General features: G+C 65.0%; 25 protein-coding genes. 18 read left to right on the top strand and 7 right to left on the bottom strand.

From position 1 onward, the window contains the following. Positions 1-543 precede the first annotated feature (543 nt). The 4 genes from map to glnE all read right to left on the bottom strand — a co-directional run bounded on the left by map (position 544) and on the right by glnE (position 10,655). Positions 544-1,308, bottom strand: coding sequence for a type I methionyl aminopeptidase (map, locus tag AC56K1_RS22050; protein ID WP_497159922.1), 765 nt, complete (start codon positions 1,306-1,308; stop codon positions 544-546). A 166-nt stretch (positions 1,309-1,474) separates the two neighbouring features. Further along, the gene (locus AC56K1_RS22045; RefSeq protein WP_497159921.1) at positions 1,475-4,387 is read right to left on the bottom strand and encodes a TonB-dependent receptor plug domain-containing protein; all 2,913 of its coding nucleotides are present in this window, start codon (positions 4,385-4,387) and stop codon (positions 1,475-1,477) included. Positions 4,388-4,689: 302 nt separating this feature from the next. Next, positions 4,690-7,593, bottom strand: coding sequence for a TonB-dependent receptor domain-containing protein (locus tag AC56K1_RS22040; protein WP_497159920.1), 2,904 nt, complete (start codon positions 7,591-7,593; stop codon positions 4,690-4,692). A gap of 308 nt (positions 7,594-7,901) precedes the next feature. Continuing rightward, a complete protein-coding gene (glnE, locus tag AC56K1_RS22035; RefSeq protein WP_497159919.1) occupies positions 7,902-10,655 on the bottom strand; it encodes a bifunctional [glutamate--ammonia ligase]-adenylyl-L-tyrosine phosphorylase/[glutamate--ammonia-ligase] adenylyltransferase in 2,754 nt (917 codons plus the stop codon). Positions 10,656-10,831: 176 nt separating this feature from the next. Between glnE and AC56K1_RS22030 the strand changes: the two genes are divergently transcribed. Both AC56K1_RS22030 and AC56K1_RS22025 read left to right on the top strand, forming a co-directional pair. Further along, complete coding sequence (locus AC56K1_RS22030) at positions 10,832-15,010, top strand: YhdP family protein (protein WP_497159918.1); 4,179 nt, start codon at positions 10,832-10,834, stop codon at positions 15,008-15,010. A gap of 1 nt (position 15,011) precedes the next feature. Beyond that, positions 15,012-15,824: a carbon-nitrogen hydrolase family protein gene (locus AC56K1_RS22025; protein WP_497159917.1), complete on the top strand. Its 813-nt coding sequence runs from the start codon at positions 15,012-15,014 to the stop codon at positions 15,822-15,824. A 477-nt stretch (positions 15,825-16,301) separates the two neighbouring features. Here the strand turns inward: AC56K1_RS22025 and AC56K1_RS22020 are convergent, their stop codons facing one another. Beyond that, complete coding sequence (locus tag AC56K1_RS22020; RefSeq protein ID WP_497159916.1) at positions 16,302-16,709, bottom strand: hypothetical protein; 408 nt, start codon at positions 16,707-16,709, stop codon at positions 16,302-16,304. Positions 16,710-16,921: 212 nt separating this feature from the next. Here AC56K1_RS22020 and tldD point away from each other — a divergent pair, with 212 nt between their 5' ends. Next, entirely contained in the window at positions 16,922-18,382 is a 1,461-nt protein-coding gene (gene tldD / locus AC56K1_RS22015; RefSeq protein ID WP_497159915.1) for a metalloprotease TldD, read from the top strand. A gap of 178 nt (positions 18,383-18,560) precedes the next feature. Here the strand turns inward: tldD and AC56K1_RS22010 are convergent, their stop codons facing one another. Further along, positions 18,561-21,236, bottom strand: coding sequence for a TonB-dependent receptor (locus AC56K1_RS22010; protein WP_497159914.1), 2,676 nt, complete (start codon positions 21,234-21,236; stop codon positions 18,561-18,563). A gap of 520 nt (positions 21,237-21,756) precedes the next feature. Here AC56K1_RS22010 and aroG point away from each other — a divergent pair. Beyond that, positions 21,757-22,815: a 3-deoxy-7-phosphoheptulonate synthase AroG gene (aroG, locus tag AC56K1_RS22005; protein ID WP_497159913.1), complete on the top strand. Its 1,059-nt coding sequence runs from the start codon at positions 21,757-21,759 to the stop codon at positions 22,813-22,815. Positions 22,816-23,073: 258 nt separating this feature from the next. Here the strand turns inward: aroG and AC56K1_RS22000 are convergent, their stop codons facing one another. Further along, positions 23,074-25,995 carry a TonB-dependent receptor domain-containing protein gene (locus tag AC56K1_RS22000; protein ID WP_497159912.1) on the bottom strand — a complete coding sequence of 974 codons (2,922 nt, stop codon included), beginning with the start codon at positions 25,993-25,995 and terminating at the stop codon, positions 23,074-23,076. 381 nt (positions 25,996-26,376) lie between these two features. On the opposite strand from AC56K1_RS22000, the gene AC56K1_RS21995 reads away from it, so the two are divergent. From AC56K1_RS21995 to AC56K1_RS21930, 14 genes are all read left to right on the top strand, one after another. Further along, positions 26,377-27,315 carry an ABC transporter permease gene (locus tag AC56K1_RS21995; RefSeq protein WP_497159911.1) on the top strand — a complete coding sequence of 313 codons (939 nt, stop codon included), beginning with the start codon at positions 26,377-26,379 and terminating at the stop codon, positions 27,313-27,315. A gap of 14 nt (positions 27,316-27,329) precedes the next feature. After that, positions 27,330-28,355: an ABC transporter permease gene (locus tag AC56K1_RS21990; RefSeq protein ID WP_497159910.1), complete on the top strand. Its 1,026-nt coding sequence runs from the start codon at positions 27,330-27,332 to the stop codon at positions 28,353-28,355. Next, positions 28,352-30,043 (top strand): ABC transporter ATP-binding protein, encoded by a 1,692-nt coding sequence (locus AC56K1_RS21985; RefSeq protein ID WP_497159909.1) that lies wholly within the window; start codon positions 28,352-28,354, stop codon positions 30,041-30,043. The genes AC56K1_RS21990 and AC56K1_RS21985 overlap by 4 nt, the downstream gene beginning before the upstream one ends. A 133-nt stretch (positions 30,044-30,176) precedes the next feature. Next, on the top strand, positions 30,177-31,130 hold the full coding sequence (locus tag AC56K1_RS21980) for a VTT domain-containing protein (protein WP_497159908.1): 954 nt from the start codon (positions 30,177-30,179) through the stop codon (positions 31,128-31,130). 147 nt (positions 31,131-31,277) lie between these two features. Continuing rightward, positions 31,278-32,306, top strand: a complete 1,029-nt coding sequence (locus AC56K1_RS21975; RefSeq protein ID WP_497159907.1) for a glucokinase — start codon at positions 31,278-31,280, stop codon at positions 32,304-32,306. Positions 32,307-32,726: 420 nt separating this feature from the next. Then, a complete protein-coding gene (gene scpB / locus AC56K1_RS21970) occupies positions 32,727-33,494 on the top strand; it encodes an SMC-Scp complex subunit ScpB (protein ID WP_497159906.1) in 768 nt (255 codons plus the stop codon). Then, positions 33,481-35,403: a 23S rRNA pseudouridine(2605) synthase RluB gene (rluB, locus tag AC56K1_RS21965; RefSeq protein WP_497159923.1), complete on the top strand. Its 1,923-nt coding sequence runs from the start codon at positions 33,481-33,483 to the stop codon at positions 35,401-35,403. The genes scpB and rluB overlap by 14 nt, the downstream gene beginning before the upstream one ends. A 304-nt stretch (positions 35,404-35,707) precedes the next feature. Next, positions 35,708-36,196, top strand: a complete 489-nt coding sequence (rimP, locus tag AC56K1_RS21960) for a ribosome maturation factor RimP (RefSeq protein WP_497128168.1) — start codon at positions 35,708-35,710, stop codon at positions 36,194-36,196. Continuing rightward, a complete protein-coding gene (gene nusA / locus AC56K1_RS21955) occupies positions 36,193-37,758 on the top strand; it encodes a transcription termination factor NusA (RefSeq protein WP_497159905.1) in 1,566 nt (521 codons plus the stop codon). Before rimP ends, nusA begins: the two co-directional genes overlap by 4 nt. A 46-nt stretch (positions 37,759-37,804) precedes the next feature. Further along, complete coding sequence (gene infB / locus AC56K1_RS21950) at positions 37,805-40,636, top strand: translation initiation factor IF-2 (protein ID WP_497159904.1); 2,832 nt, start codon at positions 37,805-37,807, stop codon at positions 40,634-40,636. Between the two features lie 309 nt (positions 40,637-40,945). Continuing rightward, positions 40,946-41,377, top strand: coding sequence for a 30S ribosome-binding factor RbfA (gene rbfA, locus AC56K1_RS21945; RefSeq protein WP_497159903.1), 432 nt, complete (start codon positions 40,946-40,948; stop codon positions 41,375-41,377). Beyond that, positions 41,374-42,294 carry a tRNA pseudouridine(55) synthase TruB gene (gene truB, locus AC56K1_RS21940; RefSeq protein WP_497159902.1) on the top strand — a complete coding sequence of 307 codons (921 nt, stop codon included), beginning with the start codon at positions 41,374-41,376 and terminating at the stop codon, positions 42,292-42,294. Before rbfA ends, truB begins: the two co-directional genes overlap by 4 nt. Before the next feature lie 362 nt (positions 42,295-42,656). Continuing rightward, complete coding sequence (gene typA / locus AC56K1_RS21935) at positions 42,657-44,489, top strand: translational GTPase TypA (RefSeq protein WP_497159901.1); 1,833 nt, start codon at positions 42,657-42,659, stop codon at positions 44,487-44,489. A 17-nt stretch (positions 44,490-44,506) separates the two neighbouring features. Then, positions 44,507-44,716 (top strand): hypothetical protein, encoded by a 210-nt coding sequence (locus tag AC56K1_RS21930; protein WP_497159900.1) that lies wholly within the window; start codon positions 44,507-44,509, stop codon positions 44,714-44,716. Positions 44,717-44,830 lie beyond the last annotated feature (114 nt).

Below are 44,830 nucleotides of genomic sequence, written 5' to 3'. Positions count from 1 at the left end.
CACGCACGCGCCTACCTCTTGCCGGAACGGCGAACGCGTTCCTATCCAAGAGTCGTCAAACAGCCCAGATCCAAGTTTCCAATGAAAAATGCCAGTCAGCTTAACTGACTGGCATTAGGCTTCGGCCGGTTTTTTTTATGCCGCTTTCATTGTCTGTATAGGCAAATGACGTGCATACGCCTGGCCGGCCGGTCCGGTCACCGCGCTGTTCCGCCGTTACGAGAACCTGCACAAAACCCGCGTGTCGGGCATCGACATGGAAGTCAACCACCGCCTGAACCTCGGTTCGGCCGGTCGCATGGTCACCAACGTTCGGAGGTGCGGGCGCGCCCGGTTCCATCTTTCCGGGAGAGAACGATTCTCGACGCCGCGACATCGCGCAGGTTCTTGCCAACCCGCCCCTCTGGTCGGCACACGGTGGGCGGCGGCGGACACACCGACGGCCTGGCTGCGCCGGAATGCCATCCACCCGAGGACAGGGGCGGCCTGCTGCGAGCCTGGCGCTGTCAGCTCAGGGCGGTCGGTGACGCGGGCCAAGGCGCCTCAGCCCTTCGGCCAGGGTGTCAGGATCTCGGCGCCATTCCTGGTCACTGCGATCATGTGCTCCCATTGGGCCGACAGCGAACCGTCGACCGTCACGACGGTCCAGCCGTCGTCCAGCTGGTCGACGTCGGCGCCGCCCAGGTTGATCATCGGCTCGACGGTGAAGGTCATGCCTTCCTTGAGCAGCAGGCCGGTGTTCGGGCGGCCGTAGTGCAGCACCTGCGGTTCCTCGTGGTAGACGCGGCCGATGCCGTGGCCGCAGTATTCGCGCACCACCGAATAGCCGGCCGCTTCGGCCAGCTTCTGGATTGCGTGGCCGACGTCGCCCAGGCGGGCGCCCGGGCGTACCGCGCGGATGCCCGCCATCATGGCTTCGTAGGTGGTGTCGACCAGTTTCCGCGCCTCGGGGCGCGGGGTGCCGGCGAAATACATGCGGCTGGTGTCGCCGTGCCAGCCGTCCTTGATCACGGTGACATCGATGTTGACGATGTCGCCATCCTTGAGGATCTCTTTTTCGCTGGGGATGCCATGGCAGACCACCCCATTGACCGAGGTGCACAGGGTCTTGGGAAAGCCGTGGTAGCCGACATTGGCCGGCGTGGCCTTCTGCACCTTGCGGATGTATTCGTGGCAGCGGCGGTCGAGCTCTTCGGTCGACACGCCCGGCACCACGTGTTCCTTGATCATTTCCAGCACTTCGGCGGCGAGGCGGCCGGCAACGCGCATCTTGGCGATGTCTTTATCGTTCTTGAGTTTGATGGTCATAAGGCGTGCAAAAGGCGGCAGGCGGGCAGTGGATGCCGCCAGCAAAACCGCCATCATACCGCGCCGGCCGCGGCCGGGCAGGGCCCGGACGTAAAAATGCCCGCCAGGCAAAGCCGGGCGGGCACTCAAGCAGCTCTTCAGGACAGGGCCGCGAGGCCCCGAACCATTAGAACGACTGGTTGTAACGCACGTAGAAGAAGCGGTCCAGCAGCATGTCCGCGTCAACAGCCGAAGCCGAAGCCTGGGTGCTGTAGGCGATACGTGGCTTCTTGTCGAAGGCGTTGTTGATGCCGAACAGGATGCGGCCGTTCCACGAGGTCTTGTAGCCGACGCTCAGGTCATGGATGGTGACCGAACCGAGCTTGTTGGCGCCGGTACCGAAGCTGGCTTCGTAGTCAGGCATGTTGCACTCGACGTCCACGTCCCAGCACTGGTCCTTGACCGGGCTGAAGTAGCGGAAGCCCCAGCTTGCCGACCAGTTGCCTTGCGACCAGTCGATGGTGTTGTTCGACTTGACGCGGTGGTAGAAGTATTCGCCTGCATACTCTTGCCAATCCGCATCCGCACCGGCGCGGGTCTTGAACGAGTCGGTGTACGAGGTTTCGCTGCGGATGCCGAACTGGCCGAACGAGGTGCGTGGCAGGCGGTAGTTGATCGCCAGGTCCAGGCCTTCGGTTTCCATCTGGCCCAGATTGGCGTTGCCGCGCGCCAGCTGGTTGATCTGGCCGGTGATCGGGTCACGCTTGATCACGGAACAGAAGTTCGCGTTGCCTTCCTGGAAGCACTGATTGGCCACATAGGTCGCGCTGATCGCGGTGATGCGGTTGGCGATCGCGATGTTGTACCAGTCCAGGCCGATGCTCAGGCCCGAGACGAACGACGGGCTGTACACGAAGCCGGCGGTCTTGGTCACAGCGGTTTCCGGGGTCAGGAATGCATTGCCGGCGCCCGAGTTGAAGGCGACCAGCGACTGCGTGCCGGTGGTGCTGGTGATCGGGGCGCCTGCCTGGCCCAGCTGGCGGTAGGTGGCGGTGGTGGCGCCGGTGCCGGCGAAACCGCTGGTGCAACGTGCCAGCACGGCTGCGTTGCGCGATGCTTCGCCGAAGCGGGTGTCGCATGGGTCCAGGAAGGTGTCGAACGACTGCGAGCCGCCGCCGGAGACGTCGTCCACGGTCGGTGCACGGAAGCCTTCAGCCCAGGTACCGCGGAACAGCACGTCCTTGACCGGCTTGTACATGAAGCTGGCCTTGCTGTTGTTGGTCACGCCGAAGTTGCTGTAGTCGGAGTGGCGGGTTGCCAGGTTGAAGCTCAGCAGTTCTGCGAAAGGCATGGCCTTCAGCACAGGGATGTTCAGCTCGGCGTAGGCTTCGCGCACGCTGTACTTGCCGACGGTCGGCTGGCCCGACAGGTTGGTCGAATAGCCCGACTGCGAGAACTGGTCAGGAATGTCGTAGCCCTTGACTTCGCGGTGCTCGATACCCACAGCCAGGCCCAGCGCGCCGGCTGGCAGCTGGAACAGTTCGCCGGCGATGTCGGCGTTGGCGCTGTTGATGGTCGAACCGTAGGTCTTGGTGCCCATGGTGTTGACGTAGGCCAGCGCTTCCGGGGTCGAGGCCGATGGGCCGCCCAGGATGTTGAACGGCACGCAGTCTGCGAAGCCGATCGGTGCGCCTGGCGTACCGCACTGTACGCGGCCGGCGGCGTTCAGGAAGGATGGGCCCAGGGCCTTCTTCAGGTTCAGCAGGTTGATGTTGCCGGTGTCGGCCTGGGTACCGGAAACCTTGTTGTGGTTGTAGCTCGCGCTCCAGTTCCACGCCAGGTCACGGAAGGTGAAGTCGCCTTCCAGTGCTGCATCGACGTGCAGGGTGCGGTTCTCGTTGTCGGTAACGCGCGGCATTTCGATGGTGCGGCGGAAGAAGTACAGGTCCTGGCCACGTCCGGCGCCGGCAACCTGGTTGCCGTACGGGTTGAAGTAGTTGTCCTTGTCGACGTAGACCTTGTAGTTGGCCTGCGAAGCCGATTGCAGCGGGTAGCCGGCGATGGTGCGGGTCGACTTGCGCTGCGAGTACATCGCGGTGGTCTTCAGGCGCATGTCCATCGGCAGCGCGATTTCGCCCTTGGTGAACAGGGTGTCCAGGCGGCTCGGCGACAGCAGGTCCATGTCTTGCGACGAGTTGTAGCGGTCTTCCGGCGCGTTGGTGTACGGATGGTAGCTGTTCGGGTCGCGCGAGTTGGCGCCGGTGCCCTTGCCGTCAAACGAGCCGGTGTGGTTCAGGATGCGGTTGAAGCCTCCGTTTGCCACGCTGGTGTTCGCATTGCCCGCAGCGTTGACCGGGGTAATGCGGCCCCAAGGCGAGGTGCCCAGGCCATCGAACGGGTGGTCCGGACCGTAGCTGGTCTTGGTGATGTCACGCGCTTGCGTGCCAACCTTGCCTTGCGTGGTGTGCGACAGGCCGAACATCAGCGAGGCCTTGTCGTTGCCGGCGCCGTAGCTCAGCGAGAAGTCGGTGTTGCGACCGTCTTTCTCGTCGTACTGACCCTTGTACAGGGACAGCTGGCCGCCTTCCATGTTCTTTTTCAGGATGATGTTGATCACGCCTGCGATTGCGTCCGAACCGTAGATCGACGAGGCGCCATCCTTCAGGATTTCCATGCGCTCGATCATCGACGACGGGATGGTCGACAAGTCGGTATAGCCGGCCGCGGTCTGGGTCCAGCGCTTGCCGTCCACCAGCACCAGCAGGCGGTTCGAACCGAGGTTGCGCAGGCTGACGTACTGGCCGCCGGCTTCTGCGTTCGAGGTCAGCGAGCCGCTGCGGCTGAAGTCAGGCGCACCGGCCGACGACAGGTTGTTCAGGATGTCGCCGACGGTCACGAGACCGGTCCGCTGGATCTGTTCCTGGCTCATGACCTGAACCGGCTGGGCGGTTTCCAGGTCAACCTGGCGAATACGCGAACCGGTCACTTCAACGCGCTGCAGCGGAGCCGAGGCTTCCTGTGCGATAGCGGCGGTCATGCCGAGGGTCATGCCGCCCAGGCAGATCGCGCGGATCGAACGGGACAAGAGTGTTTCCATCATGTTGCAAAACTCCTTGGGGTGAAAAAGCGGCTGCAATTGGATGCAGTCCACAGGGAAGGTCGCTGAGCGACTACGCAAAAACAGTCTGATGTTTCCGTCAAACTTATTTTCAAGTGGGCAATAGAATCATCTGGGAGGTTTCCCTGTCAATCGAACCGGCCCAGAAACTATGTATGTGTTGCTAATTTGTGTGTTTACGCTCGCCTTTGTATTTAACCATTGACGAATGCATATCCTTCGGTTCAAACGTAAAAAACCCGCTCGGCTTGCGCCGAACGGGTTTTTGCCGCAATTAAATTGCGTTAGAACGACTGGTTGTAGCGAACGTAGAAGAAGCGATCGATCGGCAGGTCGGCATCGACGAAGGTCGCCGATGCGGCGCCCAGCACGGTGAAGCGCGGTGCCTTGTTGAACACGTTGTTCGCGCCGACACGGATGTTGCCGTTCCATGGGAACTTGTAACCGACGCTCAGGTCGTGGTAGGTCAGCGACGGCAGGCGGTTTGCACCAGCCGAAGTCGCGCCTGCACGGAAGGTGGTAGGTGCATTGCATTCCCAGCCGCGCGGGATGTTCAGGCACTGGTCCAGCACCGGCGACAGGTAACGCATACCCCAGTTCGCGCTCCAGTTACCCAGCGACCAGTCGACCGTGAAGTTCGACTTCCAGCGATGGAAGTCGTATTCGCCCGAGAAATCGATCCACTGCGAAGTGGCCGAGCTCTTGGTCGAGTACTCGTCCAGGTAGGTGGTTTCGCTCTTGAAACCGAACTGGCCGAACGAGTAGCGCGGCAGGCGGTAGCGCATCTCGAGGTCGACGCCTTCGGTCTTGATCTGGCCCAGGTTGGCGTTGCCGCGCGCCAGGTCGATGATCGTGCCCGTGGCTGCGTCACGGCGGATGCCCTGGCAGAAGTTCGGCAGGCCCTGGGTGTAGCACTCGCCCAGGATGTAGTTCGCCGACACGCCGACGATGCGGTTGTCGATCTGGATGCTGTACCAGTCCAGGGCTGCCGAGAAGCCCGGCACGAACGATGGGCTGAACACCAGGCCCAGGGTACGCGTCGTTGCGGTTTCCGGCTGCAGGTTGCTGTTGCCGGCGCCCGCATTGAACGGGACCGCGGTCTGGGTGCCGCCGCTCGAGGTGATGGCTGCGCCGGTCTGGCCGCGCTGGCGGAAGCCCGCCGCGGTGCCGCCGATGCCGCCGAAACCGCTGTTGCAGCGTGCCAGCACGGCCGGGGTACGGGCTGCTTCGCCGTACACGGTGTCGCACGGGTCGAGGTAGGTGTCGAAGGCTTGCTGGCCGCCGCCGAAGGTATCGCCCACGGTCGGTGCACGGAAGCCTTCAGCCCAGGTGCCGCGGGCCAGCAGGTCCTTGATCGGACGGTAGACGAAGCTGAACTTGCTGTTGTTGGTCGAACCGAAGTTGCTGTAGTCCGAGTAGCGGGTCGCCACGTTGAAGCTCAGCGATTCGACGAACGGCAGGCCTTTCAGGACCGGGATGTTCAGCTCGGCGTAAGCCTCGCGCACGGTGTAGCGGCCGGTGGTCGGGTTGCCGGCCAGGTCGGTCGAGAAGCCCGAACGTTCGAACTGGCCCGGCAGGTCTTCACCGGTGACGGTACGGTGTTCGATACCGGCTGCAACGCCGACCGCGCCGGCTGGCAGGGTGAACAGTTCGCCGCCGATGTCGGCGGTGGCGCTGTCGACCTTGCTGCCGAAGGTGTAGCCGCTGACCGACATGACGTAGTTCAGGGCTTGCGGGGTCGAGGCCGATGGGCCGCCCAGGATGTCGAACGGTACGCAATCGGCCATGGCGATCGGGGCTGCGGCGGTGCCGCACTGGACGATACCGGAAGCATTGCGGAACGATGGGCCCAGGGCCTTCTTCAGGTTCAGCAGGTTCAGGTTACCGGTACCCATGGTGCCGCCCGAGATCTTGCTGTGGTTGTAGCCTGCGCTCCAGTTCCACGGCAGGCCGCGCAGCTCGAAGTCGCCTTCCAGGGTCGCGTCGATGTGCAGGGTGCGGTTCTCGTTCTCGGTCACGCGCGGCACTTCGACGGTGCGGCGGAAGAAGAACAGGTCGCGGCCCAGGCCGGCGCCGGCGACTTGATTGCCGTACGGATTGAAATAGTTGTCCTTGTCGATATAGACCGGGAACTTCGACTGCGAGGTGGACGACAGCGGGTAGCCGGCGGTGGTCGAGACGCTCTTGCGCTGCGAGTACATGGCGGTGGTGACGAAGCGCATGTCGTACGGCAGCTCGATTTCGCCCTTGGTGAACAGGGTGTCGAGCTTGGACGGCATGGCGAACACCATGTCCCGGGTGGTGTTCCAGTTGTCGGCCGGGATCGGGGTCAGGGCAGCGACGTCGTGGTAGTTGGCCGGATTGCGCGAATCCTGGCCGACGCCGGCTGCGTTCTGGTCGCCGGTGTGGTTCAGGATCTTGTCGAAGCCGGTGGCGCCGCCAGTGGCGCTGACCTGGCGGATACGGCCCCATGGACCGCCGCCGAGGTTTTCCAGTGGGAAGTTCGGGCCGCGTGCGAAGCGGGTGCTCTCGCGGTCGCGTGCGAACACTGCGCCCGATTCGGTGTGCGACAGGCCGAACATCAGGTTGGCCTTCTCGTTACCCGCGCCGTAGCTCAGCGAGAAGTCCTTGTTCTTGCCGTCGGCAACTTTCTCGTTACGGCCGGCGTAGATGCTCAGCTGGCCGCCTTCCATCGACTTCTTCAGGATGATGTTGACCACGCCTGCGATCGCGTCGGAACCGTAGATCGACGACGCGCCGTCTTTCAGGATGTCGATACGCTCGATCATCGACGACGGGATGGTCGACATGTCGGTGAAGCCGGCGGTGGACTGGGTCCAGCGCTTGCCGTTGACCAGCACCAGCAGGCGCTGGCTGCCCAGGTTGCGCAGGTTGACGTACTGGCCGCCGTTTTCACGGTTCGAGGTCAGGGCGCCACCCTTGCTGAACGACGGCGAGCCGGCCGACGACAGGTTGTTGATGATGTCGCCGACGGTGACCAGGCCGGTTTTCTGGATCTGTTCCTGGGTCATCACCTGGACCGGCTGGGCCGTTTCCAGGTCGACCTGGCGGATACGCGAACCGGTGACTTCCACGCGCTGCAGCGGCGCTGCTGCATCCTGCGCGACGGCGGCCATCGAGTGAACGGCAAAGGCGACCGCCAAGGCGATCTTGGTACGTTGTTGCATGAATTCTCCATCTCGCGCCACCCGGGGTGGGGTAGCGGGCTTGTTTTAAAAAGTGGCAACCTGTGCGACCGGCACATCGCGGGTAGCGATATTGCTTGAGTACATACACATCCATATCAGATCATTCGGGGTTGATATGTGTCAATATGCTCAAGAGTAATATCTGTCCAAAAAACAACAGTTAATGCAAGGAAATCTCTGACCGAAAGGTCAGCAGGCAAAGGGTGCACGTCAACAGTGCTTTTCAGAGGGGAATGGGCGGTGGCGGTGCCCCCGCACCAGGGCGGTGCGGGCTGGATCGGTGGCACTCAGTCGCCGAAACAGGCCTGCCACAGGCGCAGCACGCTGTCCGGGTGGCTGCCGAGCAGTGCGGGCTCGACCCGGGCTTTTTCCTGGCCCTGCAGGCGCACCTGGTGCTGCAGCTTGCGCATGGCGCGGTAGGCGTCGGCCACGGCGGCGCCAAGGGGCGGATCGATCAGGCCGAGCTCGCCGCACAGGCGCAACAGGGCGATGTTGCCGACGTTGGCCGTCAGCTGCGGGTAGGTGGCCGCATGGCGCAGCACCAGGTACTGGACGATGAACTCGATATCGATCATGCCGCCGGGGTCGCCCTTCAGGTCGAACAGGTCGCCCCGGCTGGCGCCTGCCTCGCGCATGCGCTTGCGCATGGCGCGCACCTCGTCCTTGAGCCTGGCTTCGTCGGCGCTCCTGTCCTTGCGCAGCACTTCCTCGCGGATCGCTTCGAAACGCGCCCCGATGGCGGCGTCGCCGGCGCAGAAACGCGCGCGCGTCAGGGCCTGGTGCTCCCAGATCCAGGCGCTGCCGGCCTGGTAGCGCTCGAAGGCGGCGCTGGACGACACCAGCATGCCGCTGGCGCCGTCCGGGCGCAGGGCGGTGTCGATGTCGAACAGGATGCCGGCCGCGGTGTGCGCGGTGTTCCAGGTGATGAAGCGCTGCGCCAGCTTGGCGTAGTTGGACGGCGCCATCTCGTCGTCGTCGTCGAACAGGAAGATGACGTCGAGGTCGGACACGTAGCCGAGCTCCTTGCCGCCCAGCTTGCCGTAGGCGATGACGGCGAAGCGGGGCTCCTGGCGGTGGCGGCTGGCAATGGCGCGCCAGGCGTGCTTGATGGTCGCGCCGACCATGGTGTCGGCCAGGGCCGAGAGGTGGTCGGCCAGGCGCTCGACCGACAGTTCGCCGGCCAGGTCCAGGGCCAGCAGGCGGAACAGCTGGGCGTGGTGGGTCTCGCGCAGGATGTCGAGCTGGCGCTCGGTGTCGCCGGCGGCCGCCAGCAGCTGGGCGTCGAGGTCGATGGCCAGCCGGGCCAGCTGACCCGGGTCGCCGGCGCCCTCGTTGCGGTCGTCGAGCAGTTCGTCGAGCAGGATCGGGTGGCCGGTGAGGAAGGTCGCGGCCCAGCCGCTGGCATTGATCATCCGGATCACGCGCTCGAGCGTATGCGGGTATTCGGTCAGCAGCGACAGATAGGCCGAGCGGCGCGCGATGGCTTCGAAGAAGTCGAGCAGGCGCCCCAAAGTGGCGGCATGGCTGCCGATGCCGGCTTCACCCACCACGGTGGCGATCTGGCCAAGGGCCGCGTCGCTCAGGGCCAGCAAGCGGGCGCGGCTGGCGTCGGGCAGGGCGGCCAGGCGCGGGCCCTGCAAGGTGGCGACCAGGCGGGTGGCGGCGCCGACCGGGTCGTCGTAGCCGAGCTCCAGCAGGCGGGCGGCGATGGCGTCGCGGTTCTCGGGGTCGTCGGCCAGCGAGGGCAGGTCCGGATCGGCGGTTTCCAGCTTGTCGGCAAAGATCGCGTCGAACTGGGCGGCCACATAGCTGCGCTGCTCGTCCAGGCGCGCCAGCAGGGTTGCGACGTCCGGCAGCCCCATCATGCGGGCCACGATGGCGCGGTCATCCTCGCTGGCGGGCAGGGTGTGGGTCTGGGCGTCTTCCAGGTATTGCAGGCGGTGCTCCAGGTTGCGCAGGAAGGTATAGGCCTCGAGCAGGCGCTCGACGGCCTCCATCGGCAGCAGCTCGCGCTCGGCCAGCAGGTGCAGGGTCTTGCGGGTCGAGCGCTCGCGCAGCGCCGGGTCGCGCCCGCCGCGGATCAGCTGGAAGACCTGGGCCAGGAATTCGATCTCGCGGATCCCGCCACGCCCGAGCTTGACGTTGTGGCTGCGCTCGGGGTGCAGGCGCTCCTGGCGCTTGACCTCGGCGCGGATCTGGGCGTGCATGTTGCGGATCGCATCGATCACGCCGAAATCGAGGTAGCGGCGGAACACGAAAGGGCGCACCACTGCGTCCAGCGCGGCAATGTCTTCAAGCGCGCCCGTGACCGCGCGCGCCTTGACCCAAGCGTAGCGCTCCCATTCGCGGCCCTGCACAATGAGGTATTCCTCGACCATGTTGAGGCTGGCGGCGAGCGGGCCCGAATTCCCATTGGGACGCAGCGCCATATCTACGCGGAAGGTAAAGCCGTCTTCGATGACTTCCGACAGGGCGGCGATCAACTTGCGGCCCAGGCGCACGAAGAATTCGTGGTTGGACAGCTGGCGCTGCCCCGGGCCGGCGGCGGTGTCGCCATCCTCCGGATAGACGAAGATCAGGTCGATGTCCGACGAAACGTTCAGTTCGCCGCCCCCGCCCTTGCCCATGGACAGCACGATCAGGTGCTGGGGCCGTCCGGATTCTTCACCTAGCGGCATGCCGTGGATGGCCACCAGCTCATCCGTCAGGGCGCGGACATGGGTGCGGATGGCGAAGTCGGCAAACGCCGTCATGGCGCTGACCACCTCGTCCAGGCTGGCCCGGCCGTCGAGGTCGCGCTGGATGATGGCGCACACTAACAGGTTGCGCAGGCGGCGCATGGCCCGCGGCAGCGGAAGGCCGGCGGCCTGTTCGCGCGCCAGTACCGCGCCAAGGTCGGCGTCGGCCAGCGATAATCGGGCAAAGTCCTCGAGCAGGGCAGGGCGGGCCGGGTCGGCGTCGAGCCAGCGTTGCAGGAAGCGCGAGCCGTCTGGCGCTCCGTGGGCGGCCGGCTTGCCGGTGGCTGGTGCAGCAGGGGTCATGGTGTGCGATCCATTGGGCGTGTTGGCGTCCGGTTTTGCCGTCCGGCAGGCGTTCGTGCGGTAGAATTGCCCGCCGTGCTGCCCCGGTTAGCATGATGGTAAGGTAGACGCCGCAACCCTTGCAAGCGATCTGTTATCAAAGTTTTAATTTACGGCGGCCTTTGTTGAGTACCTTGATGGACAATCCGGAACCGCAGGCGGCGCACGCACAGGGCGGGCACCTGCCGCTGGCCGTGCGCTGGCGGCGCCTTCGCACGGCCTATCGCTATGCGAACCTGGCCTCGCACCACGTCCTCGGTTTCACCATCAAGCTGGTGCTGTTCATCTATTTCGCGCTCGCCGTGCTGTTCCTGGTGCTGCGCTACGCCATCCTCCCCAATATCGGCCTATACAAAGGCGACATCGAAGCGGCCGCCGGGCGTGCGCTCGGCAACCGGGTCACGATCTCGCAGCTGTCGGCCTCGTGGCAGGGCATCCATCCGGCCCTGCGCCTGGGCGACGTGCGCCTGATCGATGCGCGCGGGCGCCAGGCGCTGGCGCTGCCCGAGGTCTCAGCTACGCTCTCGTGGTGGAGCCTGGTCGCCTTCGAGCCGCGCCTGCATGCGCTCGAGGTGCACCGCCCGCAGCTGGACGTACGGCGCGGCCTGGACGGCGTGCTGACGGTGGCGGGCGTGCGGCTCGACCCCAACAAGAAAGACGATGGCCGCGGCGCCGACTGGCTGCTGCGCCAGCGCGAGATCGTGATCCGCGACGGCCGGGTCGACTGGACCGACGAGCTGCGCGGCCGCCCGACCCTGGCCCTGACCGAGGTCACCATGGCCCTGCTCAACCGCTTCGGCGGCGGCCACCGGTTCGCCCTGCGCGCCACGCCGCCGCGCGCGCTCGGCCGCCCGCTCGACCTGCGGGCGCGCTTCCGCCACCGCTTCGGCGCGCGTCCCTCGGACGTCAAGCGCTGGAAGGGCGAGCTGTACGCCGACCTGCGCGACGCCGACCTGGCGGCCTGGAAGCGTCACGTGGACCTGCCTTTCCAGCTGGCCAGCGGGCGCGGCTCGGTGCGCGCCTGGCTCAATGTCGACCAGGCCCGGATGGCCGGTTTCACCGCCGACCTGGCGCTGGCCGAGGTCAATGCCCGCCTGGGGACAAGCCTGGCGCCGCTGGAACTGGCGCGGGTGCGCGGCCGCCTCGCCGCGCGCGAAGAAATGCTGCCGGGTAAAGAGGACGGCAAGCCGACCTTCGGCGCCCACGGCCACACGGTCAGCCTGACTGGTTTCTCGGTGACCACCCGCAATGGCCACACGCTGCCGCCGGCCACGCTCGAGCAGAGCTGGCGCCCGGCCCGTCCCGGCCGCCCCGAGCAGGGTGAGCTGAAAGCGCGCCAGCTCGACATCGGCGCCCTGTCGGCCCTGGCCGGCTATTTGCCGCTGCCGCCGCAGCAGCGCCAGATGCTGGCCGATTATGCGCCGCGCGGGCGCCTGCTCGACCTGTCGGCCCAGTGGGAAGGGGGTTATCCGGCGCTGCGCTCGTTCCGGGTGCGCGGCGACGTGGCCGGCCTGGCAGTCAATGCGCGCCCGGCGCGGCCGGCCCAGCCGGCGCGCGCCGGCCAGCCTGCGTTGCCGGCGCGCCCGGCCACGCCCGGCTTCCAGAACCTGAGCGGCCGCATCGATGCCAGCGAGCGCAGCGGCAGCGTGACGGTCGATTCGCAGGCCGCGGTCCTGCTGCTGCCGGCCTGGTTCGCTGAACCGATGATGCCGCTCGACCGGCTGGCGCTGAAGGCGCGCTGGACCTATGACCCGGGACAGCAGCTGCTGGTCGAAGTGGAGAACCTGCAGTTCGCGCAGGGCGCCTTCAATGGCCAGCTGTCCGGGCGCCACGCGCTGCCGCTGCAGGCCGGCCGTGGTCCCGGCGTCGCCGATTTCACTGGCAAGTTCGACGGTTTCGCGATCGGCCAGGTCGGGCGCTTCCTGCCACTGGCCACGCCCGAAGGCCTGCGCGGCTGGCTGACCGGCGCGCTGCAGGGCGGCAGCTTGCGCGACGCGACGCTGCGCCTGCGCGGCGACCTGGCCGGGTTCCCCTTCCGCGCCAACAACGCATTGGAACGCGCGCGCGGCGAATTCCGCGCCGCCGGCCGCCTCGAGGATGCGCGCCTCGAATATGCGCCGGGCCACCGCCACCCGGACGGCACGCCGCTATGGCCGCTGGCCGAACACATCAACGGCCGCATCGAGTTCGACCGCGCCCGCATGGAAATCCGCGGCGACAGCCTGCGCACGATGGGCGTGGCGATGTCGAACGTGAAGGCGGTCATCCCCGACCTCGGTGCGCACGACCTCATGGTGCTGGAGATCGACGGCAGTGCCAGCGGCCCGCTGCAGGAATTCCTGAATTATGTGGCGGCCAGCCCGGTGCCAGGCTGGATCGGCCACTTCACCGACGACACCCATGCCGGCGGCAATGCGCGCCTGGGACTGTCGCTGCGCATGCCGCTGGCCCACCTGCCGGAGACCAAGGCCGTGGGCAGCCTGCAACTGCTGGGCAACGACATCAGCCTGTTCCCGGAACTGCCGCCCCTGCAGGCGGCGCTGGGCCGGATCGACTTCTGGGAGCGCGGCGTCAACCTCAATGGCGTGGGCACGAGCTTCCTGGGCGGGCCGCTGGCGTTGTCCGGCGGCACCCAGAAGGATGGCAGCATCGCGATCCGCCTGGGCGGCACCTTGTCGGCCGACGGCATGCGCCGCACCGCGCCCGCCCCGGCCCTGCAGCGCCTGGGGGCGCGCCTGTCGGGCAGCACGCCCTACACCGGCGCGGTGGTGGTGCGCGAAGGCCGCCGCACCGTGACGCTCGAATCGAACCTGGCGGGCCTGGGCATGGAACTGCCGGCGCCCTTGAACAAGCCGCAGGCCAACGCCCTGCCGCTGCGCTTTACCCTGGCCGGCGAGCCGACCGTCAACGGCGTCGCGCGCGACGAGATCCGGGTAGCGCTGGGCGACGACCTGGCGGCGCGCTACCTGCGCGAAAAGCAGGGGCGCGGCCCGTGGGTGGTGCAGCGCGGCGGAATCGGCGTGAACGTGCCGGCGCCGGAGCCGGACAGCGGCACCATGATCCATGTGAACATGCGCGCCCTGAATGTGGACGGCTGGATCGCCGCCGGCAAGGCGATTGCCGGCACCGGGAACGAGGCGGCCGGCGCGGCGGCGTCAAGCGGCGGCGAGTTCGCGCAATACGTTGTGCCGGACGTGATCGCGGGCCGCGTGTCCGAGCTGACGGTGGGCGAGCGCCGCCTGGCCGACGTGGTGCTGGGCGCGACCCACCTGAAGGACACCTGGCAGGCCAACCTGAATTCGCGCCAGGTCAGCGGCTACGTGACCTGGGCCGAGTCCGGCAGCGGGCAGGGCCTGGGAAAGGTGACGGCGCGCCTGGCCTCGCTCGTGATCCCGGAGTCCGACGAAGCGGAGGTGAAGAACCTGCTCGAATCGCACCACGGCGCGAGCGCGACCATCCCTTCGCTCGACATCGTGGCCGAGAACTTCCAGCTGTTCGACAAGCGGCTCGGCCGCCTCGAACTGCAAGCCAGCAACGTGCAAGCGCTGGCCGGGCGTGAATGGCGCATAGACAGGCTCACCCTCCAGAGCCCGGACGGCCAGCTCAAGGCCAACGGACGCTGGCTGACCAAGGACGGCAAGAGCAATACCGGCCTGAATTTCATGCTCGACATCCTCGATGCCGGCAAGCTGCTCGACCGGCTGGGCTTCCCTGAAACCCTGCGCCGCGGCAAGGGCACGCTGTCCGGCGATATCTCGTGGAGCGGGCTGCCGTATGCGATGGACATCCCGAGCCTGTCGGGCCAGGTCGAGCTGAACGTCGAATCCGGCCAGTTCCTGAAGCAGGACCCGGGCGCGGCCAAGCTGCTGGGCGTGCTGAGCCTGCAAGCGCTGCCGCGCCTGCTCAAGCTCGACTTCCACGACGTGTTCTCGCAAGGCCTGGCCTTCGATGGCATCAGCGCCAATGCCATGATCCAGCGCGGCGTGCTGCGCACCGACAACCTCAAGATGCACGGGGTGGCGGCGACCATCCTGATGGACGGCACGGCCGACATCGCCAACGAAACCACCAATTTGCGCGTGGTCGTGATCCCGGAATTCAACCTCGGCACCGGGCCGCTGGTCTATGGCCTGGCGGTGAACCCGGTGATCGGCCTGGGCGGTTTCCTGGCCCAGCTCTTCCTGCGCGCGCCGATGATGAAGGCGCTGACCTACCAGATGCAGATTTCGGGACCGTGGAAATCCCCGGTCATCACCAAGCTCGACAACCCGCCGCCGGTGCCTGCCGCCGCGCGCGCCAACGCCAGGAAGGAGTGACATGACAGGTATGAATGTGACCAAGGTTGCCGCAGTCCAGATGGTGTCCACCCCGGAGGTGGGCGAGAACCTGGCCACCGCGCGCCGCCTGGTGGCGCAGGCGGCCGGCGAGGGCGCAAGCTTTGTCGTGCTGCCGGAATACTGGCCGATCATGGGCATGAGCGACCGCGACAAGGTGGCGCACGCCGAACAGCAGGGCGCCGGCCCGATCCAGGACTGCATGGCGGCCCTGGCGCGCGAGCACGGCATCTGGCTGGTGGGCGGCACGCTGCCGCTGGTGTCGATGGATGCCGGCAAGGTGCTCAACACCACGCTGGTCTACGACCCGCAGGGGCAGGCGGTTAGCCGCTACGACAAGATCCACCTGTTCGGCTTCAACAAGGGCAGCGAATCCTATGACGAGGCGCGCACCATCGTGCCGGGGGAAAGCATCGGGGCCTTCGATGCGCCGTTCGGCCGGGTCGGCCTGTCGGTCTGCTACGACCTGCGCTTCCCCGAGCTCTACCGCGCGATGGGCGAATGCGCCCTGATCGTGGTTCCCGCCGCCTTCACCCACACCACCGGCCTGGCGCACTGGGAAGTGCTGCTGCGCGCCCGCGCGATCGAGAACCAGTGCTACGTGCTGGCCTCGGCCCAGGGCGGCCTGCATGCCAACGGCCGCCGCACCTTCGGCCACAGCATGCTGGTCGATCCCTGGGGCGAAGTGAAGGCCGTGCTGCGCGAAGGCGAGGGCGTGGTCAGCGGCGAGCTCGACGCCGCCTTCCTGGCCGGCGTGCGCGAGAGCTTGCCGGCGCTGAAGCATCGCAAGCTGTAGCTGAGTTGCTGTATCCAGCCCGATCTGGCGCGGTTCCTTCTTGCCTTCCTCCAGGGAGAAAATAATTGGGGTCAGAGTCGAATTATTTGCCATGAGCTTTGTATCAACTGAGCTGGCGCCAGCTTTCGTAAGCAGCGCCAAATGATCCTGGGCCCTTGGTCAATAATTCGACTCTGACCCTAATTAATTGGCGCCCTCGCTGCGCTCCAGTGGCGGCTCCACGCCAGTGCGGTCGTCTTTCGTCGCATCTCCCTGGAAACGAATCTCGGCACTCTGCTGTCCTGGACGGTGCTAAACGCCGTCGTGCTGCTCTCAAAGGCCAAAATAATTAGGGTCAGAGTTGAATTATTTGCCAAGAGCTTGGCATCAACTGACCTTGAGCCATCTTTCGTAGTCAGCAGCAATTGATTCGAGGATCTTGGTCAATAATTCGACTCTGACCCTAATTAGCGCTGCCGCGAACCGGCAGCCGCGCGCTCAGCGGTTCTTCCTCAAACAGCTCAGGCTGCCAACGAAGAGCAACTCGTCCGGGCGCGGGCTATCGAGCCGGGCTGAGCGGGACAGGACCTGGCTTGCACGGTGGGCGTCGCTGCGTTCGACCTCCTGTACCACGCTGGCAAGGTCGTCCTCGGTCGCGCCGCCCTTGAAGTGGATTTCGAACTGAGCAGCGCCGTGGCCCGTCACTGTCTTGAAGCTGGCCACGCCGGGGAGTTTCCTCACCAGTTTCTCCAGCGGCGAGGTCAGTGCCGCTTTGATCTGCTCCGGCTCCTGCTCGGCAACACACATGTCGAGGATGACGACGCGCGGGGGCGGTGCAGCCGCCTGCGCCGTCATCGCGGTCAGCAGCAGGGCCGAGGCTGCGAAGAATCTGGAAAGCAGGGACATGGCGGGAGCTCCGTTGGGATGGCCTGGCCATGTTGCCACTACTACAAGCGACGTGCAATGTGTCCTGGATGAATCGCGCGTCCAGCCGGCTGGCAGGCTGTTTTCAGCGGTTCCGGGGTGCGCGCAAGCTGCGCTTGCCCCATGCTGCGTGTCCGGGTACGCCGCGTCCGGATATGGCACAATGGCCTCTCCATACGAACACCGAACGCAAAATGAAACCATTCGAACCGAACCTTACCTCCCTGGCGGTCGCGCGCGACGTGCTGCTGACGCCATTCGGCCTCGACGAGGGCAAGCTGCTGAGCGCGCTGGGGTCGATGTTCACGCACAAGGTCGATTACGCCGACCTGTATTTCCAGTTCACCAAGAGCGAGGGCTGGAGCCTGGAAGAGGGCATCGTCAAGACCGGCAGCTTCTCGATCGACCAGGGTGTCGGCGTGCGCGCCATTTCCGGCGATCGCACGGCCTTCTCGTATTCGGACGACATTTCCGAAGCGGCGCTGCTCGATGCGGCGGCGGCGACCCGCACGATCGCCCGCGCCGGTTCCGGCAAGATCAAGATCGCCACCGCGGCGCGCCCGACCGGCGGCCGCTCGCTCTACCTGCCGCATGATCCGCTGGCGTCGCTCGATGCGACCGCCAAAGTGAAGCTGCTCGAGCGTGTCGAAAAGATGGCGCGCGCCAAGGATCCGCGCGTGGTGCAGGTGATGGCGGGCCTGGCCGGCGAGTACGACGTGGTACTGGTGGTGCGTAGCGATGGCGTGCTGGCGGCGGATATCCGCCCGCTGGTGCGCGTGTCGGTGACCGTCATCGCCGAGCAGAACGGCCGGCGCGAAGTCGGTTCGTCCGGCGGCGGCGGGCGCTACGACTACGGTTATTTCAGCGACGAATTGCTCGACCAGTATGCGACCGAAGCGGTGAAGTCGGCCTGCGTCAACCTGGAAGCGCGCCCGGCGCCGGCCGGTCCGATGACGATCGTGCTCGGCCCGGGCTGGCCTGGCGTGCTGCTGCACGAGGCGGTGGGCCACGGCCTGGAGGGCGACTTCAACCGCAAGGGCTCGTCGGCCTACGCCGGCCGCATCGGCGAGCGCGTCGCGGCCAAGGGCGTGACCGTGGTCGATGACGGCACCCTGCAGGACCGCCGCGGTTCGCTGAACATGGACGACGAAGGCAATCCCACCCAGTGCACCACGCTGATCGAGGACGGCATCCTGAAGGGCTATATCCAGGACACGATGAATGCGCGCCTGATGAAGATGCCGGTGACCGGCAATGCGCGCCGCGAGTCCTTTGCCCACCTGCCGATGCCGCGCATGACCAATACCTACATGCTGGCCGGCGACAAGGATCCGGAAGAAATCCTGGCTTCGGTGAAGAACGGCCTGTATGCGGTCAATTTCGGCGGCGGCCAGGTCGACATCACCAACGGCAAGTTCGTGTTCTCGGCCAGCGAGGCCTACATGATCGAGAACGGCAAGATCAGCTATCCGGTCAAGGGCGCGACCCTGATCGGCAATGGCCCGGAAGTGATGAACAACATCTCGATGATCGGCAACGACATGCGCCTGGATTCGGGCGTGGGCGTATGCGGCAAGGAAGGCCAGAGCGTGCCGGTGGGCGTCGGGCAGCCGACGCTGCGGATCGATGGCGTGACCGTGGGTGGGACAGGCTGAGGCGAGGCCCCATCAAAGCAAAAGCTGGCCTGAGGTCGGCTTTTTTTTGTTCATCGTCCTGGGCTAACGGAATGCTGCGAAATTTGGCCCCCGGCCTTCGCCGGGGCGACGGTCTTTAGCACAACAATGCCAGTTTCTACCTACGGCTTTTCTACCCTGGCCCGTCCTCGCTCCGTGGCTAATTGAACTTGTACGTCACCCGCGCGTACACCGTCAGGCCCAGCGGGTCGGTATAGCGCGGGTCGTAGCCCAGCTGGAAGTTGGTGAGCTGGTTCGTAAACGGGGGCTCCTTGTCGAACAGGTTCTTGATGCCGGCGGTAAATTCGGCGCGCTTGTTGCCGGTGTAGGTAGTCGACAGCGACCAGGTCGAGTAGTGGCCCACCGTGTTGAAGAATTCGGGCTCGACGGCCGAATTCTGGTCGGCGTAATGCGACATGTAGCGGTTGGCCAGGTTGACCGTCCAGTCCCCGCGGCTCAGCGAGAACAGCAGGTTGTGGCGCCAGCGGAAGACCGGGGCTTCGTCGGCGTAGCGGCCGGCGTTCTCCGTGAACGGCCCGCCGGGCTCGTTCTGGTAATCGTATTTGTTGACATATGTGCCGTCCAGGTTGATCGTGAAATTGCCGAAGCGCGTGCGCGGCATGCGGTACGCGATCGACAGGTCCAGGCCCCGGGTTTTCACTTCGCCGAGGTTGTCGGTAATGGCCAGCACATAGAGCAGGTTGGTACCGCTGGCGTCGTAGACGAACAGGTCGCGGTATTTCGTGAAATTACCGAACAGGGTCTGCTCGGCCAGCGAGTTGAGCTGGTCTTTCAGGCGGATGTTCCAGTAATCGAGCGATAGGGTGAGGCTGGAGACCGGCTCGAGCACCACGCCGGCGCTATAGGTGCGCGAGCGTTCCGGCGACAGGTCCGGATTGCCGCCCAGGCGTACGTATTGCTGTTGGCCGCAGGACACGTTCGGGTTGGCGCCGGGTGCCGGCGTGCCGCCCGGGCAGAGCAGCGGGTCGTCGTAGGTATCCGAGCTGAAGGTAGTGGATTGCGGCCCATACAGGTCGAACAGCGTAGGGGCGCGGAAGCCCTTGTTGAATGAGCCGCGCACCAGCACCTGTTTGGTCGGTTGCCAGCGCAAGGCCACCTTGGGGTTGAAGCTGCCGCCGACGTCGCTGTAGTGGTCGTAGCGCGCCGCGAAATTGAGTTCGAGATCCTTGATGACGGGGACGTTGACTTCGCTGAACAGGGCCCAGATGCTGCGCGCCCCGGCCTGGTCGCGGGCGTCGGCATAGCCCGAACTGGAGGCCTGCGAGGCCAGGTCGCGGTTGACGAAATACTTGGCGCGGTCGCGCCGGAATTCGGCGCCGACGGCAAAGCCGAGCGGCCCGCCTGGCAGGGTCATGAGGTCGCGGCTGGCGCGTGCGTCGACCGCGGCGCTGTGGATGCGCGCGTGCAGGTATTCGCCAGACAGGATCGAGTTGTTCAGGTAGGCGGCTCCGGCCGGGTCCTGCACGCCGAACGGGTTCAGGATGCCGGCGCCGACGCCGTCGATGATGCGTTGGTCGATGACATAGCCGCCGTTGAAGATGCTCTTGGCCCGGCCCAGCGAATACGAGATCCCGGTGTTGTAGTCCCAGCCGGCGAAGCTGCCCTCGAGGCTGGCCAGCAGGCGGTCGGTGATGCTGGCGTCGAAGTTGTTGCGGCGCCCGGTTTCCAACGGCCGCCAGGAGATGTCGAGCGGCTCGCCGGTGAGGCCAGGGAAGGCCGGCACCCGGCCGTTGCCCGGATAGAAGGGGCTGTCGCTGCTCATGATCACCCCGATGTTCGACAGCGGCGGCGGCGCCACCTGCGCCTCGTTGGTGCTGCGGCCGTGCACGAATTCGAGGCTGGCGACTTGCGCGCCGAATTTCTTGTTGAGTTTGGCCATCGCACTGAACTGGCGCGTCTGGGGAATATTGTCGACGAAGCGCGTGTAGTCGAAGGCGCACAGCGGTTCGTCCGGCAGCGGCACCGAGGCCGGCGGCTGGCAGGCCGGGTGGAGCGGGTTGCCGGTAACCCCGAGGTCGGAGAAGAAGTTGGCCGGAAAGGTGGTGCCGCTGACTTCGAACATGCCGCGGTCCGGACGGATGCCGGTGGCCGAGAAACTGCGCTCGTCGGCGCGCAGCGCGGATTGCTGGTGCCAGTCGATCACGCCCCAGGCGCTGAAGCCATCACGATCGAGCTCGCCCCAGCCGCCGGACAGGTTCAGGCGCTGCTCGCTGCCGCCGCCGTTGGCCCAGGGCTCGTAGCCTTCGAAGGTGAGCGCGGCGCCCTGGACCGAGCGCTTGGTGATGAAGTTGATCACGCCGCCGATGGCATCGGTGCCGTAGATGGCAGAAGCGCCGTCGCGCAGCACCTCGACGCGCTCGAGCGCCGCCACCGGGATGATGTTGAGGTCGACCGAATCGGCGAAATAAGGGTGGTTCGCCAGCCTGCGCCCGTTGAGCAGCACCAGCGTCTTGTCGCCGCCCAGGCCGCGCAGGTCGGCGGTGGAGCGCCCGCCGGTGCCGGCGCCGACCGCCGACGAGCCTACCTCGGAAGACTGGTTCATCGGGATCGAATTGAGCACCTCCTGTGCGGTGGACAGGCCCTGCTTGGCGAAGTCGGCGGCGCGCACCGTGGTGATCGGCAGCGAGGATTCCGCTGCCAGGCGCCGGATCGAGGAGCCGGTGATCTCGACGCGCGCGATGGGGGCAGCCTGCGCGGGCGGAGGCGGCGCCTCCTGCGCCAGCAGGCTGGACGGCACGGCCAGCAGCGCCAGGCCGACGGCGCCGCCGCCGGCGAAGATGCGCCGCACGGCGCGCGAGAGCAGGGTTTCGATCATGTCCGGACTCCAGAGATTGGGGGATTACCGCAGCGCCTGTCCAGGCTCCTTGAGTGCGCTCAAATGACTCAAAGACTTTTCTTGTGAGAATACAAGTCGTGTGCAGGACGAGCAGACGTGGAGCGACTTTTGCACCGTCCGCTGGAGCGCGTTTGATTTCAATCAAGGAGTGAAGAAAGCGGGCAAAAAGCTGTGGGATTGGCGCAACCACTTGCCAAACCAGGTGTGCCGAGGCGGCGGAACAGCGGCGAAAAGGCAGGCGAAGTTGCTTGCCAATCTTCATGCTATATTGTTATAGTCAAACCAGACCTAGCCAACCGGGCCAGCCGGATCCTCATGCGCCAGCACGTTTTCTTTACCTGCTATTTTTACTTTAGCCATTCCAGCCCCTTGGCGGTGGAGTAGCGGCAGGTTCACGCGACATCAGAACAGTCCGACACAATCCAGACAAACCGCCAGCGATGGCGGTTTTTTGTTTTCAGCCCAGCTTTTAGCCCAGACACACAACACGGAGTACAGCATGCCTCGCACCGACGATCTACGCATCCGCGAAATGAAGGAACTGACGCCGCCCTCGCACTTGATCCGCGAATTCCCGGTGACCCCGGCCGCCGAGCAGACCGCGGCCGGCGCGCGCGTGGCGCTGCACCGCATCCTGCACGGCCAGGACGACCGGGTGATGGTGGTGGTCGGGCCCTGCTCGATCCACGACCCGCAGGCCGCACTTGAATACGCGCGCCGGCTGGCGCCGCTGCGCCAGCGCCTGGCCGGCGAGCTCGAGATCGTGATGCGCGTCTATTTCGAAAAGCCGCGCACCACGGTCGGCTGGAAGGGCATGATCAACGACCCCTACATGGACAACAGCTTCCGCATCAACGACGGCCTGCGCATGGCGCGCGAGCTGCTGCGCAGCATCAACGAGCTGGGCCTGCCGGCCGGCACCGAATTCCTCGACGTGATCAGTCCGCAGTACATCGCCGATTTGATCAGCTGGGGCGCCATCGGGGCGCGGACCACCGAGTCGCAGGTACACCGCGAGCTGGCTTCCGGCCTGTCCTGTCCGGTCGGCTTCAAAAACGGTACCGACGGCAACATCAAGATCGCGGCCGATGCAATGAAGGCGGCCTCGCAGCCGCACCATTTCCTGTCGGTGACCAAGGGCGGGCATTCGGCCATCGTCTCGACCGCCGGCAACGAGGACTGCCACATCATCCTGCGCGGCGGCAAGGCGCCGAACTATGACGCGGCCAGTGTCGAGGATGCCTGCAAGCAGCTGGCGGCCAACGGCCTGGCCAGTCGCCTGATGATCGACGCTTCGCACGCCAACAGCAGCAAGAACCCGCAGAACCAGGTGCCGGTATGCGCCGACATCGCGGCCCAGATCGCGGCCGGCGACGACCGCATCGTGGGCGTGATGATCGAGTCGCACCTGGTTGGTGGACGGCAGGACCTGGTGCCGGGCCAGGAGCTGGTGTATGGGCAATCGGTGACCGATGGCTGCATCGACTGGGAGACCAGTATCGGCGTGCTGGAGGGGCTGGCGGCGGCGGTGAAGGCGCGCCGGCTGCGGACGGAGTAGGAGGGGGAGAAAGGCCCGAAGTACGCAGTACTTTATCCGTCGAATCTCCACCAACGTCATTTCCGCGAAAGCGGGAATCCAAGTTCAGCGAGTTGCGCCTGCGTTCGACATAATCGGCGTGCGCAGGAACTGGGCTCCCGCCTGCGCGGGAACGACGTATCGACAATAGTGGTGAATGCGCTCTGCCTTGCTGATCGAGCAAGACCCCCAAAAAAAAACGGCGCACCGAAGTGCGCCGTTTTCATGTGACTCGCCGGATCAGAACTTGGCGGTCAGGTTCAGGAACACGTGACGGCCCATGGCGTCATAGACCTGTGGGTAGGTATTGCCGTTGCCAAACACAGCCGCGGTAACGCCACTCAGAGGCGGATCCTTGTCCAGCGAGTTGTTCACGCCAACACGCAGGGTCAGGTTCTTGTTGATTGTCCATGATCCCACCAGGTCCAGGTAGTCGCGCGAAGCCAGGCGTGCGTCGACCCGTTCGAAGCTGGTGCTCAGCAGCGGATTGTCGCTGGTGGCGTCGAGCTTGACCGCGTTGATGTGGCGCCAGGTCACGCCAACTTCCAGGCCCTGCCATGGAGTACCCCACACGGCGCGGATCTTGTGGCGGTACTTCGGCAGCGGGGTGCCGCAGGTGGTGCCGTGCAGACCGGCGCAGTCGTACTCGCCCGAACCTGGGAAGTCTTCCGCCTTGAACTCATCCAGGAAGGTGCCGATGTAGGACAGGTCCAGGCTGCCGTAGCCACCCATCTTGTAGCCGTAGTTCGCGCCCAGGTCGATACCACGGGTCGAGCTCATGCCCAGGTTCTGGTTGGTGGCGACGATGCGGCCGGCATTCAGGGCCCACAGGGTGCCGAGGCGGTCACGCTGGATCAGGCCGCAGAACTTCGGATCGCCGGTCTGGAGACACTGGGTCAGGGTGGTCGATGCCGGCAATCCTCCGATGGTGCCTTTGACCTTCATGTCGAACGCGTCGATGGTCAGGCTCAGGTTGCGCATCGGGGTCAGCACCAGGCCGAGCGTGTACGAATCCGATTCCTCGGGCGCCAGGCCGGTGTTGCCGCCGGTGATCTGGTTGTACTGCTGCGCCGGGCTGTCTTCGATGCGGCCGTACTGGGCAGCGGTCACGCCGGTCAGCGCGCACTGGGCCAGAGTGGCCGACGGGGTAGCGCCGGCGCACGGGTCGGACGCCATGCCAAACAGGCTCAGGCCTTGCGGGGTGAACAGTTCGACGACGTTGGCGGCGCGAGCGGCGCGCTGGTAGCTGAAGCGCAGTTTAGCGGCCTGTATCGGCGACCATTCGGCGCCGACACCATACGAGCTGGTCTTCTGGCCGGTCGAGTAGTCCGACTTGCGGTAGGACGCGTTCAGGGTCAGCGATTCTGCGAATGGCATCTTTTCGAGCACCGGAATACGGGCTTCGGCATAGTAGTCGCGCACGCTGAACTGGCCGGCCACGCCCAGGGTCGGTCCGCCCTGGCCGGCGAGGTCGCCGGTTTCGAAGGCGGTGTCGGTTGCCAGGTCGAGCTTTTCGGTACGGTGTTCCCAACCAAATGCAATGCCGATACCGTTCTTGCTGGTCGGCAGCCTGAGGCCATATTCGCCCAAGTCGCTCGACAGGTTGACGCCTTGCACGGTCTGCGAAGTGCTACCCTTCTGGAAGCCCGGGGTCTGCAGATATTTCAGTGCTTCCGGCGTCACGCCGCCCAGCCTCCAGATGTTGTAAGGCACGCAGTTCGGGTCGGTGCCGTCGATCACGCTCTGGCAGGTCGGTACACCGCCGGGGCCAGGCACGACGTTCAGTGCGCGGCCGATGCGCTGGTTCGAGAAGTCGTTGAAATAGGTCTCCGAGTACAGCACCTTGCCAGCCTGCAGGAAGGCGTCATAAGTCCAGTTGCCGACGTCGCCCTTCAGGCCGATCACGCCGCGGTAGGAGGTATGGCGCTGGTCATCCTGGCGGCCGCCGCCTTCGACGTTGCGGCGGAAAATCAGTGCGTCGGCGGTGGTGCCTGGACCGGTCAGGCCGAGGTCGCGGCGCCAGGCCGGCGACAGGAACGGGTTCTCGAAACGGATGGCATTCGAACCCGAGGCATCGAAGCCGAACAGGCCGGACGGGGCGATTTGCGCGACGGTGCTGTCGTCGTGGAAGCTCGCCTCGGTGTACAGGCGCATCTGGTCGTTGATGTCGTAGCGGGCAAAGCTGCTGAAGGTGTAGCGCTCCGATGGGCGGCGGAAGTAGTTCAGCGGACCGAAGTTGTACTGGTCGGTGGCGGCCACGTACGGGCGTGTATTGCCGGCCGCATCGGCGACGGTGCGCTGGCCGGCATCGGTAAAGAAGCGGCCAGGGAAGCTGGTGCCCGAACCGCCGCAATTGAAGGTGTCTCCACGGCTGAAGCCGCCCAGCGAGCAGGCGGTGAAATCGCGCTCCGATTGCAGCAGGGCATCTTCTTTCTTGTAGCCGAAGAATGCCACAGCATTGCCGCGGTCACCCGCAAAGTTGCCGCCCAGCAGCAGGTTGGCATCCTTGATCTTGCCGTCCGCGCCCTTGTCGTCAGGCAGCGGGAAGTTGCGGCGGCGCGAAGCATCGGCAGCCATGCCGCCGTTTTGCTGGTGGTTGTAGAACGCGTAGTTGGTTTCCAGTTGCACGCCCTGGAAGCTGTCGTTCATGATGAAGTTGACGACACCTGCGACCGCGTCCGAGCCGTAGATGGCCGAGGCGCCGCCGGTCAGCACTTCGACACGCTTGATCAGCGCTGCCGGAATCTGGTTCAGGTCGGCTGCGGTATTGCGTGGCGAGCCAGCCGGCAGGCGGCGGCCGTTGACCAGCACCAGGGTGCGGTCGGCGCCGAAGTTGCGCAGGTTGACCGTTGCGGTGCCGGACGAGCCGTTCGAGATCGAGCCACCCTGGTCAGCGAACACCTGGGGCAGGTTGTTCAGCAGGTTTTCGACCGAACGCGTGCCTTCCAACTTGATGTCCTTGGCGCCGATCACGGTCACCGGGCTGACGCTTTCCAGGTTGGCGGTCGCGATGCGCGAACCGGTCACTTCCACGCGTTGCAGCTGCTGGCCTTCAGTAGCCGGAGCCTGTTGCGCTTCCTGCGCATAGGCGGTCGCGGCAAACGCCATGCCGCCGGCGAACATCAATCGAACCGAACGAGATATTACTGTTTCCACCATCATGTCGAAAATTCCCAGGTAAGCTCCGCGGCTCTTTTTTTGACGACGACCGCAGAGATGCTTCGATCACGTTGCCGCCCAAAATACAAAAACGGCATCTTTTACTGCATGGCAATAAAAACATTGAGGTACATACATTGTCAATTGGAATGTCGGTACAAGCTATAAATACAACTATTGTCGAAATATATTTACAAAAAATCGATTTGGCGTTATGGGTGGGAAACAAAACGGAATGGTCATGTAGCATGGTCGCCACCTGTCAACCCGGCGAAATATGCGCTATCGTTACGCCTCTCTGGCCGCGGCAAGCGGCCCGCCTTGCTTCGGCGGCCACGGCGGCGCGTACACGCGCCGATCTTCACGACCTATTTCAGAATTCCTATGCTGAGTTTTATCCTGCGGCGGCTGTGGCAGATGCTGCCCACCATGCTTGGGGTGGTGCTGCTGGTGTTCGTGCTGTTCAACTGGGTCGGCGGCGATCCGGCTTACCTGCTGGCCGGGAAGATGGCCGACACCGGCGCCATCGAAAACATCCGGCGCCAGCTCGGCACCGACCAGCCGTATCCCGTCCAACTGTGGATCTTCATCCAGCAGATCGTGAGCTTCGACTTCGGTAATGCCTGGAGCACGGGCGAGCCGGTGGCCCAAATCATTTCCAGCCGCCTGGGACCTTCGCTCACGGTGCTGGTGCCGCTGACCATCCTGGAAACCCTGTTCGGCATTGCGCTGGCCCTCGCCATCGCGTTCGTGCGCGGCTCGCTGACCGACCGCGCCGTGATGGTCGCGTGCACGGTCGGCATGTCGGTCTCGATCCTGGTCTACATCATCGTGTTCCAGTATGTATTCGCCTACAAACTGGGACTGTTCCCGGTGCAGGGCTGGGGAAACAGCCTTGGCGAGAACCTGCTGCGCTATGCGCTGCTGCCGATCATCATCGGCCTGGCGGTGTCGATCGCGCCGACCCTGCGCCTGTACCGCAGCTTCGTGCTGGACGAAGCGGGGCAGGATTACGTGCGCACCGCGCGCGCCAAGGGCTTGAGCGAGCGGCGTATCGTCTGGGTGCATGTGCTGCGCAATGCGGCGATCCCGATCATCACCCACGTCATGGCCAACCTGCCGGCGCTGCTGATCGGCGCCTTCCTGCTCGAGCGCTTCTTCGGCATTCCCGGCATCGGGCGCGAAGTCATCCTGGCCGTCGAGCGCAGCGACTTCCCGGTGATCAAGGCGATCACGGTGTACGTGGCCGCGGCGACCATGGTGTTCAACCTGCTGGCCGACTTGCTCTACCAGGCCGTCGATCCACGGGTGCGCCTGACATGACGCGCAGCGAAGCGATGACGACCCACCCCCTTGCTCCAGCGCGAACTTCGCCCGGACTGTGGGCGCTGGCCTGGCGCCGCCTGCGCGCCGATCGCATCGCGATGGCCGCGCTGGCGGTCGTGGCAGGCTTCCTGCTGATGCTGGCGCTCTCGAGCGCGGGGCTGGTCGCGGGCGACTGGGAAGACGAGGTGGCCGTGAACTACGCGCCGCCATCCTTCATCGGTGCCGACGCCGGCACCCGCGCGCTCGCTGCGGCCCAGCTGCCGCGGGCGACGCCGCCGAATGCCTTCGACCCGCTGGCGGGCGAGCTGGCCGAACTCAAGGCGAAGGTGGCAGCCACCCATCCGCCGCGCGCAAAGGCCTTGACGCTGCCTTTTGGCGCCGACAAATGGGGCCATGACGTCATCAAGAAGACCATCAAGGGCGGCGAGACCTCGATCGTGGTCGGCCTGGTGGCGGCGCTGGTGGCGGTCGCGCTGGGCACCCTGTTCGGCGCGCTCTCGGGTTTTTATGGCGGGATTGTGGACGATTTGTTCAACTGGTTCTACAGCATCTTCACTTCGATTCCCTCGATCCTGATGATCCTGACCGTGGCCGCGGTGCTGCAGCAAAAAGGCGTCATGACCATCGTCCTGATCCTCGGCCTGACCGGCTGGACCGGTCCCTACCGCCTGATGCGCGCCGAATACATCAAGCACAAGGCGCGCGAATACGTCATGGCGGCCGATGCCATCGGGGCGTCGAACTGGCGCAGGATGTTCAGCCACATCCTGCCGAACGTCTCGCACGTGGCGCTGGTGCAGATGTCGATCCTGGTGGTCGGCTTCATCAAGGCCGAAGTGATCCTGTCGTTCCTGGGCTTCGGGGTGCCGGTCGGCACCGTGTCCTGGGGCAGCATGCTCAACGAAGCCCAGAATGAACTCATCCTGGGCAAGTGGTGGCAACTGGCGGCGGCGGCCAGCGCGATGGCGCTGCTGGTGACGGCGTTCTCGCTGTTTGCCGACGCGCTGCGCGACGCACTGGACCCCAAACTCAAATGACCGATATTGACCCCGACATGCTGCTGCAGGTACGCGACTTGCGCATCTCCTTCCGCATCGACAAGAAGCACAGCGCCGAAGCGGTCAAGGGCATCTCGTTCGACGTGCCGAGGAATAGCACCGTGGCGCTGGTGGGCGAATCCGGCAGCGGCAAGTCGGTCAGCTCGCTGGCAGTCATGGGCCTGCTGCCGATTGAAACCACCATCATCGATCCCGGATCGAGCGTGCGATTCGACGGCCGCGAACTGTTCGCGCTGCCGCCGGGCCAGCGGCGCAGATTGTGCGGCAAGGAGATCGCGATGATCTTCCAGGAGCCGATGTCCTCGCTCAACCCGGTGTTCACCGTGGGTTTCCAGATCGGCGAGGTGCTGCGCCAGCACATGGGCATGAGCGGCAGGCAGGCGCGCGCGCGCACCTTGGCGTTGCTGGCCGAGGTCGGGATTCCCGACCCGTCGGCAAAAATCGACGCCTATCCCGGCCAGATGTCCGGCGGCCAGCAGCAGCGCGTGATGATCGCGATGGCGATCGCCTGCGCGCCCAAGCTCCTGATCGCCGACGAGCCCACCACGGCGCTCGATGTGACCATCCAGAAGCAGATCATGGAACTGATCGCCGGGCTGCAAAAGAAGCACCAGATGTCGGTGCTCTTCATTACCCACGACCTCGGGCTGGTGGGGGAAATCGCCGACCGCGTGATCGTGATGCGCCATGGCGAAGTGCGGGAGGAGGGCACGGCGGCCCAGGTGTTCGGCGCGCCCCGCGACACTTATACCCGCGCGCTGCTGCACTGCCGACCGAAGCTCGACGAGCGCCCGCTGCGCCTGCCCGTCATCGACGACTATCTCGGCGACGGCGTGGCAGTGCACGACCTGCCGCAGCGCACGCGCGGCAGCGCGCCCGGCGATGAGCCGTTGCTGGTGGTCCGGAACCTCGCCAAGAGCTTCTACCTGCGCGACGGGTTCTTTAAAAAGCGCGAGTTCAAGGCGGTGCAGGACGTGTCGTTCACGCTGGCGCGCGGCAAGACCCTGGGCGTGGTGGGCGAATCCGGCTCGGGCAAGACCACGGTCGGCTTGACCCTGCTGCGCCTGCACCGCGCCACCGGCGGCAGCGCGCTGTTCGAGGGGCGCGACCTGCTGTCGATGTCCGACCGCGACTATCAACGCTACAAGCGGCGCATCCAGATCATCTTCCAGAACCCGTATGCCTCGCTCAATCCGCGCTTCACGGTGGGGCAGATCCTGCTCGAGCCGATGCGTATCCACCGCATCGGCGGCAATGACGGCGAGCGCGTGGCGATGGCGTATGACTTACTGAAGCGCGTCGGCCTGCCGGAACAGGCTTTCGGCCGCTATCCGCATGAGTTCTCCGGCGGCCAGCGCCAGCGCATCGCGATCGCGCGCTGCCTGACCATGAAGCCGGAGATCCTGGTCTGCGACGAATCGGTATCGGCGCTCGACGTCTCGGTGCAGGCCCAGGTCCTGAATTTGCTGCAGGACCTGCAGGACGAATACAAGATGAGCTATATCTTCATTTCGCACGACCTGTCGGTGGTGAAGTACATCGCCGACCAGGTCATGGTGATGCACCAGGGGAGCGTGGTCGAGATGGCCGATTCGGACGACTTGTACCGCGATCCCCAGCACGAGTACACGCGGGCGCTGCTGGCGGCGATTCCGCGGGGGGCGTGATCACGGGCCGATGGCCGCATTTGGCGCCGATTGGTAACTCGTGGCGTGGGCAAGAAACTTCCCCACGCTACGAGTTCGCGGGATTTCGACCGGCGCGCCGCGCCCACCAAACAATTTCAGATACACTTGTACGATGTCTTCCCTAGTCGACCTGCTCCAAACCTACGGTGTGCTGATTGTGTTCGGCATCGTCCTTGTCGAGCAGTTCGGCCTGCCGATTCCTGCCTTTCCCGTGCTGGTCGTGGCCGGCGCGCTGTCGGCCGACGCCAGGCTCAGCGGAGTGCTCTGCCTGCTGGCCGCGATGGGGGCCTGCCTGATCTGCGACCTGTTCTGGTTCCGCGCCGGGCGCTTCTACGGCAAGCGCATCCTGCGGCTGCTCTGCAAGATATCCTTGTCCCCCGATTCCTGCGTCAACCAGACCGAAGACCGCTTCCGCCGCTTCGGCGTCAAGTCGCTGCTGGTGTCGAAATTCGTCCCCGGCTTCAATACCATCGCGGCGCCCCTGTCGGGCGCGATCGGCACCCCCACCCGCCAGTTCCTCGCCTTTTCGGTCACCGGTGCGCTTCTGTGGAGCGGCACCGGCATTGTGTTGGGCATGCTGTTCCACGACAGTGTCGAGGGCCTGCTCGAACTGTTGGAAACCATGGGCGGCACGGCCTTGTCGGTGCTGGCCGTACTGCTGGCGCTGTTCATCGGCGCCAAGTTCGTCGAGCGCCGCCGCCACCGCGCGCGCGTCGCCGTGCCGCGCATCGGCATGGCCGAGCTCGAGGCCCTGATCGACGGCGGCCATGACCCGCTCATCGTCGACGCCCGCAGCCTCACCGCGCAAGACCTGGAAGCGGCGATCCCCGGCGCCCTGGTGTTCCACTCCTGCGCGCCCGGCCAGCTGATGGCGTCCCTCGACAAGGACCGCCACATCGTCGTCTATTGCAGCTGCCCGGGCGATGTGACGGCGGCCGAGGTGGCGCAGCAATTCCTGGCCAGTGGCTTCCACCGCGCGCGGCCCCTGCACGGCGGGCTGGAGGCCTGGCATGCCCACCACGGCGGATCGCTGGACGAGCCCGGTGTGAACCCGGCGCCATGCTAGATAGGTAGTCCGACTACTTCTTCGGCTCCGATGTTGCACCGCACACGAGGTCTGAACGCTACGTACATGTACCTAAACTACAGAAATAACTTGTAATTGCGTTACAAAGTTTAGTAAGCTCAGGTCATCGCATCCTGACTTGCTGCAATGACCGCTTTCCCTTCCAGCCCTGCCTCCCTCACGCCTGCCCACGCCGGCGGCGCGCGCCTGCTCGCCGACATCGGTGGCACCAACGCCCGTTTCGCGCTGGAGAGCGCACCGGGCCGTTTCGAGGCGATCGAAGTGTTGTCCTGCAACGAACACGCCACGCTGGCCGACGCTGTGCGCGCCTACCTGGCGCTGCCGCAGGTCGCCGGGCTCCATGGCGGCATCCGCCATGCGGCGATTGCCATCGCCAATCCGGTCGCCGGCGACCAGGTGCGCATGACCAACCACCATTGGGCCTTCTCGATCGAGGCGCTGCGCCAGGAATGCGGTTTCGATACGCTGCTGGTGGTGAATGACTTTTCCGCGCTGGCGCGTTCCTTGCCGCACCTGGGTGGCCAGAAGCGGCAAGTGGGCGGCGGCGCGCCCGAGCTGGATGCGGCCATCGGCCTGCTCGGCGCCGGCACCGGCCTGGGCGTCTCGGGCCTGATTCCGGCGACCAACGGTAAGCCCGGCTGGACCGCGCTGCGCAGCGAGGGCGGGCACGTGAGCTTTTCGCCCGTCAACGAGATGGAAGTCGCCATCCTGCAATACGCCTGGCGCGAGTTCGAGCACGTCTCGAGCGAGCGCCTGCTCTCGGGTGCCGGAGTGGAACTGATCTACCGCGCGCTGCTTGATCGCGCCGGCCGTCCCGGCGAGAGCCTGAGCGCCCCGGAAATCTCGCGTCGCGCCCTCGGCGGCGAGTGCGCGCTCTGCGACCAGGTCCTGGAAACCTTCTGCGGCATGCTCGGCACCGCCGCCGGCAACCTGGCCATTACCCTCGGCGCCCAGGGCGGGGTGTACATCGGCGGGGGCATCGTTCCGCGCCTGGGCCAGCGCTTCGTCGACTCATCCTTCCGCAGCCGCTTCGAGCAGCGCGGGCGCTTCTCAAGCTACATGGCGCAGATCCCGACCTACGTGATCACGGCCGATTACCCGGCCTTTGTCGGGGTGTCGGCGATGTTGTCGGAAAAACTGTCCGCCGCAGCGTAAAGACGCAAAAAAGGCAAATCCGCCACGGCACGGCGCCGTGGCATTGTCCGTTGGCCGGTTTTATCGGTTACAATGGCCGCCAATTGTCCGAAACCTTGTAGCTCACTCGCCTTGCCTGCTCGTGCCGAGCGCTGGGAAGCCTGCCTTCCCGCTCTGCCCCAGGCGATATGCGAGCCGTGTTCCGGCAGCGAGACCAACAGCTATCCGCCCGCCTGGCACGCGGGCAGCCGCGGCGGGCGCCAAGCCTGCCGCCATTGCCAGCCCGGCGCATCCAGCCCGGGCCCAGGATTCCAGTTTTTTTGCGCGCAGTTTCGTCGCACCGCGGCTTGTCAAGCCGGCGGCTGGCATCCGTGGTGGCGCCCGGGATGAGCATCCATTTTGTTTGATTTTCTTGCATTCGAAGCGTGACGACACCGCGACATGAATACTGACGAGGCCAAACGGGTCCTCGAGACCGCACTGCTGTGCGCGCGCGAGCCAATGACGATCCACGGCATGAAGAAGCTGTTCGCCGAGGTCGACGCGGGCGGGCGCCAATTGAATGCCGGCGTCGGGTCCGACACGATCAAGATTTTGCTGGAAGAATTGCGCCAGGACTGGCAGGGGCGCGGCATCGAAGTCGTCAGCCTGGCCTCCGGCTGGCGCTTCCAGAGCCGGCCCGAGATGAAGCCTTACCTCGACCGCCTGTCGCCCGAGAAGCCGCCAAAGTATTCGCGCGCCACGCTGGAAACGCTGGCGATCATCGCCTACCGCCAGCCGGTCACGCGCGGCGACATCGAGGAAATCCGCGGCGTCGCGGTGAACTCGCAGACGATCAAGATGCTCGAAGACCGAGGCTGGATCGACGTGCTGGGCCACCGCGAAGTAGTGGGGCGCCCCGCGCTGCTGGGCACCACCAAGCAGTTCCTCGACGACCTGGGACTGGCATCGCTGTCGCAACTGCCGCCACTGCAGGCGGTGGCGGACGGGCCGGACAGCCGCAGCCTCGAGGCGCTGGAAGCGGCGCTGAACGACAATTTTGACAGGGCGCAAGCGCGAGCGGACGCCGACGACACACATACCAAGACCGACACGGAGACCGGCGCAGCCAATGAGGCGCCGGTCGACCTCCCGATTTTTGACCGCGAGACGGCGGCAGCCGCTGGGCCAGGTCAGCACAATAAAGATACGAATGATGAACCCAACTGAACCGAACCAGACCATCCCTGACGACGCAGGCGAGGGCGCCGCCGCCAAGCCGAAACGCACCCGCAAGCCCGCCGCAGCCACTGCAGCTCCTGAAGGCGCGGTAGCAGCGGCGCCGGAAGCGGCGGCCAAGCCGAAGCGCACCCGCAAAGCCGCCGTGGCCGACGGCGCTCCACCTGCCGAGGCCGCAGCGGACGCGCCTGCCGTCAAGCCGGCGGCCAAGCCGCCAAAGGCGCGTGCCGCCCGCGCTGCCGCTGCCGAAGTCCAGCCTGCCGTGGAAGCGCCGGCAGCGGCGCCTGCCGCAGCTGCACCGCAAGCCGATTCTGAGCAGCGCAAGCCGCGCGGACCGCGCCAGATGCGCGAAAAGCGCCAGGAACGCGAACTGCGCCAGCTGGAAAACGCGCCGGCGGTCGAGGTCCAGCCTGAGGCCGGCGCCGAAGCACAGGCCGACGGCGAGCAGCCACAGGCCGGCCAGCGCGAAGGGCGCGGCCGCAACGGGCAAAAACCGGGCAAGCGCGGCCAGCCGAACGTGGCGGGTCAGCAGCAGCCTGGGCGCCAGGGCAAGCCGCAAGGCAAGGGCCAGGTCCAGGCCCGCCCGCAGCAGGGCAAGGCCGGCAAGCCGGGCGGCGCTGGGTCGAGCGACGCCGACGCAGTGTTCTCGTTCGTGACCTCGGACGATTTCGATACCAGCGAAGGCGGCCGCGGACAAGCGCAGCCCAAGGCCGTTCGCCGCGACCTGACCTCGGACGACGACGCGCCGAAGCTGCACAAGGTGCTGGCCGAAGCGGGCCTGGGCTCGCGCCGCGACATGGAAGACCTGATCGTCGCCGGACGCGTCTCGGTCAATGGCGAGCCGGCCCACATCGGCCAGCGCATCCTGCCGACCGACGCCGTGCGCATCAACGGCAAGCTCATCCAGCGCCGCGTCAACACCAGCAAGCCGCCGCGCGTGCTGGTCTACCACAAGCCGGCCGGCGAGATCGTCAGTCACGACGATCCGGAAGGCCGTCCATCGGTGTTCGACCGCCTGCCGACCATGAAGACCGGCAAATGGCTGGCCGTGGGGCGCCTCGACTTCAATACCGAAGGCCTGCTGCTGTTCACGACCTCGGGCGACCTCGCCAACCGCCTGATGCACCCGCGCTATAACATCGACCGCGAATACGCGGTGCGCACCCTGGGCGAGCTGGAAGAAGGCATGCGCCAGAAGCTCCTCGCGGGTGTCGAACTCGACGACGGCCTGGCCTCGTTCTCGAAAATCCAGGACGGCGGCGGCGAAGGCATCAACAAGTGGTACCGCGTGGTCATCGGCGAAGGACGCAACCGCGAAGTGCGCCGCATGTTCGAAGCGGTCGGCCTGACCGTCTCGCGCCTGATCCGTACCCGCTACGGCGCCATGACCCTGCCGACCGCCCTCAAGCGCGGCCGTTGGGAAGAGCTGGAAGAAAACGACGTGCGCTCGCTGATGACCGCATTCGGCGTCGAGAAGAAGGGTGCTGCTCCCGAGCAGGGCAAGGGCCGCGGCGGCAAGCCGCAGGCCGGCCCCCGTGGCGACGAAGCGCGCCGCAGCGACGGCAACCGTATCGACCGCGCCGACGCCAACCGCAACGTGGACCCTTTCGGTCCGCAGGCGGCGCGCGTGGGTTCCGGCCGTCCGGCCCAGCCTGGTGTTGTGCCGGCCGGGCGCGGCCCGGGTGGCCGTCCGCAAGGCGGCGGCCAGGGCGGCGCCAAGGGTGGCGGCAAGCCGGGCAGCTTTGGTGCTGCCCAGCAGCGCGGCAGCAGCCGTCCGAAGCAGCCGGATCCGCTCCAGACCACCTTCGGCTTTGCCGGCACCGGTGGCGGCGGCCGCCGCGGCGGCCAGGGTCCGCGCGGCTCCGAGCACGGCATGCCGCGCCGCGGCAAGCGCGGCTGATCCGGGAATACCGCCCGGCCGGCGCACATTGACTTGCGTCGCCGGGCATCGCAATGCCGTAGAATGCGACGCAGGCCCGATATGGTCACCCTGCCAACTGTTGCTTTTTGCTCTATTCCTCAGGCAATTCCAGCCCGGCGATTGCGAGAGGAGCAGTAAAGCTGTATAATTTGCAGCCTAATCAAAGTTCCTCCCATTATTTTCTTGGTGCGAGTGCTTTCATCTGGTTGGGTTGCAAATACAAAAGATGGGCAGATGCCCATTTTTTTTTTGGTAAATCGTTTTAACGCCCTGGAGAAGTGCCGTGCAGCAGTTTGATTTAATCGCCAAGACAGTCGCCAGCCTCGGTTACGAACTTGTTGACGTCGAACGCGGCGAGCGCGGGATCCTGCGCGTGTATATCGATTTCCCGGCGGATACCGTGGAAGAGAAGGGCCCGATCACGGTCGAGGACTGCGCCACGGTAAGCCACCAGTTGTCGCACGTGTTCACCGTCGAGAACGTGGACTACGAACGATTGGAAATTTCGTCGCCGGGCCTCGATCGCCCGGTGCGGACCCTCGCCGACTTTGCGCGTTTTGCCGGGCATGAATGCACGGTCAAGCTGCGCGTCGCGATGCCTGGTGCCCAGAACCGCAAGACCTTTACCGGGATACTGCGCGGCGTCGAGAACGACAAGGTCGGTTTGGAAATCGAAAATAAAGATGGCGCAGCGTTGTTGGAATTTACGCTGGCCGAATTGGACAAGGCACGTTTGGTGCCGCAGGTGGATTTTAGGAGTCGCAAAGCATGAGTCGCGAAATTTTGTTGCTGGTGGATGCGCTTGCGCGCGAAAAGAACGTCGATAAAGAAGTGGTTTTCGGAGCGCTCGAGTTCGCGCTCGCGCAAGCCACCAAAAAGCGCTATGAAGGCGAGGTCGACATTCGCGTGGCGATCGATCGCGACACCGGCGAATTCGAGACCTTCCGCCGCTGGCACGTCGTTCCGAACGAAGCCGGCCTGCAGCTTCCCGACCAGGAAATCCTGCACTTCGAAGCCATGGAACAGATTCCGGACATCGAAGTCGACGAATACATCGAAGACCCGATCGAGTCGGTCGACTTCGGCCGCCGCTTCGCCCAGGACACCAAGCAGGTCGTCCTGCAGCGCGTGCGTGATGCCGAGCGCGAGCAGATCCTGCAAGACTTCCTCGAACGCGGCGATTCGCTGGTCACCGGCACCATCAAGCGCATGGAACGCGGCGATGCGATCGTCGAATCGGGCAAGATCGAAGCGCGCCTGCCGCGCGACCAGATGATCCCGAAAGAGAACCTGCGTATCGGCGACCGCGTCCGCGCCTTCATCCTGCGCGTCGACCGCAACATGCGCGGCCCGCAGGTGATCCTGTCGCGCACTGCGCCGGACTTCATCATGAAGCTGTTCGAACTCGAAGTGCCGGAAATCGAGCAGGACCTCCTGCAGATCAAATCGGCTGCCCGCGATGCCGGCGTGCGCGCCAAGATCGCGGTCTTCACCAGCGACAAGCGCATCGACCCGATCGGTACCTGCGTCGGCATGCGCGGTTCGCGCGTGCAGGCCGTGACCGGTGAGCTCGGCGGCGAGCGGGTCGACATCGTGCTGTGGTCGGACGATCCGGCCCAGTTCGTGATCGGCGCCCTGGCTCCGGCCAATGTCTCGTCGATCATGGTCGACGAAGAAAAGCACGCGATGGACGTCGTGGTCGACGAAGAAAACCTGGCCATCGCGATCGGCCGTTCGGGCCAGAACGTGCGCCTGGCGTCGGAACTGACCGGCTGGAAAATCAACATCATGACGGCCGAAGAATCGGCCAACAAGGTGGCCCAGGAAACGGCAGCCATCCGCACGCTGTTCATGGAGAAGCTGGACGTCGACCAGGAAGTGGCCGATATCCTGGTGGAAGAGGGCTTTGCCAGCCTTGAAGAAATCGCGTATGTACCAATTTCCGAAATGCTGGAAATCGAGTCCTTCGACGAAGACACCGTCAACGAGCTGCGTACCCGTGCCCGTGACGCGCTGGTGACCGAAGCTATCGCTTCCGAGGAAGGCCTGGAAGGCATGGAAGAAGCATTGGTCAACCTCGAAGGCATGGACCGTACCACTGCCGGCAAGCTTGGCCTGGCCGGCATCAAGACGGTCGAAGCATTTTCGGCACTCGCCTATGACGAATTCGGCGCCATCCTGGCCCTGTCGTCGGAGCGTGCCGGCGAACTGATCAAGAATGAATTTAATGATGTGACCGACGATGAGATGAAGCTGGTCGACAGTAAATACGATGACCGCGCCAAGGCGCTGCAGGCGAAAGCCTGGAGCCTGGCAGAAACGGCCAAGGCGTAATTTGCAAATCTTTATCATCTCCGCGACACATAGAAAAGAGGACTGAATGGCGAGTAACAACGTAGCCCAATTTGCCACCGAACTGAAGATGCCTGCAGACCTGCTGCTGACGCAGCTGCGCTCGGCCGGCGTCGAAAAGAGTTCGACGTCAGATCCCTTGTCAAAGGATGATAAGGACAAGCTGCTGAACCACCTGCGCCGTACCCACGGCGCGGCGGAACCGACCGAAAAGAAAAAGATCACGGTAACCCGCAAGGAAACGACCGAGATCAAGCAGGCCGATTCCAGCGGCAAATCGCGCACCATCCAGGTGGAAGTGCGCAAGAAGCGCACCTTCGTGCAGCGCGACGATCCTGCGCCGGCACCGAAGATCGAAGCCGAGCCGGTGATCGACGCTGCCGAACTGGCGCGCCGCGAAGAAGATGCGCGCCGCCAGACCGAGCTGATCGCCCGCCAGGAAGCCGACTTGCGTGAAAAGCAGGAACGCCTGGCCAAGCTCGAAGCCGAGGAAGCCGCCCAGGCCAAGGTCGCCGAAGAACAGAGCAAGCGCGAAGCGGCCGAGCAGGCCAAGCGCGATGCTGCTGCCAAGGCCGCCGCGACCGCTGCCGCGGCGACCGCCGCCAGCGGCGCAGCCGACGAGAAGGCGCAAGCCGCTGCTGCTGAAGCCAAGAAGCGTTCCGAGGAAGCCACCCGCGAAGCGGCCGAACGTGCTGCCGCTACCGAGAAGGCCCGCAAGGCCGTGGCAGACGAAGTCGCCCAGATCAAGCTCATGATGAGCCAGCCGCGCCGCGTCATCAAGGCGCCGGAGCCGGTTGCCAAGCCGGCCGCCCCTGCCGCACCGACCGGTACGCTGCACAAGCCTGCCGCGGGCGAGAAGAAACCGGGCGACGTCAAGAAGACGGACGACAAGAAGCCGGGCGACAAGAAGTCGATCAAGTCGGCCAATGTGTCCTCGACCTGGTCGGATGACGCCAAGAAGCGCGGCGCACCGAGCGGCCCGAAAGGCCGTGGCGCACCTGCCTCTACCGGCCGTGACGGCTGGCGCAGCGGTGGCCGCAGTGGTGGCCGCCGTTCGCATGGCGATGACCGCGAAACCAATTTCCAGGCGCCGACCGAGGCGATCGTCAAGGACGTCCACGTGCCGGAGACCATCACGGTCGCCGAACTGGCGCACAAGATGGCTGTCAAGGCATCGGAAGTCATCAAGCAACTGATGAAACTGGGCCAGATGTGCACCATCAACCAGGTGCTGGACCAGGAAACCGCGATGATTCTCGTGGAAGAAATGGGCCACAAGGCATTTGCCGCTGCCGAGGACGATCCGGAAGCGCTGCTGGCCGACCAGGGCGAGCACGCCGAGTTCGAATCGACCTCGCGCGCTCCGGTGGTCACCGTCATGGGTCACGTCGACCACGGTAAGACCTCGCTGCTGGACTACATCCGCCGTGCGAAAGTGGCGTCGGGCGAAGCCGGCGGCATTACCCAGCACATCGGTGCATACCACGTGGACACCCCGCGTGGCATGATCACCTTCCTGGATACCCCGGGCCACGAGGCGTTCACCGCCATGCGTGCCCGTGGCGCCAAGGCAACCGACATCGTCATCCTGGTGGTGGCGGCGGACGACGGCGTGATGCCGCAAACGAAAGAAGCGATTGCTCACGCAAAAGCTGCCGGCGTTCCACTGGTGGTGGCGATCAACAAGATCGACAAGCCGGGTGCGAACACCGACCGCGTGACGCAGGAACTGGTCACCGAAGGCGTGGTGCCGGAAGAATACGGTGGCGAATCGCCATTCGTGCCGGTGTCGGCCAAGATGGGTACCGGTATCGACGACCTGCTCGAACAGGTGCTGCTGCAGGCCGAAGTGCTGGAACTCAAGGCACCGACCGAAGCACCGGCGCGTGGCCTGGTGGTTGAAGCGCGCCTCGACAAGGGCAAGGGCCCGGTCGCGACGATCCTGGTGCAGTCGGGTACCCTCAAGCGCGGCGACGTCGTGCTGGCGGGTTCCTCGTTCGGCCGCGTGCGTGCCATGTTGGATGAAAACGGCAAGCCGGTCACTACCGCGGGTCCATCGATCCCGGTCGAGATCCAGGGCCTGACCGAAGTGCCGAGCGCCGGCGAAGAAGTGATGGTCATGGCCGACGAGCGCAAGGCGCGTGAAATCGCCCTGTTCCGTCAAGGTAAGTTCCGCGACGTCAAGCTGGCCAAGCAGCAGGCCGCCAAGCTCGAGAACATGTTCGAGCAGATGGCCGAAGGCGAAGTCAAGAACCTCCCGCTCATCGTCAAGACCGATGTGCAGGGTTCGCAGGAAGCGCTGGTCGGTTCGCTGCAGAAGCTGTCGACTTCGGAAGTGCGCGTCCAGATCGTCCATGCGGCGGTCGGCGGCATCACCGAGTCGGACGTCAACCTGGCGGTCGCGTCGAAGGCGGTCATCATCGGCTTCAACGCCCGTGCCGACAACCAGGCGCGCAAGCTGGCCGAAGCCAACGGCGTCGACATCCGTTACTACAGCATCATTTACGATGCGATCGACGAGATCAAGACCGCACTGTCGGGCATGCTGGCGCCGGAAAAGCGCGAGACCATCACCGGCCAGGTCGAGATTCGCCAGGTCATCCTGGTCTCGAAGGTCGGCGCGATCGCGGGCTGCCTGGTCACCGATGGCGTGGTCAAGCGTTCCTCCTCGGTTCGCCTGCTGCGCAACAACATCGTCGTGTGGACCGGCGAGATCGACTCGCTCAAGCGCTTCAAGGACGACGCGAAAGAAGTCCGCGCCGGCCTGGAATGCGGCCTGTCGCTGAAGAACATGAACGATATCGTGGTCGGCGACGTCCTCGAAGTGTTCGAAGTCACCGAAGTGGCGCGTACGCTGTAATTCACGCACTTGGCGTAACATGGGGCCAGGACGCTTCGCGGCGATGCCGCGGAGGGGCCTGGCCCTTGTTTTTATTGGATGGCTCAGATGCGTTGAACGAGTCACCTTCGCATCCGCCAGCCCCTAACTGTTGAACCGTCGTACCGGCGAAGCCCGGTACCCAATTTCGTGCCGCTGCCTGTATCTTCAAGCCCGGCGGTTTTGCACGCAAACTTGGATCCCGGCCTTCGCCGGGATGACGGAGCTGAGTGCGGTGACTGCAATAGAGCTGTCACCGTATCAACCACACAAGAACAAACAAGCACCATCATGGCAAAACACAGCAAAAGCATCCCCCAGCGCGGCCTGCGCGTCGCCGACCAGATCCAGAAAGACCTGTCGGAACTGATCGCCTACGAACTCAAGGACCCGCGCATCGGCATGGTCACGATCAGCGAAGTGCAGCTGACCCCCGACTACGCCCACGCCAAGGTCTTCTTCACCCTGCTCAAAGACAGCAAGGAAGAGATCAAGATGACCCTCGAGGGCCTGTCGCGCTCCGCCGGCTACCTGCGCAACCTGCTCGGCAAGCGCCTGCACATCCACACGCTTCCCGCATTGCATTTCGTGCATGACACCTCGACCACCCGTGGCCTGGCCATGTCGGCGCTGATCGACCAGGCCAATGCGGTGCGCGCGGCCGACGCCGAGCCGGATGCGGTTCCCGATACCGCGGCAGATACGAAGCCAGAATCCGAGTGAGCGCGCGTCCTGCCAAAAAGCCGCGCGACCTCGTCGACGGCGTTCTCCTGCTCGACAAGCCGGTCGGCCTGTCGTCGAACGACGCGCTGATCAAGGCCAAGCGCGTGCTCAACGCCAAGAAGGCCGGGCATACCGGCACGCTGGATCCGTTCGCTACCGGCCTCTTGCCGCTGTGCTTCGGCGAGGCGACTAAGTTCTCGCAAGACCTGCTGGAAGCGGACAAGAGCTACGAAGCGACCGTGCACCTGGGGATCATGACCACCACCGGCGACACCGAGGGCGAGGTCATCGAGCAGCGCGACGTGGAGGTCACGCGCGAGCAGATTGAAGCGGCGCTGGCGCGCTTCCGCGGCCCTATCCTGCAGGTGCCGCCGATGTATTCGGCGCTCAAGCGCGACGGCAAGGCCTTGTACGAATACGCGCGCGAAGGCATCACGCTCGAGCGCGACGCCCGGCCGGTAACGATCCACGGGCTGTCGCTGGTGGAATACAACGCGCCTTTCCTGAAGATCCTGGTCACCTGCAGCAAGGGCACCTATGTGCGCGTGCTGGGCGAGGACATCGGCGCGGCGCTTGGCTGCGGCGCCCACCTCAATGCGCTGCGCCGCATCGAGGTCGGTGCGTTGACGACGGCGGGCATGGTGACGCTGGACGAGCTGTTGGCGCATCCGGAGCCGATGTCGCTCCTGATGCCGGTCGATGCGCTGCTCTCGAGCTTCCCGGCGCTGGAGCTGACGGCGGAGCTGGCGACGCGCTTCCTGCAGGGGCAGCGGCTGGCGCTCGGCAAGGAGGAGATCGTCGTGCCAGACGAGCAGGGCAGGGTGCGCGTGTACCACGCCGAGCGCCTGCTCGGCACTGCGCAGTTGGGGGAGTATTCGATCCTGGCCCCGGAACGGTTGATATCCACCGTCTCGTAGGGTGGTGCGGCGCCACCCGGGAGCGGATTGGCCTGGAGCTTGAATGCCGCCCACGCGTTCAGCCAGGGCAAGAGAGCCTGCGCGTCAATTCATCCGTGTGTTGAACGCGTGGGCGGCGCAAGGGGCGCGATTGCATATCGAGCGCGGGGTGTAGCCGTCCACCCTGTGGTCAGCGCCGGATCATGTGCTGTCGCCAAAGCATCGAAATTCCTGCGCTTCCCCCGCCGGCCCGCCTAGATTGCGCACTATCCGTGCTATACTAGTCGGTTCCAGTAATCTGCAATACCGTATCAGCAGCACCCGGCAACAGTCAGCAGCAGCACTCGTACACTTTCGTACAACACGCAACTTCTCGAAAATTCATGTCAAACACCAAACGCGCGATTCGTAATATCGCAATCATCGCCCACGTCGACCACGGCAAGACCACTCTCGTGGACATGCTGCTGCGCCAGTCGGGTACCTTCCGCGAGAACCAGGCCGTCGAAACCCGCGTGATGGACTCGAACGACCTCGAAAAAGAACGCGGCATTACGATTCTGTCGAAGAACTGCGCCGTTGAGTACGAAGGTACGCACATCAACATCGTCGACACCCCAGGCCACGCCGACTTCGGCGGCGAGGTCGAGCGCGTGCTGTCGATGGTCGACTCGGTGCTGCTGCTGGTCGATGCACAAGAAGGCCCGATGCCGCAGACCCGCTTCGTGACCCGCAAGGCACTGGCCCTGGGCCTGAAGCCGATCGTCGTCGTCAACAAGGTCGACCGTCCCGGCGCGCGCGCCGAATGGGCCATCAACCAGACCTTCGAACTGTTCGACAAGCTCGGCGCCACCGACGACCAGCTCGACTTCCCGATCATCTACGCCTCGGGCCTGAACGGCTACGCCGGCCTGACCGAAGATGTCCGCAGTGGCGACATGAAGCCGCTGTTCGACGCGATCCTGCAACACGTGCCGGTCCGTGACGACAATCCGGAAGGCCCGCTGCAGATGCAGATCACCTCGCTCGACTACTCGTCGTACGTCGGCAAGATCGGAATTGGCCGCGTCAACCGCGGCACCATCAAGACCGGCCAGGACGTCATCGTCATGAACGGTCCTGACGGCACCCCGATCAAGGGCCGCATCAACCAGGTGCTGAACTTCAAGGGCCTGGAGCGCGTGCTGGTCGACGAAGCCGTCGCCGGCGACATTTGCCTGATCAACGGTATCGACGAAATCGGTATCGGCTCGACCTTGTGCGCACCGGACACCCCGGAAGCGCTGCCGATGCTGACCGTCGACGAGCCGACCCTGACCATGAACTTCATGGTCAACAACTCGCCGCTGGCTGGCCGTGAAGGCAAGTTCGTCACCAGCCGCCAGCTGCGCGAGCGCCTCGACCGCGAACTGAAGGCCAACGTTGCCCTGCGCGTTTCGCCAACCCCGGACGACACCGTGTTCGAAGTCTCGGGTCGTGGCGAGCTGCACCTGACGATTTTGCTGGAAAACATGCGTCGCGAAGGTTTCGAGCTGGCTGTGTCGCGTCCACGCGTGGTCTTCAAGATGGTCGATGGCGTGCGCCACGAGCCGTTCGAGAGCCTGTCGGTCGACGTCGAAGAAGTCAACCAGGGTGGCGTGATGGAAGAACTGGGCCGCCGCCGTGGCGACCTGCAGAACATGGAATCGGATGGCAAGGGCCGCGTGCGCCTCGAGTACCTGATCCCGGCGCGTGGCCTGATCGGCTTCCAGGGCGAATTCATGACCCTGACCCGCGGCACCGGCCTGATGAGCCACGTGTTCCACGAGTACGCACCGGTGGACAACACCAAGGGCGAAATGGCCGGCCGCCGTAACGGCGTGCTGATCTCGCAGGATGACGGCGCTGCCGTCGCCTACGCGATCTGGAAGCTGCAGGACCGCGGCCGCATGTTCGTGTCGCACAACGACCCGGTGTACGAAGGCATGATCATCGGCATCCACTCGCGCGACAACGACCTGGTCGTGAACCCGATCAAGGGCAAGCAGCTGACCAACGTGCGTTCGTCGGGTACCGACGAAGCCGTGCGCCTGGTGCCGCCGATCCAGATGTCGCTCGAGTACGCCGTCGAGTTCATCGAAGACGACGAACTGGTCGAGATCACCCCGAAATCGATCCGCCTGCGCAAGCGCTTCCTGAAAGAGCACGAGCGCAAGAAGGCGAACCGCGAAGGTTAATAACCTTTGATGGTGTCGTGAAGAACCCGCTGCTTGCAGCGGGTTTTTTTATGGGCGTTCGAGCCGTCGAGCGTCGTAGGGTGGCAGATTCTGCCCACGCGTTCAAATCACGCATGAAAAGCGGCGGAGCGATTATTCCACGGCTGGCTGAACGCGTGGGCAAGGAACCTGCCCACCCTACGGGGCGCGATATGCAAGCTTCGCCAATGAAAAAAGCTCCCGAATGAACTGAACCCCAAAAGTTGGACACCAACTTTTGGGGTTTTTTCATGTCGAAGTACAGTGAGCAATTTAAGCTCGCCATCGTCCAGCAGTACCTTTCCGGCACTGCGGGTTACAAA

The organism is Telluria sp. ZB4P37 (assembly GCF_059685855.1).
The sequence above is the reverse complement of the archived record's forward strand: the minus strand, read 5'-3'. Positions and strand labels throughout refer to the sequence as shown.

Coding starts and splice junctions, on each gene's coding strand:
- map (WP_497159922.1), bottom strand. CDS start 1,308: ATGACCATCAAACTCAAGAACGATAAAGACATCGCCAAGATGCGCGTT.
- AC56K1_RS22045 (WP_497159921.1), bottom strand. CDS start 4,387: ATGATGGAAACACTCTTGTCCCGTTCGATCCGCGCGATCTGCCTGGGC.
- AC56K1_RS22040 (WP_497159920.1), bottom strand. CDS start 7,593: ATGCAACAACGTACCAAGATCGCCTTGGCGGTCGCCTTTGCCGTTCAC.
- glnE (WP_497159919.1), bottom strand. CDS start 10,655: ATGACCCCTGCTGCACCAGCCACCGGCAAGCCGGCCGCCCACGGAGCG.
- AC56K1_RS22030 (WP_497159918.1), top strand. CDS start 10,832: ATGGACAATCCGGAACCGCAGGCGGCGCACGCACAGGGCGGGCACCTG.
- AC56K1_RS22025 (WP_497159917.1), top strand. CDS start 15,012: ATGACAGGTATGAATGTGACCAAGGTTGCCGCAGTCCAGATGGTGTCC.
- AC56K1_RS22020 (WP_497159916.1), bottom strand. CDS start 16,709: ATGTCCCTGCTTTCCAGATTCTTCGCAGCCTCGGCCCTGCTGCTGACC.
- tldD (WP_497159915.1), top strand. CDS start 16,922: ATGAAACCATTCGAACCGAACCTTACCTCCCTGGCGGTCGCGCGCGAC.
- AC56K1_RS22010 (WP_497159914.1), bottom strand. CDS start 21,236: ATGATCGAAACCCTGCTCTCGCGCGCCGTGCGGCGCATCTTCGCCGGC.
- aroG (WP_497159913.1), top strand. CDS start 21,757: ATGCCTCGCACCGACGATCTACGCATCCGCGAAATGAAGGAACTGACG.
- AC56K1_RS22000 (WP_497159912.1), bottom strand. CDS start 25,995: ATGATGGTGGAAACAGTAATATCTCGTTCGGTTCGATTGATGTTCGCC.
- AC56K1_RS21995 (WP_497159911.1), top strand. CDS start 26,377: ATGCTGAGTTTTATCCTGCGGCGGCTGTGGCAGATGCTGCCCACCATG.
- AC56K1_RS21990 (WP_497159910.1), top strand. CDS start 27,330: ATGACGACCCACCCCCTTGCTCCAGCGCGAACTTCGCCCGGACTGTGG.
- AC56K1_RS21985 (WP_497159909.1), top strand. CDS start 28,352: ATGACCGATATTGACCCCGACATGCTGCTGCAGGTACGCGACTTGCGC.
- AC56K1_RS21980 (WP_497159908.1), top strand. CDS start 30,177: ATGTCTTCCCTAGTCGACCTGCTCCAAACCTACGGTGTGCTGATTGTG.
- AC56K1_RS21975 (WP_497159907.1), top strand. CDS start 31,278: ATGACCGCTTTCCCTTCCAGCCCTGCCTCCCTCACGCCTGCCCACGCC.
- scpB (WP_497159906.1), top strand. CDS start 32,727: ATGAATACTGACGAGGCCAAACGGGTCCTCGAGACCGCACTGCTGTGC.
- rluB (WP_497159923.1), top strand. CDS start 33,481: ATGAACCCAACTGAACCGAACCAGACCATCCCTGACGACGCAGGCGAG.
- nusA (WP_497159905.1), top strand. CDS start 36,193: ATGAGTCGCGAAATTTTGTTGCTGGTGGATGCGCTTGCGCGCGAAAAG.
- infB (WP_497159904.1), top strand. CDS start 37,805: ATGGCGAGTAACAACGTAGCCCAATTTGCCACCGAACTGAAGATGCCT.
- rbfA (WP_497159903.1), top strand. CDS start 40,946: ATGGCAAAACACAGCAAAAGCATCCCCCAGCGCGGCCTGCGCGTCGCC.
- typA (WP_497159901.1), top strand. CDS start 42,657: ATGTCAAACACCAAACGCGCGATTCGTAATATCGCAATCATCGCCCAC.